The sequence below is a fragment of the Phocaeicola plebeius DSM 17135 genome (assembly GCF_000187895.1).
Taxonomy (GTDB): Bacteria; Bacteroidota; Bacteroidia; order Bacteroidales; family Bacteroidaceae; genus Phocaeicola; species Phocaeicola plebeius.
The window spans coordinates 1-57,671 of the sequence record NZ_DS990118.1 but is presented as its reverse complement, the minus strand read 5'-3'; the positions used below and the strand labels follow the sequence as shown (position 1 = coordinate 57,671).

The window sequence follows — 57,671 nt, the reverse complement described above, 5'->3', positions numbered from 1 at the left end:
CCACACCATTGGCACCTCGAGAACCATAAATTGCGGTAGAGGATGCGTCTTTTAATACTTGGATAGATTTGATATCGTCTGTATTTAATCCGCTTAATCCACCTTCACGGACAATTCCGTCAACAACATATAGAGGTTCGTTGCTAAGATTTACAGAGTTTGCACCACGTACACGAATGCGAATATCTCCTCCAGGTACGCCACTGTTTTCTACCTGTACACCAGATACTCGTCCTTGAAGAGCTTCTGAAATTCGGGTAACAGGCTGGTCTTTGAATGATTTGTTGTCCATTACAGCCACAGAACCAGCTAAGTCGGCTTTGCGTACAGTTCCGTATCCTACAACTACAACTTCATCCAACGTTTCTGTATCTTCTTTTAAGGTTAATTTTAAAGATAATCCGTTGCGGTCAACTTTTACTTCTTGGTTTTTATAACCAATATAGGAGATATTCAAAGTAGCTCCTGCATTAACTTCAATTGTGAATTTTCCATCTAAATCCGTGATTGTTCCATTGGAGGTTCCTTTTTCCACTACGCTCGCTCCAATAATCGGTTCTCCGCTTGTATCACTTACCACTCCTGTAACTTTATAAGAGCTGTTTTGTTGGATACTTGTTGTCTCGCTTGTTGTGTTAGCTGCTATATTGGCAGAATAGGATAATAGCAGCCCTAAGGTTAACAATTTACTTACGTTTAATTTTCTACGTTTCATAATATTAATTGTTTAAGTTCACATCCTTTCCAATTGGATACCGCAAAAATACTTTTGCATAAAGGAGATGATGATGAAAAAATAGCAGAAAAGGATAAAAACTAAAAATTCATCCTTTTCTGCTATTTTTTCATCCTTTTGGAGCTGGATTGAGAAACTTATTTTTCATCATTCTCTTTGTTGACTATGTGTTCTTTAGGTAGGAAACCAAATTTTTTCTTGAAGCATTGGCTAAAATATTTGGGATCGTTGAAACCAACAGAATAAGCTAGCTCAGAAACGCGTATTTTTTTCTTTTCTTCCAATAATCGGAAGGCTGCTTGTAAGCGTATGCTGGAAATGAAGGCTAGAGGAGTCATATCTGTCAGTTGTTTTAATTTTTCATTTAATGTACTTCTAGACATTTTCATTTCTTGTACGAAAACGGTTGTATCAAATTCAAGATCACTCAAGTGGGCATTTACACATTCTACTGCTTTTTTTAAGAATTCTTCGTCTTGACTTGTATAGTCTAATTCTTTGGCTTCAAATACTAGTTGTTTTCTAGAATCCCCATTGGAGTGCTCTTTTTTCTTTAGGAGATTTTCAATCTTTGCAAGTAAGACAGATATGTTTAAAGGTTTGCATATATACCCGTCTGCTCCTACTTCATATCCGGTTATTCTGTCCATATCGCTGGTCTTAGCTGTTAATAAGATTACCGGTATATGTTTGGTTTCAAATCTTTCTTTAATTTTTTTGCATAATTCAAAACCATTCATTCCAGGCATCATTATATCAGAAACTATGATATCAATCTTTTTATCTTCCAGTTGAAGTAATGCAGTTTCTCCAGATGAGGCTTCGGTAAGATCAAAATGATCTGTAAGGATACGTTTCATGACATTACGTAAGTCATCATTATCTTCTACGAATAATAATGCGGGCTTAATTTTATGTTCGGGAACAATATCATTGCTTGGCTCATGTTGAGCTTTTTCCGCAGGTGTATTGGAGATGAACTCTGTTGATGCTACAGTTTCAGAAACGTCCCAATTTGTATCATTTTCTTCAATTTCTTCTTTATTATAAGCTTCTCTGGCTATAGGGATGATGACTGTAAAAGTATTTCCTGTTTCTTTGTTACTATTAATCTTAATTTCTCCATGGTGTAATATGGTTAGATCTTTGGTCAGTGATAGTCCTATACCTGTACCAATAGTATGAAATTTTCGATAGTCACCTTCATAGAATCTCTCGAATAAATGTTTCTGTTTATTCTCAGGGATTGGTTCTCCGGGGTTATTTATACTTAGTTGAAAAAGTTTTAGTTCGCTATTGTAAGCTTGTGATATTGTAATGGTTTTGTTTTCAGGTGTATATTTGGCCGCATTAGATAATAGATTGTAGACTATCTTGTCAAGTTTGTCACAATCGAAATAGCCCTTATACTCTATGTCCATGTTCAAGAACGCAAAATGTAAGTTCTTTTTACGGACAAGAGGAGAGAAAGCTTGTGCGGAATATTGTAGGAAAGTTGTTAAACTACCATAGGATACTTTTAGCTTCTGTCTGCCATTTTCTACTTTTCTGAATTCTAATATTTGTTGGATTAAGCGTTTAAGTCGTAATACATTGTCTTCTATCTCAGGAAGAGATTTTTGAGTCTCAGGGTAATGTAATTTGATTTCATCTATAGAAGCTGAAATTATGGATAATGGGGTTAGTAATTCATGGGTTATATTCGTGAAAAATTGTAATTTGCTGTGATTGATTTCTTCATTTTTCTCGCGTTGGATATTGGCAAGTTCTACCATTTGTTGTAGTTTAATTCTTCTTTTTATGATTTTGTAAGTGTACCATATACATATAATAATGATAATGGTATAAATGCAATATGCCCACCAAGTAAACCAGGGAGGGGGGAGTATGGTAATTTTGATAGAGCGGATATTGTTAGACCATAGGCCATTGGGGTTACTGCCTCTTACGGAAAAAATGTAAGTTCCAGCAGGTAGGTTATTGTAAAATGCTGCTGGATGATATCCTTCGGTAGAGATCCATTGGTTATCATATCCTTCTAATTTGTATTCATACTTGTTTAATAGAGGATTGATGTAGTTCAATACGGAAAATCCAATACTGAAATTGTTCTGTGTGTAAGAAAGAGTGATATGCTGAGCATACTCTAGGGTTGAATCTAGGATTTTTCGCTGTTCATTGACTGGCATACGTGAAATGAGGGTATCATAAACTCTTAGTTCTGTCAATACAACAGGATATGAAACCGTATCATATTTGATGTCCGCAGGAAAAAAGTTGTTGATACCATGTACTCCACCAAAATATAGTTTCCCATCTTTTCCTCTTGCACAAGCATTTCGATTGAAAATATGATCTTGTAGTCCGTCTTCTGTAGTAAATACTTGTACGCTTTTCTTTGTTTGATCTTTATGAATGTGAATCATTTCTGAAGTAGTAGTAATCCACAATCCTTTTTGATTGTCTTCCAATATACATGATATTACTTCTCCTTTTTTCATATTAGTCGGTAATGCATACTGGAAACAATCTTTTTCAGGGTTGTAAATACTAAGTCCTTTTCCGTTTGTTCCAGCCCATATTGTATTATCACTGTCTATGTATAGTGTCATGGCTCCTATTGATATGGCGTTTTGGACTTTGATAGTGTATTGTTTGACCGTAAAATTATTATTATGAGGAGTTAACTTCCATATTCCAGAATTGGGTGTTGCAGCCCAGATATTTCCATCCTTATCTTCTTGAATTCGAAATATGGACTCTTTTTCAGGAATAAATGTTTTATTCTCAATTAAGTTGTTAATGGCATGCATTTTTCTTTGTTTGTCTAGTAAAAAAATGCCACTTCTTGTTCCTAACCATATATTTCTTTTTGAATCTTCGTATACAGAGTATATACAAACGTCTGTTAATTGTGGGTGTGATTCAATATTGATTTCTTGCACTTTTTTCCCATCAAAAATCCATAGTCCATCATCCCATGTGGCAAAACAGTACTCCCCATTATCTCTAAGTTGAATGATTTCATTGACTGTAGATATGAGAGGTAATTTTTGGAACGCATCAATTTGGTTGTATGGAATGACTTCCTGAGTTTGCATGTTATATTTTGCAAACCCAAATCCCATAATTCCTATCCAAATCCAATGATTGTCAATTGGGCAAATAGCTCTTACTGAAGCGCTTGGGAATATTTCCCTCACGGTCTTTAGAGAGTTTAGACTGAATTTACGTGTATTAGTATTGGCAATCCGGATTCCTCCTCCGAGCATGCCTACCCACATTAATCCATCTTTGCTGGATAACAATGCATCTACCTCGTTAAAAGGAAGATGTCCACTTTTATTACTAGGATAATAATTGGTGAATATACCATCTTCTGATTCCATAATGCTGAGTGCACTTCGGGAGCCTATCCATATTTTACCTGTATTTTTATCTTGAGTAATGGCATAAATGATATCGTCGGCAATACTTGATGGATTATCTTTATCGTGGGTGTACCGGATAAATCCATAGTGTTGCATGTCATATGGTTTTTGCATTTTCAGAAGTCCACATCTCCATGTACCAATCCATATATTTTCATCTTTATCTTGGAATATAATATGGGCTGAGTTGCGTGAGCATACATTTTGATATGTATATAAGCGTTGTTGTGTAGGATCATATCTGAACAGGCCTTGGCTCCAAGTGCCAATCCATATATGTCCTCGTTTGTCTTCTAATAAGGACTTGACATCAATGTTTTGAGCAGTTTTATATAGAGTAAAATTTTTTTCATCTTTTTTCTTTATAAAGAGTCCTTTATTGGTGGCCAGCCCATATTGCTCCTTCCCGTGTGCACACAACGGCTTCTACATTACTGACTTGAGGATTGGGCAAATGTATTTTTTCTATGGTTTCATGTTTTTTATTTAGCTTATATAAGCCATTGTGTGTACCAATCCACAAATTGGATTGGTTGTCTTCTGCAACTATATTAACAAATCCATCAATTGATTTTTCTGACCCTTCAGACTCTGCATGATAGATTTGGGTGGAATATCCGTCGTAGCGTACTAATCCATTGTAAGTGGCAATCCATATATATCCTTCTTTATCTTGAAAAAGATTACGAACTTCATTGGTCGGTAGCTGTATGAGGTTTTTTAATGGTGTGAAATTAATTTCTTCAATTGGTGGTAATGGTGTTCCCCAACTGTAAATAGAGAATAAAATATATACTTGGAGTAGCAAGAGAAATTTCTTCATATTGGGATTAAAATAATAAACTGTGTACAAATGTAAAAAGATTATTCTCAATATAAAAACTAAAACAGCCATTATAATAATGGCTTGTACTATAAATGAGCTGAATAAATGATTCTATTTTTTGACAGAATTGTTTTATGCAGAGTTGCTGTTTTATCCTACCTTTGTAAGGTATCTTAAAAATTAATATCAATGAAAAAACTATGGATAGGGCTTGCCTTATGGGGAGCTTTAGCAGCGCAGCTGCATGCACAATGGAGGCCGGTTGAGGGACGGATTAGAACGCAATGGTCTGAACAGGTAAATCCTGATAATGTTTTACCTGAATATCCACGACCTATTATGGAAAGAACAGAATGGAAAAATCTGAATGGCCTTTGGGATTATGCAATTATAGAAAAAGGAAAACATACCCTTTCTGTTTTTGATGGGAAAATTCTGGTACCTTTTGCTGTAGAATCTTCTTTGTCGGGAGTTGCCAAGAAGGTAGGTGCAGAGAAGGAGTTGGTCTATCGTCGTTCATTTGAAGTTCCTTCGTCTTGGAAAGGGAAAAAAGTACTTCTGCATTTCGGAGCAGTAGATTGGAAAACTGATGTATGGGTAAATGATGTAAAGGTCGGTAGTCATACCGGAGGATTTACGCCTTTCTCTTTTGATATTACAGAAGCTTTGCAGGGAAAAAACAATACTTTGATGGTAAAGGTGTGGGATCCGACAGATAAGGGTTACCAGCCAAGAGGAAAACAGGTATCGCATCCTGAAGGTATATGGTATACTCCGGTGACCGGAATATGGCAGACTGTCTGGCTGGAACCTGTCAGTGAATCTTATATTCAGGATTTGCGTATTACTCCAGACATCGATAATTCCTTGCTTTCTTTAAAGGCCTTGGTAAAAGATGCTACTTCAAAAGATTTGGTAGAGGTAAAAGTTTTTGATGGTCAACAGCTGGTAGCGCAAGGAAAAAGTATTAATGGAGAATGTGTACAGGTGGCAATGCCAGAGAATACAAAATTATGGTCGCCTGAATCTCCTTTCCTTTATACGTTGAAGGTTTCTTTAAAGCAGAACGGAAAACTGGTGGATGAAGTCTCCAGTTATGCAGCTATGCGAAAATATTCTTCCAAACGTGATGCGAACGGTATTGTACGTCTGGAGTTGAACAATAAGCCGTTGTTCCAGTTTGGCCCTTTGGATCAGGGCTGGTGGCCGGATGGATTATATACAGCTCCTACGGATGAAGCCTTATTGTATGATATACAGAAGACAAAAGACTTTGGATTTAATATGATTCGCAAGCATATTAAAGTAGAGCCTGCACGTTGGTATACCTATTGTGACAAGTTAGGTATTATTGTATGGCAGGATATGCCCAGCGGTGACCGTAATCCGGAATGGCAGAACCGGAAATATTTTGAGGGCACTGAAATGAAGCGAAGTGCAGAGTCGGAAGCTTGTTACCGGAAGGAATGGAAGGAAATAATGGATGCATTGTATTCTTATCCTTGCATTGGCACATGGATTCCATTTAATGAAGCTTGGGGACAGTTTAAAACTCCAGAAATAGTGGAATGGACCAAACAATATGACCCGACCCGTCTGGTTAATCCTGCCAGTGGAGGTAACCATTACACTTGTGGTGATATGCTGGATTTACATAACTATCCTGCTCCGGAATTGTATCTGTATGATGCACAGAGAGCTACAGTCTTAGGTGAGTATGGAGGTATTGGCTGGGTAGTACAGGGGCATATTTGGGAACCGGACCGTAACTGGGGATATATTCAGTTCAATTCTTCTAAGGAAGTGACAGATGAATACGTGAAATATGCAGAAAAACTTTATGATTTAATACCTCGTGGCTTTTCTGCAGCTGTATATACGCAGACCACAGACGTAGAAGTGGAAGTAAATGGTTTGATGACATACGACCGTAAAGTAATTAAACTGGATGAAAAGCGAGTTCGTGAGATTAATCGTAAATTATGTGAGTCTTTGAACAAAAGATAATTTGCGATAGAGACTATATATAAAATTTCCCCTTATCCCTGGGTCTGATAACAGAGGGATAAGGGGAATTTCATATATAATATCCTGAGATTATCTTACTTGGATTACCAAATAACGTGATACACTCCAGAATTCATTCGGATTGTTGATTTTCAAAGTCAACTGACCTTTGTCGTCTTTTACAAGTTCGTATGAACTCTGTGGATGAGTAGTCAGCAATTCAGCTCGTTTGGAGTAAAGTTTGATTTCTTTTTCCTTACGAATATCAATCTGGGTGAAGTAATCTTTGTTGAAGTCATTGTCTTTCAGTACGTCACCCTTCTTCAGAATCTTCTGGTCTTTCAACTCAGATTTAGTGCCGAATACATACCAGGCAGTGTTGAGGGCTTTGTCTTGAGCTTCTACGGTCTTAGTCTTTGCTTCATTTTCTGCACTCAGCTCGTCTACGTTCTTATTCAAGTCCATAACAGCTTCATCCAATTCTGCAATACGGATATTCTTTGCAGCCAATTCTGCTTGCAGGGTTTCAATCTGCTGCTGCTTTGCAGCCAGTTCAGCAGTAAGGTTCTTTACAGCTTTTTTCAACTGGGCAGATTGGTATTTGCTATTTTTCAGTTGCTCTTCTAATTTTGCAATCTGTTCGCGGTTTGATTTCAGTTTCTCGCTAATGAAACGGATATCATCTTTTATCTTATCGGCAGCCGACTGGCTTTCTAATGTACCTTCTTTCAAGTCTACACGGTTTTCAGCTTCGTTGATTTCGCGGAATCCTTCTTGAATTTCATTGAAGGCTCCCATGATTTCGTCCAGTTCTGTGTCGCGGTTAGAGAGTTCAAGCATCAGTGAATCGTTCTGGGCTTGTAAAGTGCTTTTGTTCTGGCCTGAATTATTACATGCTGTCAGCAGGGCAGCAGCACATAAAGCAGATAAAACAACCTTTCTCATAGTTTTTGAATTTAGAATTATAATTTAGTTATCTTTTCCTCCTAATATAATGACGATTTCTCCTCTTGGTTCAGTCTCTGTGAAGTGTGCAATTACTTCCTGAAGGGTTCCTCTGACGCTTTCTTCATGTATTTTAGAAATCTCCCGACATACGGAAACCGGGCGTTCGGCTCCAAAAACTTCCGCAAACTGGGTCAGCGTTTTAAGCAGGCGATAAGGAGACTCGTAGAAAATCATGGTACGGGTTTCTTCTTTCAGGGCATTCAGTCGTGTCATGCGACCTTTTTTCTGAGGAAGGAAACCTTCAAAGCAGAAACGTTCATCCGGAAGCCCTGATGAAACTAATGCCGGTACAAAGGCCGTAGCTCCAGGCAGACATTGCACTTCTATGCCGTTTCTTACACATTCTCTTACCACAAGGAATCCGGGATCGGATATTCCAGGAGTGCCGGCATCTGAAATTAAGGCTACCGTTTGTCCTCCTTTTATACGGTTGACAATGCTTTCCACCGTCTGGTGCTCATTGAATTTATGGTGTGATTGCATTGCATTTTTGATTTCATAATGTTTTAAAAGGATACCCGATGTACGTGTATCTTCAGCTAAAATCAGATCCGCTTCTTTCAATACGCGGATAGCTCGAAATGTCATGTCTTCCATGTTACCTACCGGAGTAGGTACGACATATAGTTTTCCCATACTTTGTACTTCATGTTATGATAGCAAAGGTAAAAAGTTTTCGTATTTACGTGTTCGATTTGTCAAACATTTAACAGAAGTTTTCTCTTTACATAGTGTTTTCGTCACTATTAATAAAAATGCGTCGATTTTTCGCGGATTTCGATTCGTCGTTGTAATTTTGCAATTGTTTTTATGTAATGAAAGAAAATATGGTAGTATATTCAGAAGATCATCGGGAGGAGACTTGCCGAAGAGGAAGGATTGAAGTAATATGTGGCTCTATGTTTTCCGGTAAAACGGAAGAGTTGATACGGCGTTTGCGTAGGGCTACTTTTGCCCATCAGCGGGTAGAGATATTCAAGCCGTCTATTGATACCCGTTATTCAGAGGAAGAAGTGGTGTCACATGATAATAACAGTATCAAATCAACCCCGATTGATTCTTCCGCCAGTATCCTTTTGTTTACTTCGGAGATAGACGTGGTAGGCATTGATGAAGCGCAGTTTTTTGATGATGGATTACCCGAAGTGTGTAATGAACTGGCTAATCGGGGCGTCCGTGTTATTATCGCAGGGCTTGATATGGATTTTAAGGGAGTTCCGTTTGGACCGATTCCTGCGTTGTGTGCCATTGCCGATGAGGTGACTAAAGTGCATGCCATTTGTGTGAAATGTGGTAACTTGGCTTATGTTTCGCATCGTACCGTGCTCAATGACAAAAGAGTGTTGTTGGGGGAAAAAGAAGAATATGAACCCTTATGCCGCTGCTGTTATCAGAAAGCTTTAAAAGAAGGCGTGTCTAAGTAGTTGATAATTAGTGGATGTTTAAATTTATTGAAAAAATATTCCAATAATATTTGGTAGTTATTATAAAAACATCTACCTTTGCACTCGCAATCGGGAAATAACCGATGCAACAAAGGATTGATTCGCTAGCTCAGCAGGTAGAGCACAACACTTTTAATGTTGGGGTCCTGGGTTCGAGCCCCAGGCGGATCACTCGGAAAAGCGATTATCTTTTAAAGATAATCGCTTTTTTTTATTGTTAAATATTTTGTGAGTCGGTAAAAATAAAAGGAGACATCAAGTAAATGATGTCTCCTTTTATTTTGTCTTTTTCAGGGAATACTGAATTACACGTTTGCACGTTTTTCCTGAATTCTGGCTTTCTTACCGGTAAGTGCACGCAAGTAGTACAATTTAGCGCGACGAACTTTACCAACTTTGTTGACAGTGATGCTGTCGATAGCCGGAGATTCCAATGGGAAGATACGTTCAACACCCACTGTTCCTGACATTTTACGTACAGTGAAACGTTTCTTTTCACCGTGACCTGAAATTTTGATAACAACACCGCGATACAACTGTACACGTTCCTTGCTACCTTCAACGATACGGTATGCTACTGTGATTGTGTCACCAGCTTTGAATGAAGGATGCTGTTTGCCAGTAGCAAATGCTTCTTCTGCAATTTTAATTAAATCCATGTTTTGTAATAAATTAAATTGTTTGATCGTTACAACGCAACATATCAAGTAACTCTTCTTTGACAGCGATTGCGCGAAAGCGGGGCAAAGGTAGTGTTTTTCTGCGAAGTAGCCAAATGTTTCCTGCGTATTTTATTAAAAAATGAGAAGTCTTGTGGATAGCTTTTACCATTCTTTTGAGCATGTTCCTTTTTTCCGTATTTTTGACTGCAAATAAACCTTGTTTTATGAATTATCTCAATGTTAGACTTGTAAAAAGTGCAGTTGCCGGCGTGTTGGCCGGGTGGCTGCTGGCCAGCTGTAGCTCAGGTTATTCGCTGGCAGGTGTGGAAGGCGGAAGGGTGGCCATTACTGATGTGTACGACCGTAAACCGGATGCCGAAGCGTTGAATATCTTGAAACCTTATCAGCAGAAAGTCGATAGTATTATGTCGCCGGTCATCGGACATTCGGCAAAGAATCTGACCGCATACCGTCCGGAATCTCCGTTGTCTAATCTGATGGCCGATGTACTTCGTCAGGCAGCGGTGCGGGCGATTGGCAAGCCGGCTGATGTCGCTGTCATGAATATGGGTGGTATCCGGAATGCAATGCCTGAAGGTGAAATTACCTTTGGAACGGTGTATGAAATTGCTCCCTTCGAGAATGCCTTGTGTGTGCTGACAATGGATGGGGCCACCTTGAAGGAGTTGTTCGGACAAATAGCTTCTGTACATGGAGAGGGCCTTAGTGGCGCCGCTTTGAAAATAGATGCTGAGGGAAATCTCTTGGAAGCGAAGGTGAATGGCCGGCAGATTGATGTAAAGAAAACCTATACGGTAGCTACCATTGATTATTTGGCTGAGGGAAATGATAAGATGGAAGCGTTCCGTCGGGCTTCTTCCAAAATATTCCCGAAAGATGCGTTGTTGCGCAACTTGTTGCTTGACTATGTAAAGCAGTGTGAGCAGAAAGGACAATTTGTGACTTCGCAGGTAGAAGGAAGAATAAAAGTGAGTGCGTCCAATTGAAAAATAGAAAAGAGATGAAAAAGATATATTGTTTATGTCTGGCGTGCCTGCTGGTGAGTGTGGTGGCCGCACAGTCGGTGAAAGAATTGTATATATTTCATACGAACGACATGCATAGTCGTATCGAACCCTTTGCCTCTTATTTCCCTGATACGCTACTAGCCGGAAAGGCGGGTGTGTTGCGTCGGGCGGCTTTTGTGAAAGAACAGCGCCGTGAGCACAAAGATATGTTGCTGTTCGATTCTGGTGATTTTTCTCAGGGAAGTCCTTATTATAATTTGTTTAAGGGAGAGGTAGAAATCAAGATGATGAATGAGATGGGGTATGATGCAGGTACGATTGGAAATCATGAGTTTGATTTTGGCCTGGACAATATGGCCCGCTTGTTCAAGATGGCTAATTTCCCGATTGTATGTGCCAATTATGATGTGGCAGGTACCGTGCTGGAAGGTTTGGTGAAGGAGTATACCGTCATTGAACGCGATGGAATACGTATCGGTGTGTTTGGACTGGGACCGGAGCTTGACGGTCTGGTGGCGCATGCCAATTACGGGAATGTAAAATTTGAAGACCCTGTTTCTGAAGGCCAGCGTGTAGCCGACTTGCTGAAGAACCAGGAACATTGTGACTTGGTGATTTGCCTGTCGCATTTAGGATGGAAGGGTGAGCCTTATTCGGATATAGAACTGATAGAGAATACTCGTAACATTGACATTGTATTAGGCGGACATTCTCATTCCTTCTTTGAAGGGCCGGAGTTTTATAAGAATCTTGACGGAATAGAGGTGCCTGTGCAGCAGATGGGAAAAAGTGCGGCATTTGTCGGGCGTATGGTTGTCAAGATGCAGAAAAATTAAAACAGATAGGGTAGAATGAAAAGACGGATTTTGTGGTGTATATTGTGTGCTTGTCTGGCCTCGACTAGTCTCTTTGCACAGGAGCCTGTGCTCTTGAGCCGGGTACACGACACGGAAGCCTGCCGGAAATGGGTAGACGGGCAGATGGAGAAGATGACGCTGAAACAGAAAGTGGGTCAGTTGTTCATTTATACTCTCCAGCCGGTGACAAACCAATATAGCAAGAATGTGTTGCGAAAGATGGTCGATGACTATGGAGTAGGAGGGCTGTTGTTTACCGGTGGAGAGCTTCGGAAGCAGGTGCAGATGACCAACTATGCCCAGGCCCATGCGTCGGTGCCTTTGATGGTGACTTTTGATGGTGAGTGGGGATTGGGAATGCGCTTGAAAGATACCCCTTCTTTTCCCTACAATCGTGTGTTAGGATGCATACAGAATGATTCACTGCTTTATGAATATGGTAAGGAAGTGGCTCGTCAGTGTCGTCTGATAGGCGTACAGATTAATTTTGCGCCGGTAGCCGATGTGGATAACAATCCCAATAATCCAGTAATCAATTTTCGCTCTTTTGGCGGTGATCCGAAGAGGGTGGCCGAAAAAGTGGCTGCTTATGTAAAAGGATTGGAGGACAATGGTGTAATGGCGGTGTGTAAGCATTTTCCCGGACATGGAGATACGGAAATTGATTCACATAATGCGTTGCCTGAATTGAATTTTGACCGAGCTCGTTTGGATAGTATAGAGTTATATCCGTTTAAGAAAGCCGTTGAGGCAGGAATTGGCGGTGTGATGGTAGGACATTTGCATGCCCCGAGCTTGGGTGAAGGACCTGCTTCTATTTCGCAGGAGGTAATTATGCATACACTGATTGATGAATTGCGCTTTCATGGACTGGTGGTGACGGATGCTCTGGAGATGAAAGGCATTGCCGGGCATGATGATGTGTGTGCCCGTGCTTTGATAGCAGGAAATGATGTGGTTTTATCTCCTCGTAATTTGAAAAAAGAAATTGACGGTGTGATGTCGGCGCTTAAAAAAGGTCGTCTGTCGGAAGCAGATATCGACCGGAAATGTCGGAAAGTACTGTCATTTAAATATGCGCTGGGACTTTCTTCCTGGGAAAAAGTGGAAGAAGAAGGACTTGCAGAAAAACTGGTAACGCCGGAGCTTCTGTCGCTTCAGCAGGAATTGTCAAAAGCGGCAGTGACGGTACTGAAGGATTCTTCGTCATTGGTTCCGCTTGATTTATCTGTATCGGGTACAGTGCTGTTGAGTGTCTCTCCTTCCTTGTCGGAAGCTTATCCGTTTTATCATCAGTTGAAGCAGACTTTCCCGGTCGGCTGGTTGCATGCGAATGTAGACTCATTGGATGTCGTGGAGACACGTCTGCGTCCGACACAACGAGTATTGGTGGCCTTACATTCAGATAAGGTGGAGCCGTATGCAGCTTTACTGGAAAAGTTGGCCAAAGACAAGCCTTTGGCTTTGATTTGCTTTGGCGATATGAAGATGCTGGAAAAAATTCCGGAAGTGGTCCGCCATGCTTCTACTGTAGTACTGGCACATACTGACGAGAAATCTGTACAGCGTTACGTGGCCGATTTGTTTTTGGGCAATGCGTATGCTGACGGTCGTTTGTCTATTCCGCTGGCTGGAGTGTTCAAGGCTGGTGATGGACTGACCATCGATCCAGAAGCTCCCCGTCAATACAGTCCGGAGGACTTGGGCATGGATGCGTCTATATTATCACAGATAGATAGTATTGCAGAAGAAGGTATCCAGCTGAAGGCTTATCCAGGATGTCATGTGATGATTCTGCGGGAAGGTCTTCCGGTTTACAACAAGTGTTTCGGTAACTATACCTATGCGGGAAAGGAATCTGTTAAGGAAAATAGCCTATATGATTTGGCTTCTTTGACTAAGGTAACGGCTACGCTGCTGGCAGTGATGAAACTTTATGATGAAGGAAAATTCGGATTGACAGATTGTGTATCCGATTATTTGCCCATATTGAAAAAAACAGATAAGTCGCGTATTACGGTGCGAGATTTACTTTTCCATGAATCTGGATTGCCAGCCTACTGGCCTTTCTATGAGGAAGCATTGGATATGAAGTCTTGTAAAGGAGGGCTGTTCCGTAAAAAAGCTGATAAGAATCACACGCTGAAACTAGCTGAGAATGTGTATGCTTGCAATGATTTCCGCTATAATCCAGAGTGGGTATCATGTACTTCATCGGTTGAATATCCGCTTCAGGTAGCAGATAGTTTGTTTCTGAGAAGTGATTTCAGTAAGAATATATTAGAACAGATTGCAAAAGTTCCGGTGAAAGGAAAATCCTATCGTTACAGTTGCCTGAACTTTATGCTTTTGAAAGAATTGGTGGAAAAGGTAGCAGGTGTACCAATGGATGTGTATTTGGACAGCGTATTCTATACCCCGATGGGGTTGCGTCATACGGCCTTTTTGCCCTTGCGTAAATTCACGAAGAAGCAGATTGTACCTTCTGTAGAGAATGATTTCCTTCGTGGAAGTAAGTTGCAAGGATTTGTGCAAGATGAGGCTGCCGCATTCATGGGAGGCGTGTCTGGAAATGCAGGCTTGTTCTCTACAGCGCAGGATGTAGCGAAAATTGCTCAGATGTGGCTGGACAAAGGAATCTGCGGTGACCGGAGATACCTTAGCCGGGCAACTTGTGAACTCTTTACTACGCTGAAGTCGCGTGATAGTCGGCGGGGCTTAGGTTTTGACAAACCCGATACGGAACATACGGACAACAGTCCTTGTACTCCTGAAGCACCAGCTTCCGTGTTTGGACATACAGGTTTTACGGGAACTTGTGTGTGGGTGGATCCGGATAATGAACTGATTTTTGTATTCTTGAGTAACCGGACCTATCCTTCTGTTTATGAGCCCAATAATTTGGTTCGTTATAATATCCGCACTCGGATGCAGCAGGTGATGTATCAGGCCATCTTGCATTGATACTATTTAGACATGATATAAATTGGGTAGAAAATGCAAAGTGGATGTGACAACTGATTGGAAAAAGATTAACTTTGCACTATCAATTTAGGACTAATAATAACTTAACTTTTTTACTACAATGGCTTACGTAATTAGTGACGATTGTATCGCTTGCGGTACTTGTATCGATGAATGCCCGGTTGGAGCAATCTCAGAAGGTGATAAATATTCAATCAATCCGGACGCTTGCACAGAATGTGGAACTTGTGCTGACGTTTGTCCTTCTGAAGCAATTCACTTGGGATAATCGAATCGTCTGTATGACACACATAAGGGAATTCTTTTCGGAGAGTTCCCTTATTTTTTTACTTTGTGATACTTTGAATTGTATGTACTAATGAAAAGGTGTTTTTTATTTTGTCTTTGGATTTTATTTTCTTTATTTCTTCACGGAAATATTTATTTCAAACACTTAGGCAAGAATGAAGGCTTGTCGCAGATTTCTGTGGTGTCTATTGCTCAAGATGAACTTGGTAGAATGTGGTTGGGTACATTGGAAGGACTAAACTGTTATGATGGGAACCGTATGACAGTGTTTAATGCCTTAAAGGACAGCCTGATTGGTAATGAAATCCATGATTTGGTATGTGATAAAAAGGGAAGTGTTTTTTTTAGTTCTGACGGGAGGTTGATGCGTTATGCTCTTTATGAAGAACGGTTTTATGACTTGAAAATCCATTCTTCTTGCCTCTTTGCGAATCAAGAGCATGTGCTGACCGCTGTGCAAGATAGTATTTTTCAGTGGAATATGACAAAAAATTGTTTTCAGTTTGTTTGTCGTGTACCTTCGGTCGGTAGAATTCGTAATTTATATATGGGGGCAGACGGAGGAATTTGGATCGGTTCGGCAAAGGGACTTTATCGAATGGAGAAATTGTCCGGTCAGTCTCCGGTTTGTATCCTTCCGAAGGTAACAGTTTATTCATTGTTTCAGGATTCAAAAGGAAGACTTTGGGTAGCAGGCTTTCGTGATGGAATGTATCAGCTGTCACTATCCTCTGGAAAAGGTTGGATTGTTAGGAGAGACTTGCAGCTTCCGAGTAATGATGTACGCTGTTTTGTAGAAGATGATGAGGGTTGTATTTGGGCTGGTACCTTCAATGGGCTTTATAAAATAAATGACATACGTGTTGTTTCTGGATATAAGAAAGAGATTGCACCAGGAGCTTTGAGCCATTCTTCTATTTTTTCTCTTTATAAGGATCTGCAGGGGAGTATATGGGTTGGTACATATTATGGAGGCGTAAATTATTTCAATCCTGTATATGATATTTTTCAGCATTATACCGATAATCCAGAACGGGATGATTGTTTGAGTTTTGCCTATGTCGGCAATATGGTGGAAGACAAGCGAGGAGATATATGGATTTGCACGGAAGGAGGAGGATTAAATTGCCTGCATCGGGCTACAGGTAAGTTTTCTTATTACTTAAATGATTCTTCTCATCCTGAATCTTTTTTCCCTAACCTGAAGTGTATAGAGTATAACTCTGCGGAAGATTGCCTGTATATCGGTACTCATAAGCAAGGTATGCTTTGTTTTGATATTGCTTCCAAGAATATTCGTAAGGAAGAAAGCTGGGGAAAAATGGGAGCTTCTTTTTCTGAAATTTTTTTGAAGGGCAATAGTTTGTATTTGCTGGCAGACAATGGATTATTTGTAAAATCAGGAAAGTCAGGTCCTTTAGCTTATCTTTTTCCTGATGTAAAAGAAACACATGCGGGAGGTACGGCCTTTTTTATAGATTCTCAGGAAAATGTTTGGATGGCCTTGCGTAATAAACTTATCCGTATCAGCTTGAAAGATAGCAGCGATAAATCTGTTTATTTGTACGGAGAAAATGGATTAGGGCGTTTTATCGTTTCTAAGATTGTGGAAGATAAGTCTGGAAATTTATATTTTGGAACATCAGGATCAGGTATTTATAGATATAATCCTTCAAACGATAGGTTTGTTCCTTTTTCAGAGATTGACCTTCGATATTGTTATACCTTGAATGTTACTCCTGATGGTTTTTTACTGGCTTCCGGTGAGAAGGGTGTATTCGTATATCATCTTCAGACGGGTGAAATAAAGATTGTGGATGCAGAAAAGCAGCTGCATCTTTCAGCTGTGAATGATGGATGCGGTTTGCTATGTACACGTGATGGAGAAATATTTGTAGGAGGAACCGAAGGAATGAGTACTTTTCGTCTTTCCCGTTTGTTTTCTCCTTTTCCAGCCTATAATCTTTTCTTTTCGGCTTTGGAGGTAAACAACCGGCAATTTTCAGCCGCAATGGAAGGAAGTGTACTTTCAAAGGCGCTTCCCTTCTTGAATAAGCTGGAACTGGCCTATAATCAGAACAATCTTCAGTTGACTTTTTCTTCCAACAATTATATTGAAAGTGCCAAGCGTAATATCTATGAGTATTGTTTGGAAGGGTTTGATAAAAATTGGAATACAGCCTATAGTCATAACCTGGTATTTACCAATTTGGAGCCGGGGCATTACAAATTGGTAATTCGTGAAAAAGAAGCAGGAGATGAAAATGGCAAGCATACCATAGAACTTCCTATTTTCATCCATCGTCCGTGGTGGAATACATGGTGGGCTTACTTGACATATTTCTTTGTCTTATTTGTAATTGCGTACGAACTGTTGAGAAATTGGCGTACAAAATTGAATCTGCGTCATTCTTTGGCACAGGAAAAATTAGAGAAAGAAAAAAATGAAGAGCTAACACAAGCTAAGTTGCAGTTTTTTGCTAACATTTCGCATGAGTTTCGTACTCCATTGACCTTGATTATTTCTCAGACAGAAGCACTTTTGCAAAGTCCGTCTCTTTCTCCGTATTTTCGTGTACGGCTACAGAGAATATATAGGAATACGTTTCAGTTTAGAGAGTTAATCTCAGAATTGTTGGACTTTCGAAAAATGGAACGTGGCAAGTTGACTTTGCATGTCTGCCAGTTGGATGTGATTGCTTTCCTTCGGGAAATGACTGAAGAATTTCAGAACCAGGCTCAGGTGAAGAATATTACGTTCTCTTTCCGGGCAGACAATGAAGAAGCATGTTGTTGGGCAGATAGAAGGCAATTGAGAAAGGTTATATCAAATCTTTTGTCGAACGCATTTAAGTATACTCCGGTTGGAGGTAAAGTCGAACTAGTCGCTGGAGTAACGGAAAAAGGTATTGAAATAAAAGTAATTGATAGTGGAGAGGGAATTCCGGAAGAGTCTCTTCCATGTGTATTTGACCGTTTCTATCAGGCTGATACAAAGATGTCATCTTCTGGAAGTGGTATAGGACTTGCTTTGGCCAAAGGTATTGTAGAACTGCATCATGGAGTTATTTCAGTAAAGAGCGTGATGGGATACGGAAGTATTTTTACTGTTTTGTTGCCTGTAGAGAATCCTTTCCAGGAAGAAGATGGAGTGGTGTATGTAGAAGCGGAAGATGCAGAAGAAACTATTCCGGTGCAGGATATGTCTGAACTATCGGGAGACTCACTTGCTTCACCTGCAGGTGAAACAGAAGAGATTTTGGATAAACAAACCATTCTGCTGGTAGAAGATAATGAAGACATGTTACAAGTGCTGGTAGACATGTTGTCTCCGCTGTATAAGGTCAAAATTGCGATGAATGGCCAAGAAGGATTGGATAAAGCATTAGAAGAGAGTCCTGATTTGATTATAAGTGACGTAATGATGCCGGTCATGTCTGGTACAGAGATGTGTATGAAGCTTAAGACAAATTTTAATTCAAGCCATATACCTGTGATTTTACTTACTGCTTTGACTTCTGATGATAGTAAACTGAAAGGAGTGCAATGCGGAGCTGATGACTATGTTGAAAAGCCTTTTAATCATAAAATTTTATTAGGGAAAATTGCTAATATACTGCGTTCTCGTAAGCTGCTAGTACAAAAGTTTCAGATAGATAAAAAAGAAGAGGCTGATTCTGCAGGTGACATACAAGCATTGGCTTTGAATCCGATGGATGTAAAATTCTTGTCCCAACTGGAAACTGTGGTGAAAGAACATTTGGCGGACCCGGAATTTGATATCAATGCTTTAGCCCGTCAATTAGGAGTAAGCCGTAGTTCCTTATACAACAAGTTGAAGGTTCTTAGCGATATGACTCCCACAGAGTTTATGTTAAATGCACGTTTGAAGTATGCGTTGGACTTGCTGGAAAATCATCCGGATTTGCAGATAACGGAAATAGCTTATCAGGCAGGTTTTAATTCCCTTCGCTATTTCCGTCATTGTTTCAAAGCACGGTTTAATCAAACTCCTCAGGAATATAGAGAGAAGAAAGGTAGCGTTTAATTGTTTATGTTAAGATGTTTGCGCAATTCTTTTAGTAAATCCATATCTTTCTTTCTTATTTTTCCGTCTCTTGCAGGGGGAACGTTTAATATCAGGATATTATCTTGAGAGGTTGCGCGGTTATAGAGTCTGATTAGTTCATTTAATGATTTGTATACAGTGTCAGTTGTGCAGTAGAACCATCGTTTGCTTAAGCATACAGTGGATTCAAAGGGCATGTAATAACGCTGTCCATGATGAGTGAATATTTTGGGGTCAGGATAAGCTGGAAGTAAAGGGTCGCTTAAACGGAAGTCACTGGGAAAGTAACGTATGGGGTCACCTTCTTTTTGTTTTTCCGGGTCAATCCGATAGGATTTTGCAGGTGCAGCAGGATCATTGGGGTTACTGTCTTCCCCAATGCTCCAGTTGATGCCTATTTGACATTGAGGTTCCCGTTGTTTTATAGTAGAATAGATGTCTTGTATAGGCCATCTGTAGCTGGGCTTTTCCCAACTTCCGTCAAACCAAAATTCAACAATGTGCGTATATTGACTGGTTATATCCATTAATTCATTTAATTGTGCCAGCATATATGAATTATATTTTTTGTCAGCCTCAATGTTCGTAACATCGGCATTCTCTTTTCGGTCCCACAGAGAATAATATAGTCCAAGTTGTATTCCTTGTTTTTGACACTCTTTGGCTACAGCCTCTATAACATTGGTTGGATTGCCTGAATTGGCTACATCATATTCTGTGTATTTGCTGTCCCATAGGCAGAATCCATCGTGATGTTTCGTGACTAAAATTACATATTTCATACCTGCATCTTTGGCTGTTTTGACCCATTGTGCCGCATCTATAGTCTTTGGCTTATAGGAATGAGCTGGTAAATTACCGTCAGACCATTCCATATCATGAAAGGTATTGATTCCGAAGTGAATAAACATTCCATATTTTCTTTTTATTTGTTGCTTTTGATATTTGGATGGATTTTCAGACGGAACGGGTACGATGGCGTTAAGGCTGAATGTATTCCATAACAAGATGGTAGTATATAAAAAGAATTGTAATTTGTTGATTATATTCATTTCAGGTGGTTTTAGTTTTTAGAAAGATTAAGCGTCTCTCCAGATTTCATCTGGAAGGTGGTGATTTCTTGTATAGACGGATTGATAATTCTTATCTATTTTATTTTTTAAGAAATGTGCTTATGCCTTTTAATTAAAAGAGTTGCTGTTATTTTTACTACTCATTTCTACTGTAATTTTAGCTTTACCTCCTTGTGCAGGGCAGGCTATTTCTAACATCGTAATACCTTTAATTGGTTTTTCACCAGGGTAAGTATTATAGGCAGGGTAAGTATGGAAAGTAGCTCCTTCGGGAGAAAGAATACGAAAATAGAATACTTTTCCGTCTTTCTGAAGCTGTGCTACTGAGCCATTTATTGTAACATCGGCTTTTGTTGCTGCGGTCCAAAAAACGGTAGAGGATGTATTTCGTAGTGCCACTTCATCTTCTACTTCGATAGTATGATCATTGACCAGTGTGAATTTACGGAGTGCTTTGTGAGCCTGCACTTTATATACTTCAGAGAGATCTAGTCGGGCATAGGGTTGTGCTGTATGTGTATTTTCTTCGCATACGAAAGCCTTACCGTTAGCATATTGTGGTTGTCTGTCAATATTCAATGTATTATGTGAGAAGTTGTTGTTGCGGAAGTATTTCCAGCGGTCTCCTCCTGGTTTTCCATCCCAGAAGCCAGGTAAGGCGTAATCATCAGCCCCCAAGTCTTCTGTCCAGCACACACTATTACTTTCGATGATAAATGTGCCGCAGTCCATCTGCTGGTGTGCCTGATTGGGCAGTCCGCCTTTGGCTACGAGGAAGACGGAGCCTTTTTCTTTTCGGTTTCCGTTAAGTACAACTAAATCGTTGATACTATTGTGGTATACTTCCAGTGATGGAATATTTTCGTTCTGAGTTGGGGATGCCGGATTGAACCAAGGCAATGATAGAAAGAAAAGTTGGTGTATGGGTTGGTTTTGTTTGATAGTTTTTTCTATTTCTTTCCGGAACCATTCTGCTACTTCCGGTTGCTGATACTTCCGGCTGAAAAAGAAGAAGGCCGGTGTGTTCATAACTTCTTCAGTGCTGGCGTTCCCAAAGTTGAAACGTTGTCCGGAGGGAGTCAGCGTACGTTTATAGAAAAGAGCGGTACGTGATACTCCCGGTAGCTCTCCTATGCCTCCTTGGTCTCCCCCGTTGTCACTGACGGCTTTTAAATATAAAGAAAGATAACTATTAGTGTATCCCCAGTAAGCAGGTCCTTCATAACACACTCCATCGGGGGCAAAGTGTTTCAGGCAGTTAGGCATGTAGCGAGCAGCATTTTCCAAGATTGTTGCTGTTTCCTTTGGATAATCTTCTGCTACGGCCAGTGTTCCCAAGGTCATACCTGTATTACATACCACATTCCAGTTAGTTTCTCTTTTAGCCCAACTTCCGGGGCCTCCTTTCTCATATTCGTGTAAAACGATGGAAATAGCATTTTTGTAGATACTTTCTTTGACTTTCTGTCGGGTACTTTCAGGAAGTGCATCAAAAAGCCAGTCATAAGCGATGGCCACGGCTGTAGTCATTTCAGCAGTATCAAGAAAATGTGCTGGATCCCAATCTTTATAGTCGCATATCCAAAGTAGGGTATTGTTAACAGCATCCAGGTATTTTTGCTCTCCATACAGCCTATAAGCCAATGAAAGGGTTCCTAATCTGGTAACATAAGCCCTTGAAGTATAAAGTATGTTTCCGTATTTGTTTAAATCATAAGTTAGTTGAGGCAATACGACCATGGAGTCGGCTTTTTCTTTCAGAAAAGATGCTAGTTCTCTGGCTAGTGGATCTTTCTTGATTAGTTTTTTTACCTCTTTTTCCTCCACTTTGCTGAATAGTAACCGCGGGTGTGCGGATGGCACATATCCAAATGCGGGAATTGTAATCCATAAAATAAGAAAGAGTGTGCACACTTTGCCTATTTTGAATATGAATGATTGTATTTTGTTCATGGTGCTTTAATCAGTTAAACGTGTGATGTCCTTTTCAGGTTTTGGATAATGTTTTGAGGCAATATATTCTTTTGTGTCTTCCACCATTTGTGGAGTCACATCAAAATCATAGTCAGCATAGTCGCCTACATGAAATTTACCGGTTTCAAAGAATCCCCAGGCCTGGAAGAAATCGGTCAGGTCTGTTTTCAGTAAATCGCAGGTCACTTTGGTAAATTCATACATGTTGTGGATGGAAGCGTTTCCCGTACCTTTGTGTGGGTGGTTTCGCATATATTCCATCAGATCTGCGTAAAAATCGTTGTATCCCTTTTCTTTGGCATATAAGTATAGTTGCCAGAAAGGGACCAGTTTTTGAAATGGATCACCCACGCACATGATGAATGGTTTCTTTTCTGCCTCAAGCACTTCCTTAAATGCTTTGTCGTAGTTCTTTGATTTTGACAAACGGCTGGGTTGTCCTGCGAGTGTAGCCACATACATGGTGAAAAGGTTATTGCTTACTTCTGTCATACCTCCCCAAGTGAGTTGTGGACTCATCTGCATAACGTGTCCGATTTCATGATTTACTCCCCAGTCCTTGTAGATGTCCGGTCCCAATGCCGATTTCATGGTGCTTTCATTGCCAAGGAAAGCCACGCCATCACCGTCGCGGAACATGAAATAGTTGAAGTTGACACGGGCTAAGATGCGTTTTTCGGGTACACGGTTGTATTTTAAGGCTCCACAAAACTCATACTGCTGTGTCATGATTTGATCGTATGCCTGAGCTAGCTCCTTACCTTTTCCATAATCGAATTTTTTCAGGAACTCTACAGGATAGGCAAGTTGCATGTAACGGGTTTTGACATCCATTACCGGACTGACTGCCTGATCAAGAAGTTTGTTCCAATCTTTATTTGTTTGGGTCTCGGCATCAAAGTAGCCGTTTACTTTTCCTGTCACAAAATGGATTGTAACGCCAGGAGCAGTTTCAGGGTCATCGGCAAAATAGTCTATGTAGACATTTCCAGCTTTTTCTACATGAATCACGTTGACTCCTTCATGCAAGGCAATGACCTGCTTTTTCAGTTCCCATCCTTCCGGATCTTTGGTGGGGGCAAATCCAGGTGTAGGCTGTCGCATCCAGTCTGGAATCAGCAGGTTGATTTCTCTTCCGTGCATGTCGCCTACCAATACTACATTCTCTCCTTTTTCCAGATACATACCGGTGATGTTCTCATAACGGCTATATCCGTCTGATAACTTTAGTTTGTTTTGGAGGATTTTGTTGGAAGCTATTGGCCTATAAGTTTTCAACCGGTATTCTTTCTGATAGTTCCCTTCTATCATGCTTTTGGCAAGTTGTCTCATTAAGGGACTTCGGAAATTAGTTAATTGTTTCTTCTTGAAATTGGGGGCAAGTTGCGCGGCTTCCCATCCGTTGAAAAATTCCAGATCTTTTAGAATCTCTTGTGTAGAATACGAGGGCTCTTGTGCTAGAAGGATACTTCCGATACAGCAGCAAGTTGCCAATGTCCATGTGCGTAATGTTTTCATGTTCTTATAGTATTTTGAATAGATACAAAAATAGGACAAAATCAGGGGAAAGAGGGGACTTCGTTGTCCAAATCAGGTTACATTTCTGTGTAAAGTTCTGATTTTAAGTATTCCGTTTAGTGTTAAAAGTCAAAGACTAGACAGCCGTGTGTTTTTGTTTGGACGTAAATGTACCCTGTCTGATGAATGTATTTTTTAGTTTTGCACAAAACCTTAAAATAATTAAGTTTTATGTATCAATCTAAAAAAGAAAAACGCACGTCGTATGGAAGACTCCCTCATTGGCTTTTGGGAGGAGCTTTATGTTTGGTGGGGCATACCGCCTATGCCGATTCTGGTTATAACATGGAAAGTCTTTCGGAGACTCCTTCGTTGATGGTATCGCAACAGAATACGCGTACTATTTCAGGAACGGTTACAGATAAATCAGGAGAACCAATTATTGGGGCAAATGTATTGGTAAAAGGGACATCTCAGGGTATTATTACTGATTTGGATGGAAACTTTACTTTAAATAATGTGCCGGCAAATGCAGAATTGGTAATCAGTTATATTGGCTATAAAGAACAAACTATTAAAATTGGTTCTCAAACTAGTTTCTCGGTTAAACTGGTAGAAGATACAGAGTTGATAGATGAGGTTGTAGTTGTGGGATATGCTTCGCAGAAGAAAGTAAACCTCACAGGATCTGTGGCTTCAGTAGATATGGGAGAAATTGCAGAAAAACGTCCGATTACAAACCTTTCTTCTGGCTTGGCTGGTATGGCTGCCGGTGTGTCTGTCACTTCAAGTAGCAATGTTCCAGGTAATGACAATGCCAGCATTCTGGTACGTGGACAAGGTTCGTTAAATAATTCAGCTCCTTTGGTTATTATTGATGGAGTGGAAAGTAATATTAATACAGTTGCTCCACAAGATGTAGAGACTATGACTGTATTGAAAGATGCTGCTTCGGCTTCTATTTATGGATCTCGTGCTGCCAATGGAGTTATTTTGATTACGACAAAGAAAGGAAAGCAGGGAAAAATTGCTATTGACTACACGGGTTATGTTTCCATGGAATCTATTGGGAAGACGGTGGAAGCTGTTACGAATTATGCCGATTTTATGGAATTGAGAAATGAGGCTCATTATAATTCGGGCTCTGGTGAATATGCACAATATTCGCAGGAAACTATTGACGCATGGAGAAATGATAATGGGCAGAATCCATTAATTTACCCTAATACAAACTGGGTGGATGAGGTATTCCAAACAGCCGTTGCTACCAATCATAATATTTCAATGAGCGGGGGAACAGATAAACTTTCATTCTTTACCTCATTCGGCTATTTGAATAATCCGGGTATTATTGATGCATCAGGATATGAGCGTTATAGTTTTCGCTCTAATGTAGAAGCTAAAGTAGCTTCCTGGTTGACTTTAGGAGCTAGATTAAATGGCTATTTGTCGGATAATGGAATTGCTTCTGATTATATAGATGATATTTTTACTTATAGTTATGCCAGTGTTCCAGGCATTGTTCTTCGACACCCTGACGGACGTTTTGGTGGAGCGCAGGCTGCAGGAGAAGATATTCAGGCAAACAACCCGCTTACCTATATTTATAACAAGACAGGAAATAAAAAGGTCCGTAATTTCCGTGGAGCCTTTAATGGAACCATTACTCCTTTCAAGGGATTAACCATTCAAGGGTCTTATTCGTATGAGTTGACGGATAAGGATAATTGGTATAAAACTAACAAGGTTGATTTGTGGAATTTTGCTTCAGATGCGGTTGTTAGAGCAGATACCCAGAGACAGCAGATTTCGAATTATAACCGTAAGGAAGAACGTATCTTTATGGATGGTGTGATTCGTTATGAAAATAAGTTGTTTAATGACCGGTTAGACCTGAATGTGATGTTGGGAGCTAGTCAGGAAATGTATCGCGACCGTAAAATCAATGCTGGCAAATATGATCCGATTGACCCGTCGATGGATGTAATTGATGGAGCTACCGGAGATGCCACTAACTCTGGTGCACATACAGAATGGGTGATGCGCTCTTATTTTGGACGTATAAATTTAGGTTGGGAAGATAAATATTTGCTGGAAATGAATTTGCGTGCTGATGCATCTTCTCGTTTCTTGAAAAATAAACGCTGGGGATATTTCCCATCTTTCTCTGCAGCTTGGCGTATTGATCAGGAAGCTTTCATGCAAAATACAAAAGGTTGGTTGGACGCCTTAAAGTTACGTGCCTCTTATGGAGAACTGGGTAATAACTATTTGGGTGATGCCTATGATTCTAACTATATGGCTATTGCTGCATATACAGATGCCAACTATGCGCTAGGTAATGTACAGCAGGTGGGTATGACTCAAAATGCATTGGCTAATGGTAATTTGACATGGGAAAGTACGGCAGTGACCAACTTTGCAGTAGATTTTGCTACATTGAATAACCGTCTTTCTGGTACAGTTGAGTATTTTGTGAAGAATACCAGAGATATCTTGATTGATTTGCCTGCTCCACTGGTGCATGGTAATGCCAGTATTCCTCGTCAGAATAGCGCAAAAGTTCGGAACAAAGGTTTTGAACTGACATTTAACTGGGCCGACAAGATTAATGATTTTCATTATAATATAGGGACGAATATTACTTTCGTTGATAATAAGGTTACAAAGTTTAAAGGAGATGAACCAAGTATTAGTGGTAGTGTGATAATAAAAGAAGGATTACCTATAAATACTGAATATGTATTATTGGTTGACCGAATTATTCAGACGCAGGAAGACTTGGATTATGTACAGTCTTTGGTTGATAATGCCCCGATCGGAGAAGATGGAAAAAAAGTAGATCCGTTTGCACAATACAAACGTCCGGAAATGGGAGATGTACTTTATCAGGATACAAATCATGACGGTATATTCAATGATGATGATAAGGTAACAAGAGGTCATGGAAATACTCCGAGATTGTATTATGGAATTAATATAGGATGTGAGTATAAGGGATTTGATTTCTCAATGCTGATGTCTGGAACCGGAAGTTATAAAGTGCAGTATCAGACGATGCATACCACTAATCTGCCAGCCAGTGGATATCAGATAGGTAAAGAAGTTGCTGATGGACGTTGGTATGAAGGACGTACAACGACAGCTACTTATCCAAGACTGTTGATTAATGATGGACGTAATACGAGAAGCAGTGATATGTGGGAAACAGATAAGGCATATTTGAAAATAAAGAATATTCAGTTGGGATATACTTTGCCTAAACGTTGGACTGATGCGGCAGCACTGAGCAGAGTACGTTTGTTCTGCAGTTTAGAGAACTTCTTTACATTTACCAATTATGTAGGTATGGACCCGGAAACTTCTGGTTTGACTTATCCAAGTATTCGTCAAGCTTCATTTGGAGTTAATGTTTCATTCTAAAAAATAAAAGACTATATCATGAAAAAATATATATTATTATTGGCAGCAATGGGGATGATGAGCGGCTGTTACGACTTGGATCAGTTTCCCCACGATAGATTAAGTTCTGGAACTTTCTGGAAAACAGAAGATCATGCACATCAGGGTATGGTAGCTATGTATAATACCTTGCTGAATGAAAATGTATTCGGTGCTTATTATAACAATGATGCACTGGGAGAAATAGCAATGGATTATAATAACTGGCAGATGCCTTCAATCATAAAAGGTACTTATACTGACCGGGGTGGATTGGTGGAAAGTAAATGGCAAAGTGCATACAATGGTGTTTTTCGTGCTAACTTGCTGTTGCAGAATATTGATGGAGTTGATATAAGCGAAGACGAAAAGGATGTCTATAAAGGAGAAGCACGGTTCATGCGTGCGCTTTACTATTTTCATCTGTTTGATTTCTATGGAGGAGTGCCTCTCTATGATGAAACAACAGTGGTAGGTGAAGAGTTTATGACCATGAATAAGCCTCGTGCTACAGAAGAGGAAACGGTAAAGTTTATCTTGGATGATTTGAATGCTGCTGTAAGTGTACTTCCTGTAAAATGGGAAAGTACAGAGTACGGTCGTGCTACAAGAGGTGCAGCTGTGGCATTAAGAGGAAAAGTAAAACTCTATACCAAAGACTATGTAGGTGCGCAAGCTGATTTTGAAGATATAGTATTCGATAAAGAAGGATATGGTTACGGATATGGCTTGATCGATAATTATCCTGATCTTTTTACTTTGGCAGGCGATCAGTCTAAAGAAATAATATTCAGTATTCAGTGTATTAATGGAACCAATAACAATTATGGTTTGCCTTACTGTTTGCGTTTAGGTACGCGTGCGGCTTTTGGAGGATGTTGGAATAACTGTATGCCTACTGATATCTTGGCAGATATGTATGAATATAAAGATGGTCGCCCATTTAGCTGGGATGAGATTTACCCAGGCTTTTCGACAGACCGGGCTATGCAGAAGCGTATATTTGAAGCAACATTAAGTGAAGATGGCAAAACCGTAGCAGCTTATCCAGCAGATAAAGATAAGATACGTTCTATTTATGAAAGCCGCGATCCTCGTATGGAACAGACTCTGATTACTCCTTATTGCCATTTCCTGGGATGTAATGGACGTACTCCTAAAGAAATGGAATATGTATTAGCTACGGGGGTGAATGAAGCTAATGGATTTTTGAGAGATAATTTAGGACATAATAATTATTATTGGCGGAAGTTTGTTCCCGAAGGAGATATGGATGGTATTCTGGAAGACCGTTCTTATTCTCCAGTAGATTTTCCACTTATACGTTATGCGGATGTGTTGTTGATGCTGGCAGAATGTTATAATGAAAATGGAGAACAGGGAAAGGCCGTTGAGTTGATTAATCAGGTTAGACAGCGTAAATCTACGAACATGCCAAAACTGAACAGTGGTCCTGCTTGGTTAAAGGCAGAAACAAAAGCTGAAGTATTTGAACGTATTGTTCATGAAAGAGCAGTTGAACTGGCTTGTGAAGGACATCGGTTTGGAGACTTGAAAAGATGGGGATTGGCTAAAGAAAAGTTGAACTATGAATATGATGATATATTGGGCAAGTTCATCTTTAAACGAGTTTTTGTAGATCGTGATTATCATTTCCCGATTCCAGCGGTAGAATTTGAGCGTAACCCGAATCTGGGAGAACAAAATCCTGGATGGTAATATAATAAGAAGAATAATATTTGAAAAACAGACACTAAAACCATGAAAAAGAAGAAAACGATACTGACTATTGCTTTAAGTTTCTGCGCCCTGGGATTTTCCCAGGCGCAGGAGGTAGAAAAAACATTTATTCGGGAAAATATGGAGTTTGCAGCCCGACAATATGAATTGATGCTGAAGACTCCAGCGCAGGGAAAAGAAGGGAAAGGAGTGATGCCGCATAGTCTGCGTAAAGATGGTACGGTTTCCAAGGGAAGTATTTATTTGTGGACGGCCGGTTTCTTCCCTGGTTCTCTGTGGTATATTTCTGAATACCTAGATAATAAGCCTCTGCAAGATTCAGCTTTGGTTTATACAAAGAAAATGGAACCTATGAAAACTTTTACGGACAATCATGACATAGGTTTTATGATGTACTGCAGCTATGGAAATGCCAACCGGTTTGAGCCAAAGCCCGAATATAAAGACATTCTGGTGGAATCAGCACGTTCACTTTGTACGCGTTTCCGTCCGAAGGCAGGAGTGATTCAGTCTTGGAATGGATTCCGTTCCTGGCATGGTGACAAGGTATATGATTTTCCTGTCATTATTGACAATATGATGAACCTGGAACTGCTGTTTTATGCTTCTAAGGTGACAGGCGATGATTCTTTCCGAAAGGTAGCTATTTCTCATGCGGAAAATACGATGAAAAATCAGGTACGTGATGATTATAGCTGTTTCCATATTGTATATTATGACAAAGAAACAGGAAAACCGATTAAAGGGGAAACTTCTCAGGGATATTCTGACAACTCAGCCTGGTCAAGAGGACAGGCATGGGGTATCTACGGGTTTACGATGTGCTATCGTGAAACAAAAGACCCGCGTTTCTTGAAAACGGCGGAGAAGATGGCTGATTTTTATTTGGATCATCCTAACCTTCCTTCTGATAAAGTGGCATGGTGGGATTTCAACGCACATCAGCCAGGATATACCCCGGGTGTTCGTTCAAATGCCAATAACGTGGTAACTAATTATCGTGACGCTTCGGCTGCGGCATGTACGGCTTCTGCCTTGTTGGAATTGAGCACTTATGTAAAAGGTAGTAAGAGTGCAAAATACCTGGAAGGAGCTAAAGCTATCATGCATTCATTGGGAAGCAAAAAATATCGTGCAGAGTTAGGAAAGAATGGCAACTTTATTCTGATGCATAGTACGGGAGCCATTCCACAGAACTCTGAAATAGATGTACCTTTGACGTATGCCGACTATTATTTTCTGGAAGCACTTTATAGATATGATTTATTGTTGAATGGGCAATCTTTATTTTAACTGAGAAATTCATACTCGGTTTACCAAATTTGGTGAACTGGGTATGTTTTTGTTAAATTTGTGAGAAAAAGTAATATTAAAAAGAATATGCGTAAGTTTAATTTTTTATTCGGACTATTATTGGTAGCCTTTTTGTGCACGGTTTGTGATGTACAGGCGCGCAACAGAAAAAAAGAAGTAGTGACTGAGCAGACAACCGGTGCTCAGGATCGTGCCCAGTGGGTGAAATGGCTTTGGAAAATTTCTTACCCTGTAATTCATAATCTGGCTGAAGGTACACTTCATAAGAATATGCCGATTGAAACGGCCAGTGGTGAAACGAAAGGTTATGATGAAATGACTCATTTGGAAGCGGTGGGTCGTACGCTGGCCGGAGTGGCTCCCTGGCTGGCTTTGCCCGATGATGACACAGAAGAAGGTAAGTTGCGTAAGCAGATGCGGGAAGAGGTGCTGAAAGGCCTGAAGAATGCAGTAGACCCAAATTCTCCCGATAAACTGAATTTTACCAAACATGCACAGCCTATTGTGGATGCGGCTTACCTGGTTCATGCTTTCCTGCGTGCTCCTGAAGCACTGTGGAAACCGTTGGATGAGGTGACCAAACAGCGTTATATTGATTCTTTCAAGGCCTTGCGCGACAGAACGGGAGCGTATAATAACTGGCTGTTGTTTACAGGTTTGACAGAGTCTTTCTTACTTCAGCAGGGAGAAAAAGCTGACCAGTTCCGTCTTCGTGTCTCAAAAAATAAAATTCAGGAGTGGTATGTTGGCGACGGATGGTATAGCGATGGCAGTAAGTTCAGTATGGATTACTATAACTCGTATGTGCTGAACCCTATGATGGTGGCTATGCTGGAAACATTGGTGCCTTTCCGCTGGGCTAGCCAGAAAGAATACGAACAAGCTTTGCGCCGTATGGTTCGCCATGCAGAGTTTTGTGAACGTATTATAGGTCCTGATGGAACTTATCCGGCTTTTGGACGTTCTGTAACTTATCGCACAGCTGCCTTCCAGTCATTGGCCGATGCGGCTCTTCGGGAAAAATTACCTGAATTTATTAAGCCGGCTCAGGTGCGTTGTGCCTTGACTGCCGTACATCGTAATATGTATGAGGGCGATCAGAACTTTGATAAAGAGGGCTGGCTGGTTTTAGGGTTTAACGGTCATCAACCAGAAGCTGCGGATGGATATACTTCTACTGGAAGTTTATACATGGCAACTTTGAGTTTCCTGCCTTTGGGCCTTCCTGCTGATAATCCTTTCTGGACAGATGAACCTGCAGACTGGACGACAAAAAAGGCTTGGAAAGGGGAGAAGATCCGTAAAGATTATAAGGTGGAATATTGAGAATAGACTTATATTTAGCACGTTTTCTAGTAGGTATTTGTTTTTTAGCAAAACGTACTTGCGTTTGTTTTCGAACGTAAGTACGTTTGGGTCAAAACGCAAAGGAGTTTTATTTCAAACGCCTTTGCGTTTTATTGTGAACGCTTAGGCGTTTTTTATGGAAGCGTAAAAGTGTTTGGAAGGACGTAAAAAAACAGCTCTGGAAGGCTCCAGAGCTGTTTTTTAATATTGGGTTTGTAAGAGCTTATTTCAAGCGAGCTAATGTTTCCTTGATACGGTGCATAGCTTCTACGATGTTTTCGTCAGAAGTAGCATAGCTCATACGGATGCATTCAGGTGCACCGAAAGAAGTTCCGCCTACGCAAGCCACGTGACCTACTTCCAACAGGTACATAGCCAAATCGTCTGCGTTGTTGATTATACGGTCACCGTCTTTCTTGCCGAAGAAAGAATCACATTTCGGGAAGAGGTAGAAAGCTCCCTGCGGGAAGTTTACTTCGAATCCCGGAATTTCTTTCGCCAGTTTCACAATCAGATCACGGCGGCGTTCAAATGCCTTACGCATTTCTTCTACCGGAGCTTGAGTACCAGTGTAAGCAGCTTCAGCAGCTTTCTGTGATACAGAGCAAGGGCCTGAAGTATATTGTCCCTGCAGTTTGTTTACACCTTTTACAATCCATTCCGGTCCGGCAATGAAACCGATTCTCCATCCGGTCATGGCATATGCTTTAGACACACCGTTTACAATTACTACACGGTCTTTGATTTCTGCAAACTGAGCAATGCTCTGGTGCTTGCCGATGTAGTTGATGTGTTCGTAAATTTCGTCAGCGATAACGATTACGCGTTCGTGTTTAGCCAATACTTCAGCCAGTCCCTGCAATTCTTCTTTGGTGTATACTGAACCAGTCGGGTTAGACGGAGAGCAAAGAATCAGGGCACGAGTGTTCGGAGTGATAGCTGCTTCCAGCTGAGCAGGAGTAATCTTGAAATCCTGTTCAATACCGGCACGTACAATGACAGGAGTTCCTTCTGCCAGTTTCACCATTTCCGGATAGCTCACCCAGTAAGGAGCCGGAACGATTACTTCGTCACCTTTGTTAATCAAAGCCATGATGGTGTTGCAGACAGACTGCTTGGCACCGTTTGCACAGCTGATTTGAGCGGCTGTATATTCCAGACCGTTTTCATTTTTCAATTTTGCCACGATGGCGTTGCGCAAGGCCGGGTATCCGGCAACTGGAGAATAACGAGAGTAGTTTTCGTCAATAGCTTTTTTAGCGGCTTCCTTGATGTGATCCGGTGTATTGAAATCCGGTTCTCCTACGCTCAGATTGATTACGTCAACCCCCTGAGCTTTAAGTTCACTACTTTTCTGTGACATAGCCAATGTAGCTGAAGGCGACAGGCTATTCAAACGATCTGAAAGTTGGTTCATGTTATTGTGTTATTAAAGTTGGAAATTTTTTGCAAAAGAAGCTAATTTCTTCCATATATAAAAGAAATTAGCTTCTAAAAAGGTTTATTTTCTGTCTCCAAGTATCCGGAGAAGGTAAATGAACAAGTTGATGAAGTCGAGATACAGTGTCAAGGCTCCCATCAGGGCAATCTTCTGTGTGGTTTCGTTGACTTCAATGTCATCGTGCGACAGGAGTTGCTTGATTTTCTGTGAATCGTAGGCCGTCAGTCCCACAAAGAGCAGCACACCGATATAGGAAATAATCATGTCCATCATCGAGTTGTGCAGGAACATATTGACCAGCGAAGCGATAATCAGTCCGATGACTCCCATCAGGCAGAGGCTGCCGATACGGGTAAGGTCTTTCTTGGTTACATACCCGTAAAGGGCGGTTACTCCGAATGTACCGGCTGTCACGAAGAAAGTGGTAGCAATGGAGCTTAACGTGTAAATCAGGAACAAGACGGACATCGTGACACCGTTCAATACCGAATAGGCGATAAACAGGAGGGTAGCCGTAGTGAAACTGATTTTGTGTATACGGGCAGAAAGATACATCACCAGTCCTACTTCAGCAATCAGCAATCCCCAGAACATGATGGAGTTCTGCATGATGGTTTCAATCAGGGTGTACGACTTAGCTACGTACATGGCTACAAAGCCCGTGATGACGAGTGCCAGTGTCATCCACAGATATACGCTGCGGAACAAAGCGGTTTGGGCAGCTTTGCTGGCATAGCTTTTTACTAAGTTATTTGTTTCCATAATCCTTCTTAATTATTTATTGAAATGTAGGGTATGTCCCATTCTTTCTTTCTTGGTGTGCAGATATCGCTCGTTGTACGGATTGGGAGTGACTTCGATAGGTACGTTTTCTACAATTTCCAGTCCGTAAGCTTCCAGTCCCACGCGTTTCACCGGATTATTGGTCAGCAAGCGCATTTTGTGGATACCAATCTCACGCAAAATCTGAGCACCTACTCCGTAGTCGCGTTCGTCGGCCTGATGGCCCAGGCAGATGTTGGCGTCTACCGTATCCATGCCTTCTTCCTGCAACTTGTAGGCTTTCATTTTTTCCATGAGTCCGATACCACGTCCTTCCTGGTTCAGGTAGATAACGGCTCCTTTTCCCTCTTTTTCAATCTGTTCCATGGCTTTGTGCAACTGGTCGCCGCAATCACAACGCATAGAGCCGAAGATGTCGCCGGTAGCACATGAAGAATGTACACGTACCAGTACCGGTTCGTCTTCCGAGAATGTACCTTTAATTAAAGCTACATGTTCCAGACCGTTGCTTTTCTGACGGAACGGAATCAGACGGAAATGACCATGTTCGGTAGGCATGTCTACTTCCACTCCTTTTTCTACCAGTGATTCCTGTTTCAGGCGGTAAGCGATGAGGTCGGCAATGGAAATCAGTTTGAAGCCATATTCGTCTGCCATCTTTTTCAGTTCCGGCAGACGGGCCATGGTGCCGTCTTCGTTCATAACTTCCATCAGGGCAGCAGCAGGATATAAACCGGCCAGGCGTGCCATGTCTACGCAGGCTTCTGTATGTCCGGCGCGGCGCAATACACCTTTTTCCTGTGCATACAAGGGGTTGACATGTCCCGGGCGGCCGAATGTTTCCGGTTTGGAAGTAGGATCGGCCAAGGCACGGATTGTAGCAGCACGGTCGGCAGCCGATACACCTGTAGTACATCCTTCCAGTTTATCGATGGTAACGGTAAACGGAGTTCCTAATACAGAAGTATTGTTAGATACCTGATGCGGTAAATCCAGTTCCTCGCAACGTGATATAGTGATAGGGGCGCAAAGTACACCTCTTGCATGTTTCAGCATGAAATTTACTTTTTCCGGGGTAATCAGTTCTGCAGCTACTACCAGGTCGCCTTCATTCTCGCGGTCTTCGTCGTCTACGATGATGACGAATTCTCCTTTGCGGAAATCTTCGATTGCCTCTTCAATTGTATTCAGTTTGATTTTCTCCATAATGATATTGATAGTTTAGAATGTTTTTTTGATTCTTTCTTGTATGTCGCGGCTATTCTTGACAATGGTTTTCAAATCCTTGTCCAGACGCACGCGATAGCGCCAGATGTTCAGCCAGATAAGCAGTCCGGCCGGAACGATGATTCCAATCAGCAGATTTAACCATCGGTTGTCTGATACGCTCTTATGAGCCTTTACAGATAAGAACGGATAATTGTTCAATAAGTTCAGCAATACTCCGTCTTTTGTATTGGACATCTCTTCTACGAGCCCTTCCATTTGCAGGCTGATTTCCTTGATGGCATCATCATGCTTGTTGTTGGTGAACACCTGATAATAGTTCGGTGGCCCCAGTAGTTTGTGATTCGCTCCATAAGTTTCGCATTCCTGACACAACTTGTCCAAATCCTGATAGATGCGGGTATAGTCTGGTGTGTGGATAATGACCTCTTTCTTAAAGACATGGCGTGAAACTCTTATTCCAAACAGTTTGCGGAAGAAGTTTACATACACGTCGATGTTGAATACCACAGAGTCCTTATTTGATTTGTAAGTAAGGAAACCGCCTAGCGGAGCCAGTATGATGGTACTCATCCATGTTCCAAGTATAATATTCATTTCTCCACTTTTAGCCACACGCGTAGCTCCGGAGTCAATAATATAGTAAAGTACGAAAATTAATACGGAAATCACTACAGGCATACCCAATCCTCCTTTACGGATGATGGCTCCTAGTGGAGCACCGATGAAGAAGAAAATGATACAAGCCAGTGAAAGAGTGATTTTTTTATGCCAGTCCGATTGATGACGGCGGATATTGTTGTCGGCTTCCCGGGTCATATAACTCTTCATGCTCCAGTCTGACATGAGCGAAGACAGACGTGTTTCGGTCGAATTCAGTGTCTTCAACTTTTGGGCAGAGGTCATACCGTTCAAGATACTGTCTGTATTAATAATGGCGAGATGTTCTTTTTCAATCTTTGTAGAGTCTGTTTTAGTGAGTACCGGTTTCCGATAGGCCGTTTTCATGGCATCTGAATACATGGCACGTCCCACGCTGTCGGCATACATGTTGAGGGAGTCGATAGCCAGGGAGATTTCATTCATGTTCTTTATGTCTGAGCGTTGGTTCAGAAAATTGCCGTCCACCATCTCAAAATTGGTGTCAAAAGCAATCAGGGTATGTTTTTCCTTGAACGTTTCCCGACGATAAGGGACATTCCGTGAAATGACAGACTGTGACTTCAGATTCTCAAATTGTTCTCCGTTATACAGGTGCAGATACAAGTGCTTTTTGTCTGCTGTCAGTTCCAGCTTCCCTTCTTCTGCCCAGATAATATGGGCGTTTTCAAATCCGTCAGAGAAGTTGTAAATCAGTACATCTTTCAGAATACCCGTATCACGATCTTTTTTCTTTACATAGATATTGTATCCTTCAATATCGCTGTAAAACACTCCTTCTGGAATATCTACTTCCGGAGACTTTTGTTTCATAGACACCAGCAGTGTCCAAAGCTCTTTTTGTGCTTTAGGACCAATGACATTCTGGAAAAAGAATGACATGACTCCCAAGAACATGCAGAACAGCACGACCGGGCGGATAATGCGAAACAGAGGAATTCCTGCTGCCTTCATGGACAGAAGTTCATAGCGTTCTCCGAAGTTACCGAATGTCATCAGGGCAGCCAGTAGAATGGCCAAAGGAAGAGACAACGGAATCAATGTCAGAGCTGATAAAAAGAAAAACTGAGCAAGAACATTGATTTCCAAACCTTTTCCTACCAGTTCATCGACATATCTCCATAAGAACTGCATCATGAAAATGAAAAGGCAGATAAAGAATGTCCCCGAAAAGAGCAGCAGAAAACTCTTTAAAACGAATATATCAAGTTTTTTTATGCGTAGCATTCCTGTCTTATATTATCAGTATGCAAAAGTAGCACAAAAAACGGACAGCAAAATAAAGTTTTGTATATTTTATAGATTTATACTCCGAAAACTCTCTTTAAGGTTTCAATTTGTGAGTCCCAAAGGCTACGTACATCTTCTTCTTCTCCAGGCTCTACAAAATCTGTGATTTCCAGAGAGTGGTCGGTGGTCAGTTCATTGTAGTGGATTTTCAGTTCAAAATAGCTTTTAGCCTCTTCATCATCCAGCCAGTGGAAGCGGATGAAAAATTCAGGTCGGCTGTTTACCACGATAGCTTGTCGTGTTTCAGTTTTTCCCCAGCGGAAGGTATAAGTTTTCCCTTCTTTGGTTACGCGGTCAGCAAACCAGCGTTCCAAACCGGCTGCACTGCTGATAGCGTTCCATATAATGACACTTGAAGAGGGATTGAGCGGATATTCGATTTGTGTTTTTCTTTTCATGATGTTTCTTGTGTTTTTACTTGTATCTTATTTTTAGCAACGGCGGCAAATTAAAGTATTTTTTTGTTTATATCCATAATGAATGGAGATTTTTTTTCGGTGATTTATTTTACTTCTTAGAATTCATGGAGAGGAGGGCGTTTACTGATGTAAAGCTTCTTATTTTATGAAAAATAGGCAAATGTGTCGTTTTCAATCGGTTATTAACTTATTGTTGAGGCGGTAACATTATCTTTTGCAGAAAAATAGCAAAAAAGAGAGGATAAATTTGCGTAATTCAAAAACTTGCTCTATCTTTGCACCCGCAATCACGAAATGATGGCGGGATAGCTCAGCTGGTTAGAGCGCATGATTCATAATCATGAGGTCCCCGGTTCAATCCCGGGTCCCGCTACAAAGAATGATTTAGCCGTTGGGTGGCTTCCACGCCTGGCGGTTTTTTTAATGAAAATGGCGGGATAGCTCAGCTGGTTAGAGCGCATGATTCATAATCATGAGGTCCCCGGTTCAATCCCGGGTCCCGCTACTAAAAAAGGCTTTCAGAATTTCTGAAAGCCTTTTTTAGTTTTACCTTTATTTCTGTCGTTCTTTCCACAAGCGTGTCATGTCTTCCAGGGTTTTACCTTTTGTTTCCGGTACTAATTTCCATACAAAGATGGCTGCGATGATGCAGATAGCTCCATAAAGTCCGTACACAAACATGTGGCCGAACTTATCACCCATATCACCGGCACTCATGTTGTACATGGGCAAGAAGGTAGATGAGACGATAAAATTGAATATCCACTGGAAAGCGACAGCAATGGCTACGGCTGCGCCACGGATAGTATTGGGGAATATCTCGGCGATGAGTACCCAGCAGATAGGCCCCCAACTGAACATGAATGATGCACTGTAGACCATGATGCTGATGACGGGTACCATAGGGCTGATGCCAGTCGCGGCATTGCTGAGGGCTACTCCGAGTGCACCGATGGCCATACCAATGGAACCGTAAATGAGCAGAGGCTTGCGTCCCCACTTTTCTACAGTAAAGACAGCTAACAAAGTGAACAGGATGTTGACAATTCCCATGAATACCGTTTGTACCATCGGATTGCCCATACCCATACTTTCGAAAATACGTGGTGCAAAATAAAGTACGGCGTTGATACCCACTGCCTGCTGGAATACACTCAGCATGATACCGATAAAGATAACCATCCAGCCGTAAGTGAATAGTTTTTCTGTCTTTTCATGGGCAGTAGCCTTGATTTCCAGCAGAATTTCTTTTCCTTGTGACAGTCCGTTGATACGGCTTAATACAAACAGGGCTTTTTCGTCACGACCGGTCATTGCCAGGTAACGAGGTGTTTCTGGAACAAACAAGACTAAGAGAGTAAACAATCCGGCAGGAACGGCTTCACTGACAAACATCAGTCGCCATCCGGTTTCAATACTCCAGGCAGCATCTTCCGGATTCATGATGCGGTTGACACCATCCACTATTTCTACTACCGGATTCAGGTGATCGCCTAAGATGAGGAAGTTGACAAAATAGACTACCAACTGGCCGAAGATAATGGCAAACTGGTTCCAGGAAACTAACGTACCGCGGATACTGCTCGGGGCGATTTCAGCGATATACATCGGGCAGATAGCAGAAGCCAGTCCCACACCTACACCACCTATGACGCGGTAAAAATTGAACGCTAACAGAAGCGAATAGGAGGGTTCCCCGTATGGAAATATCAAAAATTCCGGATAGTATGAGCCTAAAGCAGATAAAAAGAACATGACGCCGGCCATCAGTAAAGAAAGCTTTCTTCCGAAACGGGAAGCAAAAAAGCCTGATAAAGCACTACCGATAATACAGCCTAAAAGGGCGCTTGAAGAGGTTATTCCATGCCAGGAATCAGTGTAAACAAAGTCGTCTGCTCCCATGAAGAAGGCTTGAAGACCTTTTTCCGCACCTGAAATAACAGCGGTATCGTAGCCGAACAGTAATCCTCCTAAAACGGCTACCAGTACGATGGAAAACAGATAACTTCTGCTTCCTTTTTCTGTGTAATTCATGATTATAGGTTTTTAGAGAAATAAAAAACCGGCATACCCGGTCGGGAAAGAGACTTTCGCCGACGGACATGCCGGTCGGATACTGACAAATCAGCGTATTAGCAATACATATTTACAATAGCCTCATACAGTTCTTGTTTTCCACTGGTCTGTTTCGGTTCACCTACAGTCTTTGCATAAGCTACTACATCTTCCAGTGTCAGCTTGCCTTCTTCAAATTCTTTACCTTTTCCGTTGTCGAATGAAGCGTAGCGGTCAGCCAGCATTTTCTTGTAAGGAGATTCTTCCAGCAGGCGTGCTGCATTTTCCAAAGCACGTGCCATGGCATCCATACCAGCGATGTGAGCGATGAAGATGTCTTCCAGGTCAGTAGAGTTACGACGAGTCTTCGCATCGAAGTTTGTACCACCGTTGCCCAGACCACCACCACGGATAATCTGCATCATAGCCTGAATCAGTTCATAGTTGTCGATAGGGAACTGGTCAGTATCCCATCCGTTCTGGTAGTCACCACGGTTAGCATCGATAGAACCCAGCATGTTGTTGTCTACAGCTACTGCCAGTTCGTGTTCAAATGTGTGACCAGCCAAAGTAGCGTGGTTTACTTCGATATTTACCTTGAAGTCTTTGTCCAGGCCGTGTGCTTTCAGGAAGCCGATAACAGTTTCAGTATCTACGTCGTACTGGTGCTTGCTTGGTTCCATCGGTTTCGGTTCAATCAGGAAAGTACCCTGGAAACCTTTGCTGCGTGCATAGTCACGAGCCAGTTTCAACATCTGAGCCAAGTGTTCTTTTTCACGTTTCTGGTCAGTGTTCAGCAGTGACATGTAACCTTCACGGCCACCCCAGAATACGTAGTTTGTACCGCCCAGTTCGATAGTTGCATCGATGGCGTTCTTAATCTGTACGGCAGCACGAGCTACTACATCAAAGTCAGGGTTAGTAGCTGCACCGTTCATATAACGTGCATGACCGAATACGTTGGCAGTACCCCACAACAGTTTGATACCAGTTTCAGCCTGTTTCTGTTTCAGGTAAGCTACTACTTCTTTCAAGTTAGCTTCGTATTCTTCGATAGTAGCAGCTTCGTCGCACAAGTCTACATCGTGGAAGCAGTAGTATTCGATACCGATTTTCTGCATGAATTCAAAACCTGCATCTACTTTATCTTTTGCAGCCTGTACTTTGTCAGGATTTCCTTTCCATGGGAAGCTCTTTGTTCCGCCACCGAACTGGTCGCCACCTTCAGCGCACAATGTGTGCCACCATGCCATAGCGAATTTCAACCATTCTTTCATCGGTTTGCCCAGGATGACTTTTTCTGCATTATAATAACGGAAAGCCATCGGGTTTTTGCTTTCTACACCTTCAAATTTGATTTTTCCAATACCCGGAAAGTACTCTTTTGTTGCCATAATATCTTTGTTTTATAAGTTAATGAATTGTTATATTTAATTGTTTGTTGATTTTTCAAGACATTCTTTCCAACGTGCGTATGCGTCGGCGTATGCAGCTTCGTCGGCAGCTTTCGGTTCGATGACAGCCAGTTTGTCGAGAGTGGCAAAAGCTTCCACATTGTCGCGGTAGATGCCTGCACCCATTCCGGCTCCCTTGGCCGCTCCTACCGAACCGTCGGTGTCATAGAGTTCGATGGTAGCACCTGTGACTCCGGCCAGCGTGTCGCGGAACAGCGGACTCAGGAACATGTTGGCATGTCCGGCGTGAATCTTCTGTACATCCATTCCCATGCCCTTCATGATGTCGATACCGTAGCGGAAAGAGAATACGATGCCTTCCTGAGCGGCACGAAGCAAGTGGTTGCGGTTATGCAAGTTGAAGTTGACACCCTGAATAGAACATCCGGTTTCCTGGTTCTGCAACATACGTTCAGCTCCGTTGCCAAACGGAAGGATGCTGATGCCGGCAGCACCGATGGGAGCCTGAGCGGCAACCTCGTTCATTTCTGCATAGCTGAGGTCGGAAGCTAATGTGCGTTTCATCCACGAATTGAGGATACCCGTACCGTTGATGCAGAGCAATACGCCCAGACGGGTTTGTGAAGCAGTATGGTTGACGTGTGCAAATGTATTGACGCGTGACTGTGGGTCGTAGTTGACACTACCGTTCACTCCGTATACCACTCCGGAAGTTCCGGCTGTAGAAGCAATCTCACCCGGATTGAATACATTCAGAGAAAGAGCGTTGTTCGGCTGGTCACCGGCGCGGTAAGTTACCGGAGTACCGGCTTTTAGTCCTAATTCCGCAGCTACTTTTTCTGTTACCTTTCCCTGTTCAGAGAAGGTCGGACGGATGTCAGCCAGCAAGGATGCGTCGATACCGTAATAATCCAGCAAGAAATCAGCTACCTTGTTTTCCTTGAAATCCCAGAACATGCCTTCCGACAAGCCAGAAACAGTGGTACAGATTTCTCCAGTCAGTCGCATGGCGATATAGTCACCCGGGAGCATCACCTTATAGGTGCGTTCATAAACTTCTGGTTCGTTTTCCTTTACCCAAGCTAGTTTGGAAGCCGTGAAGTTGCCCGGTGAGTTCAGCAAGTGTGACAAGCATTGTGTTTCTCCCAATGTCTGAAAAGCCTTTTGGCCGTATGGTACAGCTCTGGAGTCACACCATATAATAGAAGGACGGAGCACTTGCTGGTTCTTGTCCACGCAGACCAGACCGTGCATCTGATAAGAAATACCGATAGCCTTGATTTCTTCTGCTTTTGCACCAGAAGCAGTGAGAACGGCTTGTGTAGCCAGTTTCAAATTATCCCACCAGCTCTGCGGGTCCTGTTCAGCCCATCCCTGTTTGACAGCGAGAATCGGAGCCTCTGTTTTCGGGAAAAAGGCAGATGCAGCACATTTTCCGCTTTCTACATTGACCAGACTCGCCTTTACAGACGAGCTTCCTATGTCATAACCTAATACATACATCGTTATATAGTCTTTTAAAATTATCTTCTTGTCTTGTTGTAGATTTTCCGGTCAAACCGATAATATCTTGCGGCTCGGTGAGATACTCCCTGTTCGTATTCTTCCGTCGGCACGATGTATTCCATCATGGAAATCTTCTTATGGAAGTTGCGTACATCCAGTGCCTTGCCGTAAATCACCTCATACAGCATTCGCAGTTGCAGAGCAGTAAATTTCCGTGGAAGCAGTTCGAAGATACACGACGGGTTGAATTCGATGTGCTGCCGGATAAACTTCATGGCTTCTGCAATAATCAGATTGTGATCGAATGCCAGGTCCTTTACCTCTTCCAGCGCTACCCATTCTGCCTTGTATTCATCCAAGTTCTTGTTGAGGGTCTTGTCTATTTTTACCATGGCAAAGTAGGCGATGGTCACGATCCGCTCTACTTTGGCCTTTTCGGCTCTTTCCAGCCAGTGTATATCTTTGGGATTCTTGGTACGGTCCTTTGAACCGAATGCCTTGAACTGCATCAGGTCTACGTTCTTGAGTCCAGTCAAATCACGAAGCACTCGTTTGGCCGCATCATCCAAGTCCTCATCCATATAAATAAGGCTTCCGGGGAGTTTCATATCATGGAAAACTTCTCCACTTTCTTCCCCCATTCTTTTTACGAGCAACACCTTTAGTTTCTCTCCATCGAATCCGATAACAACGCAGTCTACCGAGATGTGATTATTGGCTAATTGTTCAGTGTATTCCATAAGCATTTTTTCTGTCTACACCGCAAAGGACGTTTTTTTTATTGATATATGCAATAGGCTGTCTTATGTGTGTAAAACCTTATTGTTCAATAGGGTAAATATCTTATTTGATACAATATCGTGATGCGATGTTTTTGTAGTTCATACAATATGTATAAAAGGTAATTTCCCGTGCAAGCTTATTGGCAAAAGTACAACAACCCGAAAAATCGAATTTTCAATATCTTACGTGAAGAATAGGAAAAGTCTCCTGCAAGGGACTTATTGTATTTTATGTTTATGTTGAAATCTCGGTGCCTTATTTTGAGGAAAGAAGGGGATAGTGGTAAGAATCCTTATGTGTTAAAAAAATAAAAGCAGGAAATTTGTATCTTTGTCCTGTGTTTTAAAGGATACATTGTATGGAAAATTCGATGAAACTTATTATGCTGGGTACGGGAAATGCGGCCACCGTAGCCTGCTACAATACCTGTTTTGCCTTGTGCCGGGAGGATAAATACTTTTTAGTGGATGCCGGAGGAGGCAACGGCATTCTGTCGCAGTTGCAGAAGACACATATCCCGTTGTCCGGCATTCATGAGATATTTGTGACGCATGCACACACCGACCATATACTGGGTGTGATATGGATGATTCGCATGGTGGTTCAGGCTATTCAGAAGGGAGAGTACCAGGGCGAACTACGTATATATGGGCATGACAAGGTGGTACAAGTGCTCGACTGGATTTGCCGGATGACTTTGCCCAAGAAGATTGTGGCCCGTTTAGGAGAAGAGATACTGTTGTGTGAGGTGAAGAGCGGAGAGAAATTTCAGGCCATCGGCCTGGAAGTGGAAAGCTTTGACATTGCCTCTACAAAGGAGAAACAGTTTGGTTTCCGTACCTGTCTTCCCGACGGACAATCACTGGTTTGTCTGGGTGATGAACCTTATAATGCATGTAACCAGATGTATGCGGAAGGAGCCGACTGGCTGCTGTGTGAGGCGTTCTGCTTGTATGAAGACCGGGAACGGTTTAAACCCTACGAGAAACATCATAGCACGGCTTTGGATGCCGGACGGTTAGCAGCTCAGCTTGGAGTGAAGAATCTACTGCTGTATCACACGGAAGACAAGACACTATCCACCCGCAAGGCGCGTTATACGGCAGAAGCGGCTTCGCAGTTTAGCGGAATGGTTTATGTGCCGGATGATTTGGAGGAAATTTTACTACGGGGTAATGAATGAATTACTACGTAGTAGTCGGTCTGTTACTGCGGGGTAACGGAGACACTACTACGTAGTAGTTTAAATTGCATTCGAAGAGGTTTTAAATGCAAAGAAGAAAGCCGTTCCGATTGTGTGGACGGAACGGCTTTCTTTATGAAGAGATATGTTTTCTCTTACTTCATTACCTTGACAAAATAGGTGAGGGTCGGCAAGTGGTCACTGAATCCATTCTGGAATGTGGTACCCGAGAATGTACGAAGTGGATACCCTTTGTATTTTCCTTCCTTTTGAAGCAGGAATGGACGGTTGAATACTTCGCTCTTCCAGAATTTCAATGTGCTGCGGTCCTTGCCAATCAGGTTGCCTGATATAATCTGTTGGTCGAACAAATTCCATTGGTTTTGGTAGCAGAGAGAACCGATACCCTGATCATACAATTTCCAAGTGGCATTGTAATACCCGTCAGGTTTTACTTCCTTGATATTCTTTTTAGCGCCCAGTACCTCGCTGCAGCTCTTGTTGAACGGGTCATCATTCAAGTCGCCTACAATGAGCACTTTTGCTTCCGGATTCTGTGCATGGATAGAATCGCCAATGTGTTTCACGATGCTGGCAGCAAATTCTCTCAGCGGAGAAGAAGCAGAACCGCCGTAACGTGAAGGCCAGTGGTTCACAATCAGGTGGAACGGTTCTCCGGCCAGTATACCACTTACAAGCAGAATATCACGTGTCTTATAATTGGGCATATCTGGCTTGTTGAAAGGATAAGTTCTTGCGTCAATCAGCTTGAACAATTTGGGGTTGTACAAGGCCGCTACGTCAATACCTCTGTGGTCGGGTGATTCGAAATGTACGATTTCATATCCCATTCCGCTGATTGGAGCTGTTTTTGTCAGGTCTTCCAATACTTTCCGGTTTTCCACTTCCGAGATACCAATGATAGCTGGACCTGCCGGGCAATAATCTCTTCCCAGTTGAGAGATTACCTTGGCAATATTCTGTAACTTTTGCTCGTACTTGGTCTGAGTCCATTCATACTGTCCTTCCGGAGTGAAATCATCGTCGCCCTTGTTATTAGGGTCATCCACCGTATCCCAAAGGTTTTCTAAATTGTAGAATGCGGCTGCATAGACGCCCAGTCTGTCTTGTGCAAACAGACTGGTTGTATATATACAAGTAATGAACAAAGTGAAAATAAGTAATCGTTTATTCATGACTTTCATAGTTTGGTGTGTACATTAGTTGTTGGGGGTGGGTTCGATGGTTGTACCTCCGTCACCGCCGGTGCTACCACTTCCTGGAACATAGAGTTTGACGCTATATAAGCGTAAACCATAAGTGTTTTCTGGTGTGGTACAATAGAACTCTAAAGTTGTATTGTCAGATATTGTTACATTTTCAATCGTCATTTTGAATGGAGTATTTCCTTGTTTGGCATCACCGGTTACTTCTTTACTAGGAATAGTTAATTCTTGTCCATTACATTTAACTCTCAGTGTTTTTAAATCTTGTTTTTCTCCCGCATTATAAACATTTGCGCCTACTTGATATTCTAAAGTAGCAGATGTATTTCCTTGTGCATTGATATTTTTGATAGCAATTGCTACATCTTTTGTACCAGGGAACCAGACATTAGTAAGATTGCTAACAATGCGTACGGATGCTTTTTCTTCCGATGTGTTCTCAAACATGCTGGTTGGGTTATCAAATCCAGTGTAGTCACTAAAATATGGCCAGTAATTTCCACTCTTTTCAGGAGTTCCAAAAGATTCCTGGAATAAAACAGTTTCACCACTTGGAGTTTCTCCACCTTCATCTCCACCTTCTTCAGTGCTTCCGGTAAAGTCGCTTACGTCATCAGCAGTGCGTAAAGTAAGCTGCCAAGTACCTCTGAACCGTCCTAAGATACCTGTTACATTACCTTTCCCTTCCGGAAGCTTGTTACCTGCAAAGCTGGCATAATTGCTGGTACGGACCATTAAAGTATTTCCATGGCTGTCGGTGATGTTTTCCTCCCCATAACCATCTTCAGGGGCAAAGATACCATTTCCACCATTTTGGAAAGTAACCCCGGTAAATTGCACTAATTTGAATTTATAGTTATCGGGAGCAGCATTGACTGTACTGATATCATCAATTACAATAGGTTTGGCATTTTCAGGATTAGCCCATCCGTCTTTGCTTACATGCTTTTCAAAATCTTCCCACGGTGTACGATACAAATATCCTTCAGGATGTCCTAGCTGTTGTTCGTCACCGTATACAGAAATACTTAATCCGTTCAGGTCTACATATACTGTCTGACCTACCGGATAATAGTTATATACGCTGCTTTGGTCTACTTCCATCTCAATGGCCCCTGTTTCATCTTGCAGATAGATTTTCTTGAAGATATTTCCTGACTCATCGTTACCTGTGATAACGGCTTTAAGCACTTGGTCTTGCGTAATGATGATAGGAGCCTTATCAGTTGCTGCTGCATTTTCTGTACGCAATTTTGAAATCGTGATATTGGCTGCCGGACCTGTGTATTCAGGTTCTGTCAAGAGAGGAGCATCATAGTCTCGTTCACAAGCGAAGAGGGCGAGTGAGGCAATGAGTGGCAGACTGATATTTCTTAAAAGTTTCATATATTCTAAGTTTTATGTAGGTTAATGATTAAAAACGGTAGCTCACATTCAGGAAGCAGTTAATTCCCTGCATGTAATAGTATTTTCCTCCAAAACGTTCCGGATGTTCAAGGTCGAATCGTCCTTGTTCATATCCTCCGGTGCAGATATCTTTCTTGTTTAATACATTGTTCAGAGAAAGATTGAAGTTGATAGATTGTCTTCCAGGCAGATAGAAAATCTTTCCGACTGACAGGTCCAAGGTATAAGCAGCTGGGAAACGTTCTTGTGTAGTCAGTTGCTTGAAAGCATCATAGTACTGGTTATAGGGGGTTACTTCTGTATAACTTGAAGCCAGACGACGGAGAGGAGCAGCTTCAATGTAATTACGTGCAAATCCATTCAAGTTGGCTCCTAAGAACCAGTATTTAATGAAGTAACGGATTCCAAATGTACCGGCAATCTGTGGTACTCCACCCACATAGACATCTTTCATGTATACCTGTTCTCTTTCTACAATCTTTCCGTTTTCAGAGTTTTTGATACCATCCGGGTTGTTGCTGTAATAATATTCACCTACGGTTCCTGCCAGGTCAAAGCTCCAGTGATCATCCAGTTTGTAGGTTGCTCCCAGTTCGATACCTCTGTGAATACGGTTTACTCCATACAGTACGTGGTTGATGAATGTACCTTCAATGCCGTCATAGTAACTGCTACGCTCCATCTGGTCATAGAAGTTAGTTTGGAACACTCCGATACGTCCGGCCAGGCGTGGAGTTGAGAAAATGTAATTGATGTCGGCAGAAAGAATGCGTCCGCTCTTTATATCATCAATGGTACGGTCAGTGATACGCGGTGAAACGTATGCTTCGTTGGGCAGCGGAGCTTCACTTCCGTAGCTGATGTTGGCATTAATCATGTGGCGTCCGTTGAACTTGTAAGTCAATCCTCCCTTCACCATCAAGTCTGTAAACTGGTGGCGCATACCTTTACCGAAAGAACTGTCAGGATAACGTCCGTTGCGCATCTTACCATCACGCTGGAAGCTGGTATAAGTTAGTTTCATACCGTAATAATAATCCCAGTAGCGTGAGTGATACTGATTGACAACCCAGGCATTCAGTGAGTAAATGTTCAGATTATAGTTATAACCGAAGATGCCGTCCTCGTATACTTTTCTTTGCGGGCGGTTCAAGTCATTCTGAATTTTATCCGGATCACCGGAGAAATCTTGTTCTGCAAACTTGTCAATATCCAGCACATATTCTGCTCCCAGCAGGTCGGCTACAGTTTTGAACTGGCGTGATTGAGTGTAGCGTGCACCCACTCCTGCAGTGATATCGAAATGGCGGCTCATGCGTGCATTCAAGGTCGAGTTGAATGACGTTTCCAGCAGGTCACTGCGGCGTTCTTCCAGCATATAAACTGCAGCTCCATTGCCGTTGCGTATGTTGTTGGCATTCGCCAGATAGAGATCATCCCAGTTGATTTGTGTAAAGCTTGTCTGGTTACTGCTCCACAATTCTTTGTATCTTGCTTGAGTTGATTCATTTTCAAAGTAGGAAGGCAGATAGCGGTAATAGTCCGGACGAGGGTCTGGGGCATTGTACCAGTTGAGTGCCGTATTTCCGTAGCGGGCATAATGTGCTCCTACACCTGTCGTCAGCGTCATGTTGTCGTTGATTTTCCAGATGTGTGAAATGATAGCTGTCGGGTCGAATGCCGTAACTACCTTTGCATTTCTTTTTTTCCCGTCCTGATATCCCCAGTTCGGGTTGTAAAGGTAGTTTCCTGTCAGTTCATACACTTCACGGTAAGAGCTACCTTGTTGTCCGCGTTGTACCGGTGATACAAAAGCTACCATTGACAGGCTATGTTCTCCTCCTTTCCATTGCTTTTCTGCCGAGAAGGCAAAAGATACGTTTTTGTAGAAAGTACCGTCGATGTTACCTTCATTCGAATAGCGTCCACCAATAGAAGTCGTGAATGCCCATCCATTGTCCTTCAGTCCGGTAGAGTAGGTAAACATGCCACGGAGATAATAGTTTCGGTTGGTATAGCTTAAGGTTAACTTTCCTCCAGGAGTATAGTTGCTGGCACGCATGTTGATGTTTTCCGTACCTCCTAACTCACCAAAAGTAAAAGATGAAGGAGCTGTGAAATTGGTGACATCACCGTTACGTGTCATGTCGTTCAGTGCACCTACTGCCGCATAGTTGAATACACCTCTGTTCTGGTCGTTGAATTCTACGCCATTGATGTATTTTACTTCCTGTGTGCTATTGTATCCACGCGGAGAGAAGCGTGCAGGTGAAAGCTGATAGGCAGCTTTGTTCAGGAAAATATCATTTGATAGAATCACGGTAGAGCTGACATCCTGCCCAGAGGTTTCCACGTCATCATCCACCATACCGGCATCAATGATACCAATCATGGACACGTCTTCGTTTGCGTTAAGTTCAGTTACTCGGATAGGTTTTAGTTCAGTTACGCCTAAGTTTTCTACTTCAATGGAGACACTCTTGGGCGTAATCATTACGGAGTTAAGCTGAATGACGTAAGTTCCCGGCTGAATATTTCGGATGGTGAAATTTCCGTCCGCGTCGGTTGTGACTTGGCGGTTCAGTTCTGTCACCGTCACAATTACACCTGGAATAGGGTCATTGCTTACTGCTCCGATCACACTTCCTTTCACGCTTACATTTCCTTGTGCAAAAACAAGGCAAGGAAGGAAGAATGCCATGAAGAACAGTAATTTGTGTTTCATAAAAAATAATTGTTAGTTTAGTGTTATTTTATAAGGGGTTGAAAGAGAACATGAAAAAGTTTTATAGAGCTTTTTCATGTTCTCTTGTGAGGGGAATGGATCAAATTGTTATTGGATTTCAACTAACTCCATGTCGTCATAATAAATGTATCCACCAGCTTCATTGCTATCCATATTGCGGTAAGTTCTTACTTCATAACGCATTTTTACAGTGCCAGCAGGAGCTGTGAACTCTATTGTAACTTGTTGCCATTCTGCATTGTCTGCAGAGTAGTCGCTTTGCTGAATTTGTTTGTTAATATCATTAATTGTTTTTCCGTCACTACCTACCATGGCAAACCAATAGCGGCTACTTGCTTTTGTATCATTATCCAAGAACCAGTAAGAGATTCTATACTTCTTGCCGGCTGTGATAGCTACTTCTTGTTGAATCTTATTTGTACCACTGGCCGAAGTTTGTCTCAGTGAATTATTTCCACCATGTTTGATACTGGTCTCTTTTACAATTTCTCCTGTATTATATGTAGCATTGTCCCATGCAGTTGGCAATTTGCTGGTCCAGTCTTCGAATCCAGGGTTAGTTAATAAATTAGTTCCTTCTCCTGGTTCAGGATCGACTGTTCCTCCTCCTTCTCCGTTGGCAACTACTTTCACGTTTTTGATTTCCCAAGTACCGGCTGCATCGGTTGTACTTACATATTTGAATGCAAATTTGATAGTTTTTCCAGCATAAGCAGACAAATCGACAGATGAAGTTACAAATGTATAGTCATTGTTTGTTCCGTATTTGTCAATGCTCAACTGCTGCCAATTCTCAGCGCTTGTTTCAGTAACCCAAAGACTTATAAAGTTCTCAACAGGAGTTCCTATAAATTTGTGGGTATGGTCGAATGTCAGAGTTGCAGTGGTTGCCTGGCTCAAATCTATAGCAGGAGAAACTAACCATGATTCAGATGCTTTTGCGCCTCCGATATAAGCGCTGGCTTTCATATAATTGTCATCATTGAAAGTGTCATGTTTCCACACGTAACTTCCACCTTCCGGAAGCTGCTTGTCTTCAATGGTGAAGTTGCCTTGGCCAGTAGCAAATGATTCATCTAATGCTACAGTTTCTCCGCCCGGTTGAGTTCCGCCGTCAAAGTCTACGTTGATGTCTCCACCTGGTTTTTCAACCCAGTCATTGATTGTTGCGTTACCTACGCTAACCACTGGCTTGCCATTGTTGATAGACAGATTGGCATTGAAACTTACGTTCGTTCCTTTTTCGAAAATACTTACATCACTAATCGTATGGGTAAATGATTGTCCGTTAAGGTTGAAGGTCAGATTAATTGATGTTTGGTCTGTACTTGCAGCAGTTGGAAGTATGATAGCTGTAGCCGTAGCTGTAGTTCCTTGCGCATCTACATACATTGCTACATCCTTATTATTGGTCCCTGTTGTGCCAGTTAAGGTCCCGTCTACCAAGTTAAATTCACCTTCTGTAGTGATACCTTTCATATTAACGTTCAGCCCGTTAAGGGTTTCAATTGTTTCATCTTTGGTAACATTCAGAGTCAGTTTGGCTAACTGGTGTGTAAAGCCCAGGCTGATGTTTGTGGCAGTAGCAGCTTCCACTCCTTTAGTTCCATTTGAATAAATCAAATCGATAGCAGCCGGATTGCTTTGATCCGATACGTTGATTGCAATCTTATTGCCACTTACATTCGTAGTATAAGGATAATATGCAATGAAGTCCACGCTTCCGCTTTCCGGAAGATAGATGCCGTTGCCCGAGGCGGCAGTCAGGGTTCCATTGGTTTGTGCAATATACTTTTTGTTTTGTGCAGTAGCAGCCTCAATTCCATTTCCTGCATTCATCATGTAGATACCTACTTCATCGTTTGCATTCCAGACATTATCTGAAATTCTAGACTGAATAGTTGTGGTGAAAACGATGCCTTCGCTTCCGTACCAGTCACTGTGGTCGTCGTTGTTTGTACAGCTCATTAGAGCTAGGGTTGACAATGCCCCTGTGTACAATAGATTCGAGATTTTCATACTAATTTATTTTTTGTGAACATGATTATTTTATTTCCAGCTTGTTTTTTGGCTTTTAATGCTTTCAGTGATTTCTGGCTTATCAGGAAAGAATGTGAATCCCGTTATTTCTTCCAGTTCCTTAACGGATAGTATTCCTACATTATAATCTCTGTGGCTGTAGGATATGTTATCCAGTTTGTAGGCTACTGTCTGGAACTGTTCGTTTATTTTTCGTGCCAATGCCTTAAAGTAGTATTTGGGAACAGCCATGTTTTTCCCGTCATTATCTTGTACATATTTGATTGTTTGGTCTGTCTGGGTCGTAGGCATGGCTCCGGTTACTACATATAATGTATCTGTGGCGCTACTCCATCCTCTTACAGCACTTTCCAGGTCAGCCCAAATAGCTTGATTCATTTTTTGTCCTATTTGAGGAGTCATATTGGTGTAATAAAAGGTTTGGCTGTTGATCGAGTTTGAACGTGTCCGGTCGCCGCTGGGAATTTGATGTCCCCGGTCATATCCGGAGATGCCTTTCAATAAATTGGGTTGTAGGTTTTCTGCTAATTTATCATTATATCCCCATGCATCGGTACGTCCGCTGTCTCCCAAATACCATGAGCATAATGGATATGCCACCCAATAAGCCATTTTCAAATCCGTATCATACAGCATACTGTAATTACGAATTTCGACACCGTTGAGTGTACTGTTCTGATAAGTTTCTCCAGTGTAATGAATAATGTATTTGATATTAGGTTTAGCTAATTGAGATTCAGTAATTAATGGAGTTTCTGCCCATTTTGTGTATTGGGCTTGCGGATCAGTTGTAATTTCTCCTCCTTGGTAATTTATATTTACATTGTATGTATATTTGTTGCCTTGTTCAATACTTCCAGAAAGCTTGGTATCAATTTCTTGACTCTGTCCGTTGAACTCCAGTTTGATTTTTACGCTTTCACTCAGATTTTGTGGCAGCAAGATAGCTTCCGCTTGGGTAGCTTCTTCATTTATGTATAAGGAGAAAGCGCTTGCTTCACCAGAAGGAGTGATTGAACCATTGGACAGGTTGGCTGTTCCTTTTACTTTAAGTCCGCTGATAGAAGCCTTGATCCCTTTCAGTGAACTTCCAGAAGTAGATTTCAGGTTTAATACCAATTTGGCCAGCAGGTGCTTGAACTGCAGATTACCTTGTGGAGAAGTCTGGTCACGTCCTGTCAGGTTTACAGCAGTCATCAGGTCAATAGCATTTTGTTTAGTCTGATCACTGAGGTTGATAGTATAATTAGTGTGATCATTTGTATTTTCATTATACGGGTAATATGCAATGAAATCAACAGTGCTATTATTTTCAGGATAATACATGGGCTGGTTTTGACTGATAAAATAGCCGTCTCCTTTTGATGTCACATAGGGTACGTTTGTTTCCAGTATATTTTTATTTTCACTGGCAAGCATGAAAACTCCGATGACATCGTTTGTCTCCCAGGAGGTATCGTATGCACGCGAATTATTAGTGTCATCTATGAGTGACATGAATGTTATACCATTTTTGTTCACTTCATTTTGGATGCCATTGGTTTCGTCATTCTGACAGGACTGTAGAATGCTCAGGGAAAGCATAATCCCTAATAGTGATTTCATTTTCATATTAAGAATAGTTTATTTTATGTATTTAGAATCTCAAAACAACCAAAAATAACCAGAAATATTCAAGCGTAAGTCTTTATCTATCAGAATATTCTAAAAATTAACACTTTTCGGCTGCTTTTTGATGCTTCCCAAATTTCCACATATTTTTGAGACGTATTTCTGACGTGGAGAATTTGCGGAGCTTGTTTTTTGCCACATCGTGCGGACAGTTGACAAGGGTTTACAACCGTTTACGATGAGCGACAACAACCGCCCTGATATGCAGCAATAGTAACATTGTGCAGAAAGGCGACAACGGTTGACCTCCGTTTACATCCGTTCACCATTTCAGAGATATACGATTGAAGGAATGAACCAGTAAACGATAAAAGCAGCATGAAAACAACCAGAAAATGCAATTTTTGCAGCAAGTCATTTGTAACCCGGAGCGGGGTACAGAAATATTGCAGCGAGGCTTGTCAGGCGGAAGCCAAACGAGCTAGAACGGAACAGAAGAACAACCTCTTCAAAGCTGTCCGCCCCTTGATGGAGATACAGCATCAGGAGTATCTCACCTTTTCCAAAGCAGCAGTACTCATGGGCTGTTCCCGACAGTACATCTATAAACTCGTAGCCCTCGGCAAACTGAAAGCCTCACGTATCAGCAACCGCATGGCGTTTATCCGCAAGACAGACATCGAGCGGATGCTGGAGGGCAATCCCTACCACCGTGTCCTGCCCGGCAGTACTTCCACTCCGAGAAAGTCCGCTTCATCTTCCCCGCTTGCCAAAAAAGAAAAAAGGGAAAAGGAAACCTATGAAGTGCTGGACTTCTATTCTGGCGAGGAGGTGATGTCGCTCTTCAAGGTCAGGCAGTCGTGGCTCTATACCACAGCCAAGCGCAACCGCATTCCCATCTGCCGCATCGCAGGGAAAAACTATTACAGCAAGAAACACGTTGACGAGTTCTTCGGTATGGCTATAGATACAAGCAATATCACCGATTGGCTCCTGATTGAAGAAGCGGAAGAACTGTTCGGCATGAAACCCTCCGCACTCCGGGCATACGCCTACCGCCACAAGATACCGACCAAAAGAGAATACGGGCGCACCTATTACTCCAAATCCCATCTGGACGAACTCCGCAGGACAGACCTCGTGAACGATGAACGCTACTACACCGTGGAGCAAGTCCGGCAGATTTACGGGCTTTCCTCCGCCAACATCAGCCATATCGTCAAGGTGAAGCACATCGAAAAGATAAAAGTAGGCGTGAAAAACCTGCTTTTACGCTCCGATGTGGAGCGTGTCATGGCTGAAAGGGAGAAACAACCGTGAGCAACCGACATTGCCGGAAAATTATTTCAAAATGATTGTCGTGGAGGTATTCACGGTTGTTTCACGTTGTTCCTTTGCCACCGTAAACACGGGAACACCCCCGAAAATGTACAACTTAAAACATCATCAATATGAGCAAATGCAAGACAGTTACCTTGCGCAAGCGCAAGATTAAGAACGGAACACAGTATTCGCTGTGTCTGGACTATTATCCCGGCTACCGTGACAACACCACCATGAAGGTGATTACACGTGAAGCTCTTGGAATTTACATCTTCGCCAAACCTGCCAACCAGCAGGAGCGTGATTTCAACGCACGCATGATGAAAAAAGCGGAGATACTGCGTAATAGGCGTTATGAAGCCATCTTCAACGAGAACAACGGCTTCTTTGACAAAGCCAAGATGAAAGGCGATTTCCTCGCCTACTTCAAGGGGTTGGCAGACAGGAAGAATATCAAGTGGCAGCACGTCTATAAACATTTCGAGCGGTTCGTGAACGGCAAATGCACCTTTGAGGAGGTGGACGTGGATTTGTGCCGCAAGTTCATGGAATATCTGCTTAACGCCCCACAATCCATACACACCAGCCAAAAGCTGCATATCAATTCTGCGGCGGGCTACTGGTCGGCTTTCCGTGCGGTACTTCACACCGCCTACCGGGACAGGAAGATAAAGGAGAACCCAAACGGATTCTTAGACCGCATCGAGTGCATTCCCACCATGAGGGAACATCTGAGCCAAGAGGAACTGATACGGCTTGCCGAAACGCCTTGTGAGGAAGAGGTATTGAAAAGGGCGTTCCTTTTCGGTTGTCTGACCGGACTAAGAAAGAGCGACATCAGGCAGCTCACTTGGCAGCAGATACAGCCGTACACCAACGGCAAGATGTTCGTGACCACCCGTATGCAGAAGACCAAACAGATTGTACACAACCCCATCAGCGATGAAGCCTACGGACTGCTTGGGGAACGGCACGAGGGACTTATCTTTGACGGTTTCAAGGACAAGATGCTGCAAGGACCACTCAAACGCTGGCTCTTGGCGGCAGGCATAACCAAGAAGATAACCTTTCACTGCACCCGGCATTCATTCGGAAGCCTGCACGTGGAAATGGGTACGGACATGGCTGTCATCCAAGCCTATCTGGGACACAAGAACATTACCACCACGCAGATTTATTCCAAGATGGCGGCACAGCAGATGTGCGAGGTCGTGGACAAGATAACCCTGAAACGCAAGGAAGCGTAAGGCGGTTCAAAATCCATGATATTCAGAGGGAGCGGTTATTGTTTGGAGCTTTAACCGTTCCTTTTATTTTGGTTGGTACTTAAAGTATGATAATTGAGTATGATTCCGGACATTTGGTGAAAAACATTGAAAAAGAAACCACTGACAAAGGATAATGAGTAATAATTGAAAGAAGACTATTAAATTTGCGAAAACAGTAACAAGTAACAACCGAATAAGACAAAGAATATGGAACCGTCCGTAAAAGACAAACATATCATTTTAGGATTTGTCGGCTTTGCCATCCTCCTAATATCTTCCATAGCGACACTGATTGTCGCTGAGAAATTCAACCAAGATACCTTTGTAAGGCTGATAGTCTTTGTGTGCAGCAACCTGTTGGGGTGGCTGCTCTACTTCTCCTTCCAGACAGTCATTTTCGATACATACGAAATCTACAGAATCAAGTTCGGCAGGAAAAAGACACCTGCCGAAATCACAGAAATTCAGGAAGACCAGTCCCAAGATGCACACAAGCCTGTAATATCGGCATCAATGCCAACAGGTGGAGAAGCGACCCCGGATATAAAACCGACAGAGATTGCCATATCCCCGGAGCTTCACGAGAAGAACCGTGCCGATTACGAGGACAGGGAGCAGCGGGAAAATGAGGAGCGCATCGCTATGGTCATGGAATACATCCATTTCATCATGCCCCGTATTGCTGACAAGGAGACCGTGAACCACATCTGTGCCGAGGTCAACAACTGGATGCGGCTCCACAGTTACAAGCCCAAGCCGATAAAAGGGCGGCTGACCAAAGATATTTCAAACATTCCGCTCCGCCATTTCGTGTGGAATATCTCCGAGCGTTTCATGTACAAGAAATACTACACGGGGGATAACCGTGCCCGCTTCATCAGCACCCTTTTCCCACGGGAGTTTGCCGATACGGACATAGCTACCATCAAGAACTTCAAGGTAGAGCCGTTAAAGACACTGATTCCCATTGACGAGCCTGAAAACGGCAGACTGGATTTCCATTATCCTGCGGATTATGTGCAGGAGAAGCGGATTTAAGCCTGTTTTAGAGTAATCACGATAATAACGACAAACAGCCAAAACTCATAATCCTCTGTTATACAATAATTCCCGAATAACTTTACCCGTCATTTGCGGTTGGGCATCGTTATTCGGGAATTATTTTGCAATGACCTTTCGTGGAGATATTCACGGCTGTATCATTCCAGTCCTTTGCGCCAAGCCTTACAAAAGAGGCGAGTACGCAAATGGAAAAAACAGTGATTACATTCAACGACCTCCCGGAGATTGTGGCTCAGCTTCGGGACGAGGTGATGAGCCTTAGAAGCCTGCTTACTGAGCAGCGCAGTGTGAACAACGCAAGGGCGGTGGACACCCATGTCCCCATGTCAGTGGAAGAGGCGGCGGAATATCTGGGCATTCCCAAAGGCACGCTCTACATGAAGCTGTCGGAGGGAAGCATTCCCGCCACCAAGCCCGGCAAACGATATTGCCTTTACAGGGACGAACTGGACAAATGGCTGGAATCCTCCCGGAAGA

General features: G+C 42.0%; 39 protein-coding genes and 3 tRNA genes (1 of these 42 running past the window's edge). 19 read left to right on the top strand and 23 right to left on the bottom strand.

The annotated features are described in order from the left end of the window. The 3 genes from BACPLE_RS00250 to BACPLE_RS18680 form a co-directional block, all read right to left on the bottom strand. On the bottom strand, positions 1-715 hold the 5' end (the start) of the coding sequence (locus BACPLE_RS00250; RefSeq protein ID WP_007557767.1) for a SusC/RagA family TonB-linked outer membrane protein. 2,297 nt of this gene lie to the left of the window's left edge; 715 of the gene's 3,012 nt are visible here — the first part of the coding sequence; it begins with the start codon at positions 713-715; its stop codon lies off the left edge, out of view. A gap of 158 nt (positions 716-873) precedes the next feature. After that, positions 874-4,587 carry a hybrid sensor histidine kinase/response regulator transcription factor gene (locus BACPLE_RS00245; RefSeq protein WP_007557765.1) on the bottom strand — a complete coding sequence of 1,238 codons (3,714 nt, stop codon included), beginning with the start codon at positions 4,585-4,587 and terminating at the stop codon, positions 874-876. Beyond that, a complete protein-coding gene (locus tag BACPLE_RS18680; protein WP_167535709.1) occupies positions 4,544-4,990 on the bottom strand; it encodes a ligand-binding sensor domain-containing protein in 447 nt (148 codons plus the stop codon). Before BACPLE_RS18680 ends, BACPLE_RS00245 begins: the two co-directional genes overlap by 44 nt. Before the next feature lie 192 nt (positions 4,991-5,182). On the opposite strand from BACPLE_RS18680, the gene BACPLE_RS00240 reads away from it, so the two are divergent. Next, positions 5,183-7,000 carry a glycoside hydrolase family 2 protein gene (locus tag BACPLE_RS00240; protein WP_007557761.1) on the top strand — a complete coding sequence of 606 codons (1,818 nt, stop codon included), beginning with the start codon at positions 5,183-5,185 and terminating at the stop codon, positions 6,998-7,000. Between the two features lie 90 nt (positions 7,001-7,090). Here BACPLE_RS00240 and BACPLE_RS00235 read toward each other — a convergent pair whose 3' ends face one another. Together BACPLE_RS00235 and rsmI are read right to left on the bottom strand one after the other, a co-directional pair. Next, positions 7,091-7,945 carry a Cbp1 family collagen-binding glycoprotein adhesin gene (locus BACPLE_RS00235; RefSeq protein WP_007557759.1) on the bottom strand — a complete coding sequence of 285 codons (855 nt, stop codon included), beginning with the start codon at positions 7,943-7,945 and terminating at the stop codon, positions 7,091-7,093. Positions 7,946-7,969: 24 nt separating this feature from the next. Then, a complete protein-coding gene (gene rsmI, locus BACPLE_RS00230) occupies positions 7,970-8,644 on the bottom strand; it encodes a 16S rRNA (cytidine(1402)-2'-O)-methyltransferase (protein WP_007557756.1) in 675 nt (224 codons plus the stop codon). Positions 8,645-8,835: 191 nt separating this feature from the next. On the opposite strand from rsmI, the gene BACPLE_RS00225 reads away from it, so the two are divergent. Then, on the top strand, positions 8,836-9,432 hold the full coding sequence (locus BACPLE_RS00225; protein ID WP_040312301.1) for a thymidine kinase: 597 nt from the start codon (positions 8,836-8,838) through the stop codon (positions 9,430-9,432). Between the two features lie 119 nt (positions 9,433-9,551). After that, positions 9,552-9,624 (top strand) — tRNA-Lys (locus tag BACPLE_RS00220). Between the two features lie 134 nt (positions 9,625-9,758). On the opposite strand, the gene rplS is transcribed toward BACPLE_RS00220, so the two are convergent. Beyond that, positions 9,759-10,112 carry a 50S ribosomal protein L19 gene (rplS, locus tag BACPLE_RS00215; protein ID WP_007557752.1) on the bottom strand — a complete coding sequence of 118 codons (354 nt, stop codon included), beginning with the start codon at positions 10,110-10,112 and terminating at the stop codon, positions 9,759-9,761. 227 nt (positions 10,113-10,339) lie between these two features. Between rplS and BACPLE_RS00210 the strand changes: the two genes are divergently transcribed. The 5 genes from BACPLE_RS00210 (at position 10,340) to BACPLE_RS00190 (ending at position 19,321) form a co-directional block, all read left to right on the top strand. Next, complete coding sequence (locus BACPLE_RS00210; protein WP_040312300.1) at positions 10,340-11,122, top strand: 5'-nucleotidase C-terminal domain-containing protein; 783 nt, start codon at positions 10,340-10,342, stop codon at positions 11,120-11,122. A 14-nt stretch (positions 11,123-11,136) separates the two neighbouring features. Further along, positions 11,137-11,979: a bifunctional metallophosphatase/5'-nucleotidase gene (locus BACPLE_RS00205; protein ID WP_040312299.1), complete on the top strand. Its 843-nt coding sequence runs from the start codon at positions 11,137-11,139 to the stop codon at positions 11,977-11,979. Between the two features lie 15 nt (positions 11,980-11,994). Next, complete coding sequence (locus tag BACPLE_RS00200; RefSeq protein WP_007557744.1) at positions 11,995-14,964, top strand: glycoside hydrolase family 3 N-terminal domain-containing protein; 2,970 nt, start codon at positions 11,995-11,997, stop codon at positions 14,962-14,964. A gap of 121 nt (positions 14,965-15,085) precedes the next feature. Then, the gene (locus BACPLE_RS18675; protein WP_007557742.1) at positions 15,086-15,253 is read left to right on the top strand and encodes a DUF362 domain-containing protein; all 168 of its coding nucleotides are present in this window, start codon (positions 15,086-15,088) and stop codon (positions 15,251-15,253) included. Positions 15,254-15,343: 90 nt separating this feature from the next. After that, positions 15,344-19,321: a hybrid sensor histidine kinase/response regulator transcription factor gene (locus BACPLE_RS00190; RefSeq protein ID WP_007557740.1), complete on the top strand. Its 3,978-nt coding sequence runs from the start codon at positions 15,344-15,346 to the stop codon at positions 19,319-19,321. Here BACPLE_RS00190 and BACPLE_RS00185 read toward each other — a convergent pair. The 3 genes from BACPLE_RS00185 to BACPLE_RS00175 form a co-directional block, all read right to left on the bottom strand. Continuing rightward, complete coding sequence (locus tag BACPLE_RS00185; protein ID WP_007557738.1) at positions 19,318-20,394, bottom strand: alpha-L-fucosidase; 1,077 nt, start codon at positions 20,392-20,394, stop codon at positions 19,318-19,320. The genes BACPLE_RS00190 and BACPLE_RS00185 overlap by 4 nt on opposite strands. 129 nt (positions 20,395-20,523) lie before the next feature. Continuing rightward, the gene (locus BACPLE_RS00180; RefSeq protein ID WP_007557736.1) at positions 20,524-22,368 is read right to left on the bottom strand and encodes a heparinase II/III domain-containing protein; all 1,845 of its coding nucleotides are present in this window, start codon (positions 22,366-22,368) and stop codon (positions 20,524-20,526) included. Positions 22,369-22,374: 6 nt separating this feature from the next. Next, positions 22,375-23,907: a M60 family metallopeptidase gene (locus tag BACPLE_RS00175; protein ID WP_007557733.1), complete on the bottom strand. Its 1,533-nt coding sequence runs from the start codon at positions 23,905-23,907 to the stop codon at positions 22,375-22,377. Between the two features lie 231 nt (positions 23,908-24,138). Between BACPLE_RS00175 and BACPLE_RS00170 the strand changes: the two genes are divergently transcribed. From BACPLE_RS00170 to BACPLE_RS00155, 4 genes are all read left to right on the top strand, one after another. Further along, positions 24,139-27,330 carry a SusC/RagA family TonB-linked outer membrane protein gene (locus BACPLE_RS00170; RefSeq protein ID WP_007557731.1) on the top strand — a complete coding sequence of 1,064 codons (3,192 nt, stop codon included), beginning with the start codon at positions 24,139-24,141 and terminating at the stop codon, positions 27,328-27,330. An 18-nt stretch (positions 27,331-27,348) separates the two neighbouring features. Further along, positions 27,349-29,067, top strand: coding sequence for a RagB/SusD family nutrient uptake outer membrane protein (locus BACPLE_RS00165; protein ID WP_007557729.1), 1,719 nt, complete (start codon positions 27,349-27,351; stop codon positions 29,065-29,067). A gap of 42 nt (positions 29,068-29,109) precedes the next feature. Continuing rightward, positions 29,110-30,381 carry a glycoside hydrolase family 88 protein gene (locus BACPLE_RS00160; RefSeq protein WP_007557727.1) on the top strand — a complete coding sequence of 424 codons (1,272 nt, stop codon included), beginning with the start codon at positions 29,110-29,112 and terminating at the stop codon, positions 30,379-30,381. An 87-nt stretch (positions 30,382-30,468) separates the two neighbouring features. Next, the gene (locus BACPLE_RS00155; protein ID WP_007557726.1) at positions 30,469-31,728 is read left to right on the top strand and encodes a DUF2264 domain-containing protein; all 1,260 of its coding nucleotides are present in this window, start codon (positions 30,469-30,471) and stop codon (positions 31,726-31,728) included. Between the two features lie 244 nt (positions 31,729-31,972). Here the strand turns inward: BACPLE_RS00155 and BACPLE_RS00150 are convergent, their stop codons facing one another. The 5 genes from BACPLE_RS00150 to BACPLE_RS00130 form a co-directional block, all read right to left on the bottom strand. Further along, entirely contained in the window at positions 31,973-33,166 is a 1,194-nt protein-coding gene (locus BACPLE_RS00150; protein ID WP_007557724.1) for a pyridoxal phosphate-dependent aminotransferase, read from the bottom strand. 84 nt (positions 33,167-33,250) lie between these two features. Next, on the bottom strand, positions 33,251-33,952 hold the full coding sequence (locus tag BACPLE_RS00145; RefSeq protein ID WP_007557722.1) for a Bax inhibitor-1/YccA family protein: 702 nt from the start codon (positions 33,950-33,952) through the stop codon (positions 33,251-33,253). 12 nt (positions 33,953-33,964) lie between these two features. Further along, positions 33,965-35,179 (bottom strand): bifunctional 3,4-dihydroxy-2-butanone-4-phosphate synthase/GTP cyclohydrolase II, encoded by a 1,215-nt coding sequence (locus tag BACPLE_RS00140; RefSeq protein WP_007557720.1) that lies wholly within the window; start codon positions 35,177-35,179, stop codon positions 33,965-33,967. Between the two features lie 15 nt (positions 35,180-35,194). Then, positions 35,195-37,087: an LptF/LptG family permease gene (locus tag BACPLE_RS00135; RefSeq protein ID WP_007557719.1), complete on the bottom strand. Its 1,893-nt coding sequence runs from the start codon at positions 37,085-37,087 to the stop codon at positions 35,195-35,197. A gap of 77 nt (positions 37,088-37,164) precedes the next feature. Next, complete coding sequence (locus BACPLE_RS00130) at positions 37,165-37,548, bottom strand: START-like domain-containing protein (RefSeq protein WP_007557717.1); 384 nt, start codon at positions 37,546-37,548, stop codon at positions 37,165-37,167. 320 nt (positions 37,549-37,868) lie between these two features. Between BACPLE_RS00130 and BACPLE_RS00125 the strand changes: the two genes are divergently transcribed. Beyond that, positions 37,869-37,942, top strand: a tRNA-Met gene (locus BACPLE_RS00125). Positions 37,943-38,000: 58 nt separating this feature from the next. Beyond that, positions 38,001-38,074 (top strand) — tRNA-Met (locus BACPLE_RS00120). A 47-nt stretch (positions 38,075-38,121) separates the two neighbouring features. On the opposite strand, the gene xylE is transcribed toward BACPLE_RS00120, so the two are convergent. The 4 genes from xylE to BACPLE_RS00100 all read right to left on the bottom strand — a co-directional run bounded on the left by xylE (position 38,122) and on the right by BACPLE_RS00100 (position 43,291). Further along, a complete protein-coding gene (gene xylE / locus BACPLE_RS00115) occupies positions 38,122-39,603 on the bottom strand; it encodes a D-xylose transporter XylE (protein WP_007557714.1) in 1,482 nt (493 codons plus the stop codon). A gap of 98 nt (positions 39,604-39,701) precedes the next feature. Beyond that, complete coding sequence (xylA, locus tag BACPLE_RS00110) at positions 39,702-41,018, bottom strand: xylose isomerase (RefSeq protein ID WP_007557712.1); 1,317 nt, start codon at positions 41,016-41,018, stop codon at positions 39,702-39,704. 36 nt (positions 41,019-41,054) lie between these two features. Further along, positions 41,055-42,542 (bottom strand): xylulokinase, encoded by a 1,488-nt coding sequence (locus BACPLE_RS00105; RefSeq protein WP_007557710.1) that lies wholly within the window; start codon positions 42,540-42,542, stop codon positions 41,055-41,057. 20 nt (positions 42,543-42,562) lie between these two features. Beyond that, entirely contained in the window at positions 42,563-43,291 is a 729-nt protein-coding gene (locus tag BACPLE_RS00100) for an NUDIX hydrolase (RefSeq protein ID WP_007557708.1), read from the bottom strand. A 395-nt stretch (positions 43,292-43,686) separates the two neighbouring features. Between BACPLE_RS00100 and BACPLE_RS00095 the strand changes: the two genes are divergently transcribed. Then, positions 43,687-44,511, top strand: coding sequence for an MBL fold metallo-hydrolase (locus tag BACPLE_RS00095; RefSeq protein WP_007557707.1), 825 nt, complete (start codon positions 43,687-43,689; stop codon positions 44,509-44,511). Between the two features lie 155 nt (positions 44,512-44,666). Here BACPLE_RS00095 and BACPLE_RS00090 read toward each other — a convergent pair whose 3' ends face one another. The 5 genes from BACPLE_RS00090 to BACPLE_RS00070 form a co-directional block, all read right to left on the bottom strand. Continuing rightward, positions 44,667-45,716 carry an endonuclease/exonuclease/phosphatase family protein gene (locus BACPLE_RS00090; RefSeq protein WP_007557705.1) on the bottom strand — a complete coding sequence of 350 codons (1,050 nt, stop codon included), beginning with the start codon at positions 45,714-45,716 and terminating at the stop codon, positions 44,667-44,669. Between the two features lie 15 nt (positions 45,717-45,731). Then, the gene (locus BACPLE_RS00085; RefSeq protein WP_007557703.1) at positions 45,732-47,123 is read right to left on the bottom strand and encodes a DUF5689 domain-containing protein; all 1,392 of its coding nucleotides are present in this window, start codon (positions 47,121-47,123) and stop codon (positions 45,732-45,734) included. Between the two features lie 28 nt (positions 47,124-47,151). Continuing rightward, positions 47,152-49,869 carry a TonB-dependent receptor gene (locus BACPLE_RS00080; protein ID WP_007557701.1) on the bottom strand — a complete coding sequence of 906 codons (2,718 nt, stop codon included), beginning with the start codon at positions 49,867-49,869 and terminating at the stop codon, positions 47,152-47,154. A gap of 108 nt (positions 49,870-49,977) precedes the next feature. Beyond that, a complete protein-coding gene (locus BACPLE_RS00075) occupies positions 49,978-51,909 on the bottom strand; it encodes a fimbrillin family protein (RefSeq protein WP_007557699.1) in 1,932 nt (643 codons plus the stop codon). A 30-nt stretch (positions 51,910-51,939) separates the two neighbouring features. Next, the gene (locus BACPLE_RS00070) at positions 51,940-53,541 is read right to left on the bottom strand and encodes a fimbrillin family protein (protein WP_007557698.1); all 1,602 of its coding nucleotides are present in this window, start codon (positions 53,539-53,541) and stop codon (positions 51,940-51,942) included. A gap of 378 nt (positions 53,542-53,919) precedes the next feature. Here BACPLE_RS00070 and BACPLE_RS00065 point away from each other — a divergent pair, with 378 nt between their 5' ends. The 4 genes from BACPLE_RS00065 to BACPLE_RS00050 form a co-directional block, all read left to right on the top strand. Beyond that, positions 53,920-54,861: a helix-turn-helix domain-containing protein gene (locus BACPLE_RS00065; protein WP_007557696.1), complete on the top strand. Its 942-nt coding sequence runs from the start codon at positions 53,920-53,922 to the stop codon at positions 54,859-54,861. Between the two features lie 131 nt (positions 54,862-54,992). Then, positions 54,993-56,111 carry a tyrosine-type recombinase/integrase gene (locus BACPLE_RS00060; RefSeq protein WP_007557695.1) on the top strand — a complete coding sequence of 373 codons (1,119 nt, stop codon included), beginning with the start codon at positions 54,993-54,995 and terminating at the stop codon, positions 56,109-56,111. Positions 56,112-56,339: 228 nt separating this feature from the next. Then, a complete protein-coding gene (locus BACPLE_RS00055) occupies positions 56,340-57,170 on the top strand; it encodes a hypothetical protein (protein WP_007557693.1) in 831 nt (276 codons plus the stop codon). A gap of 209 nt (positions 57,171-57,379) precedes the next feature. Beyond that, positions 57,380-57,671: excisionase family DNA-binding protein (locus BACPLE_RS00050; protein ID WP_040312278.1), on the top strand; the 292-nt coding region annotated here is incomplete at its 3' end.

Bases quoted from the DNA above. Each gene is read 5' to 3' on its own strand.
- BACPLE_RS18680 (WP_167535709.1), bottom strand. From the start codon at position 4,990: ATGAAGAAATTTCTCTTGCTACTCCAAGTATATATTTTATTCTCTATT.
- BACPLE_RS00240 (WP_007557761.1), top strand. From the start codon at position 5,183: ATGAAAAAACTATGGATAGGGCTTGCCTTATGGGGAGCTTTAGCAGCG.
- BACPLE_RS00235 (WP_007557759.1), bottom strand. From the start codon at position 7,945: ATGAGAAAGGTTGTTTTATCTGCTTTATGTGCTGCTGCCCTGCTGACA.
- rsmI (WP_007557756.1), bottom strand. From the start codon at position 8,644: ATGGGAAAACTATATGTCGTACCTACTCCGGTAGGTAACATGGAAGAC.
- BACPLE_RS00225 (WP_040312301.1), top strand. From the start codon at position 8,836: ATGGTAGTATATTCAGAAGATCATCGGGAGGAGACTTGCCGAAGAGGA.
- rplS (WP_007557752.1), bottom strand. From the start codon at position 10,112: ATGGATTTAATTAAAATTGCAGAAGAAGCATTTGCTACTGGCAAACAG.
- BACPLE_RS00210 (WP_040312300.1), top strand. From the start codon at position 10,340: ATGAATTATCTCAATGTTAGACTTGTAAAAAGTGCAGTTGCCGGCGTG.
- BACPLE_RS00205 (WP_040312299.1), top strand. From the start codon at position 11,137: ATGAAAAAGATATATTGTTTATGTCTGGCGTGCCTGCTGGTGAGTGTG.
- BACPLE_RS00200 (WP_007557744.1), top strand. From the start codon at position 11,995: ATGAAAAGACGGATTTTGTGGTGTATATTGTGTGCTTGTCTGGCCTCG.
- BACPLE_RS18675 (WP_007557742.1), top strand. From the start codon at position 15,086: ATGGCTTACGTAATTAGTGACGATTGTATCGCTTGCGGTACTTGTATC.
- BACPLE_RS00190 (WP_007557740.1), top strand. From the start codon at position 15,344: ATGAAAAGGTGTTTTTTATTTTGTCTTTGGATTTTATTTTCTTTATTT.
- BACPLE_RS00185 (WP_007557738.1), bottom strand. From the start codon at position 20,394: ATGAATATAATCAACAAATTACAATTCTTTTTATATACTACCATCTTG.
- BACPLE_RS00180 (WP_007557736.1), bottom strand. From the start codon at position 22,368: ATGAACAAAATACAATCATTCATATTCAAAATAGGCAAAGTGTGCACA.
- BACPLE_RS00175 (WP_007557733.1), bottom strand. From the start codon at position 23,907: ATGAAAACATTACGCACATGGACATTGGCAACTTGCTGCTGTATCGGA.
- BACPLE_RS00170 (WP_007557731.1), top strand. From the start codon at position 24,139: ATGTATCAATCTAAAAAAGAAAAACGCACGTCGTATGGAAGACTCCCT.
- BACPLE_RS00165 (WP_007557729.1), top strand. From the start codon at position 27,349: ATGAAAAAATATATATTATTATTGGCAGCAATGGGGATGATGAGCGGC.
- BACPLE_RS00160 (WP_007557727.1), top strand. From the start codon at position 29,110: ATGAAAAAGAAGAAAACGATACTGACTATTGCTTTAAGTTTCTGCGCC.
- BACPLE_RS00155 (WP_007557726.1), top strand. From the start codon at position 30,469: ATGCGTAAGTTTAATTTTTTATTCGGACTATTATTGGTAGCCTTTTTG.
- BACPLE_RS00150 (WP_007557724.1), bottom strand. From the start codon at position 33,166: ATGAACCAACTTTCAGATCGTTTGAATAGCCTGTCGCCTTCAGCTACA.
- BACPLE_RS00145 (WP_007557722.1), bottom strand. From the start codon at position 33,952: ATGGAAACAAATAACTTAGTAAAAAGCTATGCCAGCAAAGCTGCCCAA.
- BACPLE_RS00140 (WP_007557720.1), bottom strand. From the start codon at position 35,179: ATGGAGAAAATCAAACTGAATACAATTGAAGAGGCAATCGAAGATTTC.
- BACPLE_RS00135 (WP_007557719.1), bottom strand. From the start codon at position 37,087: ATGCTACGCATAAAAAAACTTGATATATTCGTTTTAAAGAGTTTTCTG.
- BACPLE_RS00130 (WP_007557717.1), bottom strand. From the start codon at position 37,548: ATGAAAAGAAAAACACAAATCGAATATCCGCTCAATCCCTCTTCAAGT.
- xylE (WP_007557714.1), bottom strand. From the start codon at position 39,603: ATGAATTACACAGAAAAAGGAAGCAGAAGTTATCTGTTTTCCATCGTA.
- xylA (WP_007557712.1), bottom strand. From the start codon at position 41,018: ATGGCAACAAAAGAGTACTTTCCGGGTATTGGAAAAATCAAATTTGAA.
- BACPLE_RS00105 (WP_007557710.1), bottom strand. From the start codon at position 42,542: ATGTATGTATTAGGTTATGACATAGGAAGCTCGTCTGTAAAGGCGAGT.
- BACPLE_RS00100 (WP_007557708.1), bottom strand. From the start codon at position 43,291: ATGCTTATGGAATACACTGAACAATTAGCCAATAATCACATCTCGGTA.
- BACPLE_RS00095 (WP_007557707.1), top strand. From the start codon at position 43,687: ATGGAAAATTCGATGAAACTTATTATGCTGGGTACGGGAAATGCGGCC.
- BACPLE_RS00090 (WP_007557705.1), bottom strand. From the start codon at position 45,716: ATGAAAGTCATGAATAAACGATTACTTATTTTCACTTTGTTCATTACT.
- BACPLE_RS00085 (WP_007557703.1), bottom strand. From the start codon at position 47,123: ATGAAACTTTTAAGAAATATCAGTCTGCCACTCATTGCCTCACTCGCC.
- BACPLE_RS00080 (WP_007557701.1), bottom strand. From the start codon at position 49,869: ATGAAACACAAATTACTGTTCTTCATGGCATTCTTCCTTCCTTGCCTT.
- BACPLE_RS00075 (WP_007557699.1), bottom strand. From the start codon at position 51,909: ATGAAAATCTCGAATCTATTGTACACAGGGGCATTGTCAACCCTAGCT.
- BACPLE_RS00070 (WP_007557698.1), bottom strand. From the start codon at position 53,541: ATGAAAATGAAATCACTATTAGGGATTATGCTTTCCCTGAGCATTCTA.
- BACPLE_RS00065 (WP_007557696.1), top strand. From the start codon at position 53,920: ATGAAAACAACCAGAAAATGCAATTTTTGCAGCAAGTCATTTGTAACC.
- BACPLE_RS00060 (WP_007557695.1), top strand. From the start codon at position 54,993: ATGAGCAAATGCAAGACAGTTACCTTGCGCAAGCGCAAGATTAAGAAC.
- BACPLE_RS00055 (WP_007557693.1), top strand. From the start codon at position 56,340: ATGGAACCGTCCGTAAAAGACAAACATATCATTTTAGGATTTGTCGGC.